Genomic DNA, 53,752 nt, shown 5'->3' with positions numbered 1-53,752 from the left:
CTGGTCCGACTACCTCGACCAACTGCGGGTTGCAGAACCGAACGTGCTGACCTTCAAAGCCAAGCGCGCCTAAACATCACAGAGGCCTTAGGGAGGGCCATCAAGGCAGTAGAACCGCATAAACAAAGCGGCCGAGAAAGGGGCTGGAACCCCTGGCTCGGCCTACCACAACCGACTGTTAGGAGTCGATCATGGATCGCAGCATTATAGAACTTGCGCGTGAACGGGCACATATTGCCGGAAGCGCCCTCAGCAGCCCAGCGGCCAAAGGCTACAGATCCTTCCCCGCCTCTCGGGCCGAACGCACCCGAGCACAAACGAACGCAGACTATCTGCTTCGCCGCCTCCTGCGCGGGCTGGCTACTGACGGGGAATCCAACCTCTATTGGGCCTGCGGCCTCCTATTCGTCATGGGCGTGCTACTGGCACGCTCTGACACGCATGTAGCACCGAATCACGGTGTAACGACGGGAGAGGTGTGCCATGGGTACCTCTGACCTTCAACTCGACGCGATGGACCCGATGGACCGCCTCGTCGCGAGGGGCATTTCCGTTCGTGCTCTTGTCGCACTGGCTCCGTATGGTGCGGACTGGCTCGCGCGGCATCAGGACGACCGGTTCCGCATGTGCTACTTCGATGAAACCGGGAAGGTGGTCAACGAGGATGTGACTGCCGTAGGGCTCGTCCTGCGGGCTCAACAGCTCGGCTGGACTGTATTCGAAGACCTAGACCCCGGCGCTGCGCCCTGGATCTTCAGCGAAGCTTCCTATCACTTCCGTCGCGGAATCCATTGGTATGCCTCAGCCACCGATGACACCAATGAAATGCTGCCGCTAGGCTTCCCGGCAAGGGAACTGAAGCGCGCGGCCAAGGTCCAGGAACGGGAGATCAAAGCTGCCCGGAAGGCTGCGGAAGCCGAAGCGAAGGCTAGGGAAGCCAAATCGAAGGCTGCAGCTCGCTCAAACAAGAGGAGTAACCGGGAGGCCCGGGCCTGGCTCATCGAATACGGCGCTCAGGCTCAGCTGGATAAGGCAAAATCCGAGGGCACAGCCCTCAGTTCCGCCCAGGCCAAGCGAATCGCACGAGGGCTTGTGGATCAGGTCGTGAGGCGGCTAGAAGCGAGTAGACGCGAGAGGGCGTCAGGCACTGATGGCTCAGAAGATGAAGTCCGCTGAAGGAGATTAATGCGGCGGAGGGATTGGACGGCCTAGCGCTAGCAGTAGCCGCTCGATCCGATGGTCCCAATTATGATGGACAGGCGCTATGGGATACCCGCGTGGCTGTGCTGGAGGCGCCCTTCAGATAGCGTGTAGTAATCGTTTCGCGGACTTTCAGAGGCATGGGGTGGCAGTTGCTCTGATGCAGCTGTGCCTCCAAACCAATCAGTACACCAAGGGTATCGATCATGGTCACGAGCAAGATCTTTAAACTAAAGAAGTGGCTGACGCTTGAGGAAGCTGCTGACCACCTTGGCGGGGCACTTCAAGAGCCGGTGTCTGTGGTTGACTTGCTAAGACTCGCGCAGGATGGCCACCTGACGCTCTCAACAAATTTCGTGAATCACGCCAGGGTCCACATGGGAAGGCGCGTTCCCATTGAAATGGCAAAAATTATGATCTTCCCGGGACTGGATGCTTCTCTTTCAGACGAACAGAAGAAGCAGATGGCCGCATTTCCTAAAGACGGATCACGTGAAGAGCAGCACCTGTGGATGTTGATGAATAGGGAGATTAGCGATAGGCCTGACGTAACGCTGACAATACGGGGGGATCGCATCTCCAAGGAGCATGTCATTGAATGGGAATCTGAGGTCGTTTCGATAGACGGGATCTGGGATCTGCCAGATTTTGGTGGTGCTTCCTTGGACATTGCTCACCTTCTTCAGAGCCTCGTGGGTGGCCCAGAAGTGACTCTGGTTTGCCTTGATGGCACCGTGGTTGTTAGCCCGGACGGGGAACGTTATGCCAAGATTCTGGAGCGATTTGAAGAGGGATTGACTGAGAAGTACCCCTACGGCGATCGAAGAAACTATTTTCCAAGCGCAGGATTGCCATCAGATGCCCCGATCGTTGTACGTCCCGAAGCGTTGACCGCTTTCGTCGCCTCGTTGACGAGTGAGGTGCCCTCCCGAAAAGATCTCGGCAGAAGGGAAAAGTCAGGTCTACTTAGGATCATTGCCGGTCTGGCGCACGAGGCAAAAATTGACATCGGCAGCAACAAGGCTGTTGCTCAGATCACCGCAGCGGCAGATGCGTTTGGCGGGCCGTCAGAGCTTACTGTTAGGAAGCATGTGGAGGCGATCCGCGAAGAAGTTCTGCCAAGGAAATAGATTCAACTATAGCGAGTGCCACCATAGTTATGCCTTTTAGATCAGGCGCTTACATAGATTGAGGTCGCCCGCCGCCAAGCGGCTTTACGGTGATCTCAATGGATACATATGGACAACGGGACTTCCGGCCCTTCATTCCGGAATGCGCGAAGGTAGGTATCGGCCGCTCCAAGGCTTATGAGCTGGCAAAGGCCGGTCTGCTTGAGACAGTCAGCATCGGCACACGTCGATTCGTCTACCTCGATAGCCTTTACACACTACCCGCACGGCTCGCTGCGGCCTCTACGGAGGTCGCAGCGTGAACGGGTTCAATTTTTCCTGCCTTAACCGGGAGCAGTCGGCTCTTCTGGATGCGGCCGGTTGGACGGCCGGCTGCGCTCGTCCAGCCCCTACGCGGCGCGCCGTCAGGGAGCTGGTAGAGCGTGGGCTCATTGAGGCTTACCCCGCCACGCATGAGGACGACCACGGATCGTACAAGGTGGTCGAGTACTACGTCCCGCAAGACGTTCAGCGCGCCTGGCAGACATTGAGCGCCTCAAGGGAACCGGTGATTGAGCCAGACGACCGGGAGGAGGGGCAGCTATGACGGAGCAGGCTATTGGTCAGCTTGTGCCACACGCGTCATCTGGCCTCCTTGTCAGTCTTTCCACCGGAAGGATCTTTGACCCGGATGGATTAGAGGTAGGGATCCAGGCTTCGGACACCTACGTCAGGGTGATACGGCGCCAATCAGAGGCCCGTACGCCCGTGACTTGGTACGCGCACCGTCTGGTATGGGAAGCCGCTCACGGGCCCATCCCTGAGGGCATGCAGATCGATCATCTCGACTCCGACGCGGGTAACAACGCGCTGTCCAACCTAGATTTGGTGACCCCCCAGGAGAACCGCGCTAGGCAGGCTAAGAACAGTTTGGCGATGTACGGCTGCAGATCACCGTACTGCAAATTGACGCCTGACCAAGTCAGCGCAATACGCGATAGCGCAGAGAGCATTCCGTCAAAGGTATGGGTCAAGCGGCTCGGGATATCTCTCCGCACGGTGAACCAAGTTCGTAGCGGACAGACCTGGGCGCACCTCCCTGGCTCGCGCGCCGCGAAGGCATGTCGCAAGAAGCCCTAGTCGGGCTCATACCTATGCCCTTGGGGGGTGTATGCACAGCACAAGTGAGGGCCGCGCGCAGCGGTCTCCAGAGGGCGGCGCCCGCTATGGGCAGGCGCTCCCCAAGAAGAACACTGAAAGGCGACGGCAGAAGCTCGTGGGGCGGTCGAAGGGCGCGCCATTCCTGATGCTTGAGCACAGGATTTCCGACTCGCCGGAGTTTGGTCAACTGTCTGGTAATGCCGTCAAGCTGTTGCTGGAGCTGGCCCGCCAATACCGACCAGGCAAGAACGGCGATTTAAGCATCCCGTGGTCGATGCTGTCCCTGAGGGGATGGAGAAGCAAGGCGACGGTTCAAGCAGCGAAGCTCGAGCTTCTCGTTGCCGGCTGGATCATCGAGACGAGGAAGGGGGGCAAGAACATGTGCAGCCTATTCGCGCTGACGTACTACCCAGTCGATGAGTCTCCCAAGCACCTCGAGCCAGCTACGACCGTCGCGCCCCACTTGTGGAGGACTCAGCGCGATGGCTAGTCGCTATGTGGGCCAACTAGGTCGCTATGTGGGCCAACTGCGGGAGGCGTTAGCCCACATACAGACCTATGAGGTCGCTATCTGGGCCAGTCGAGCGGTTATCCACACCTCTTCGAGGTCGCTATGTGTACTCCCTTTTAGATATATACCAAGCGGAGCGCGCTCTTCATTGCTTCCAGTGCTTCTGAAGCCATGCTCTGGGGAGGGCGCCCCTTGAACGGTCGAGCACAGTTCAAAGCTAGCCTAAAGCAGGTACGAGCACCGGAAATTCCAGGGCTGTCAAAGCCCTGGCTGGAAGGATCGATTAACGTGGATCGAGCTTCCAAGGCACTTGCCGCTGCTTTCGGGTGCGGGCCATGCATGTCGCTGCCAACGCAAGCGACATGGGTGGAGGTTCTGCCTGATGAAGACGGCTCAGTTGATCCAGCGGGGCTAGCCATTCACACCAGGGGGCGAGTAGTTCAGGACGCTCGGGGATATCTGCCCAAAAGTACCCGGGCACGGACCGCCGCTCTACGCTCCCTCAGAGCTGAAGACCAGCAAGCAGCTGAGGACTTCGATCAAGTTGCGAACATGCGTGCGGACGCGTGCGCCACGCGTGTTCGACGCGTGCGGCGCTGGGAGAACCACCGTTTTGCGGGAGCGTTGGTCATCCCAACTGTGAGGCCGGTGAAGCCAGTGCTGCTGGCATTGTCCGATGCGTCGCTTGATGGCCCGCTTGAGGCATGGCTGATGATCTACGCGGCACAGAGGATGGAGCTATGGCCCAAGGTTGAGCTCTATCTGACCGTAATGGGGCATACAGCCGAAGTGGCAAGGGCGGCGGCGGCCAAGCTTCTCGGTGTTGGGCGCAGCTACAAGGACGGCGCGCGCAGTTCCAGAGTTCGAGAGGCTACCTATCGGAAGCAAGTGTCGACCGTCGAAGCCATTCTCTGGGATTGGCTCGAGCGGGCCAGCTATGCGCTGCTGGAGGAGCTCGGAGAGAGCACAGGATGGGATGTTGGCGTGGGAAGAATCTTGAATGTGACGGCGAGTGGCTAACCAGTAAACCCAGCCCTTTCCTCTGGGTTCCTTGTCCCGCGCGCATTTGCCCGGGAGCGATTTACACCCGCCAAACGCCATAAGTAATAGGGGCTCTACTACCCAAGGGCGGGCTCCTGGGCGGCGTCATCGAGTGGTGGCGCCGCCCATTCCCATCCGGCGTATGAGACGCCCTAGAAGCACAGGAAGCAAATGAACTCCTACATTAACAATTTCTTCGGCAGGGTCACGCCGAGATGGCAAGGTCTGTCCGAGAAGGACCAGGGTGCGGTTGCTCGCCAGAGCCTGCTATCCGCTGGACTTGCCATGCTCCGGCCGACCGGAGGCAACTTTGGCGCTGCATTGGCAAATGGCATCCAGGGTGGACTTCTCTCGGCGAACCAAGGCGTGAGCGATGCCGAGAACGCCCGCTACAAGGACGAAATCCTCGCTCGGACTCGGCAGGGCATGCTGCGGAACGCGGCTATCGAAGAGGCTCAGCGAGGCGTACTTAACCCTGACGGATCGCTCAATGAGGGCTCGTGGAGTCAGTGGGCAAGTGTCGACCCCGTTGGCGCCCAGGAGTTCCGGCAGAAGGTGAGTCCGAAGGCGAAATGGGAGCCGGGCCAGATCGGCTATCGCGACCCGAAGACGGGTAAAGAGGGGTTGCTGGATGTCATCCGCAACACCGAAACCCAAGAGTACCGGGATCTCCAAGGCAACATCATCAGTGAAGGCCTGCTTGGCTCAGGAGCCGCTGCACCGCAGTTGCCGAGTGCAGGTCTTCTGTCGCCGGATGCAGCGCGGCTGCAAATGCCCAGCGGGGGGCTGCTGGGTTCCGACCTCATTCCAGGCTTGGAGCAGGCGGTGATGCAGGTTGAGTCAGGCGGCAACCCGGCTGCCGTGTCGAGCAAGGGAGCGGTAGGCACCATGCAGACGATGCCTGGCACGTTGCGAGATCCAGGGTATGGCGTTGCTCCGGCTCGCGATCAGTCCGCAGCTGAGCAGGAGCGTGTCGGCAAGGACTACCTGCAGGCCATGCTTCGCCAGTACGCAGATCCGCGTGCCGCTCTGGCCGCTTACAACTGGGGGCCGGGCAACGTCGACAATGCCCTGCGCGCAGCAGGTGGCAACGTGGACGCCATGCTCGCATCGGCTCCGGCAGAGACGCGTGCCTACGTCCCGAAGGTGCTTGCGCAGGCAGGCCAGGTGAGGCCGACGAGAACTGCTGGTCTGGAGGTTGGTTTCAGACCCGATCGTTCGGCTCGTCAGGCGGAGCGTCAATCTCCGTCCGGCTACCGCTTTAGTGCCGATGGCTCGCAGCTAGAAGCTATCCCTGGCGGACCCGCAGACCGAAAGAACAATCCTGCCCCGGGGGATCTAGCTCAGGCGGAGCAAGCGCTGCGGAAAGAGTTCATCGCTCAGACTAAGGTCCCTCAGACGGTGGTCAACTCTTACGAGCAGATCGCGCAGGCCGCGAAGAATCCGTCTGCACAGAACGATCTAGCTTTGATCTTTTCTTACATGCGCATGCTTGATCCCACCTCGGTGGTTCGTGAGGGCGAGTTCGCGAATGCTCAGAACGCTGCTGGTGTTCCGGACCGCATCCGCAACGAGTACAACAGGCTCCGAGATGGTCAGCGGCTGAACCCTGAGCAGCGAACTGGCTTTGTTAACTCCGCCAAGGGGCTGCACGACCAGGCAAAGTCTCAGATCGACGCCTATCGAGAGCAGTACTCGGGCTTGGCACGGGAATACAACTACGCGCCGGAGCGTGTAGTGGGTAGGTCCACTGCATCTGGTGGTGCAGCAAGACGTGGGGCCTCCGCAGTTCCCCCAGCGGCGGTGGATTTCCTTCGGAAGAACCCCAACATGCGTGCCGCCTTCGAGCAGAAGTACGGTGTTAGCGCAGATGACTACCTGAGGTAGCCAATGGAAAGAAATCCATTTGATCAGTTTGATGCCCCATCGGGTCCTTCTTCGACCGGGCAGAACGTCTTTGACCAGTTCGACCAGCCCGATGAGATCGTGACGCTCCCTGCCGTACAGGCCGCCAAACCCGATTTCAGCGAGGTAGCGTCCAGCTGGGATAGCACCGCCGAGTTGCCAGGCAACGCCCTAGGCCGGTGGCTGGGCCAGTATGGCGGGCGCCAAGTCCTTCAAGGCGCTGGCGGCCTTCTCGGTGCCGTTGGCGGCGACGCTTTCAATCACTATGTCGTGGACCCGATTCGGCGCCGCCTGCACCGACCTACGGAAGAGGACATCGCTACGGGGCGGGACAGCTTCGTTCCGACTGCCCCGTATCGCCAGGTCGGCGAGCAGATTGCGGATGAGTTGGGCATGCAGCGGCCCCAGACAAAGGCGCAGCGCATTGTTTCAGACATCGGCGAAGGGCTGACTGGCACCGCACTCACCTTGGGTGCAGGCTCAGCGGCTAGCGGTGGCAGAGGACTTGTCCAGACTGCCGGCGAGTTCTTTGCCGCAAATCCTGTCCTGCAGACCGCTGCCACTGTGGCAGGCACAGGTGCAAGCTCAGCTGTTCGTGAGGCGGGTGGTGATACTGGTGCACAGGTAGCCGCTGGACTGGCTGGTGGCTTCGCCCCAGGCGTCGCCTCGGCGCTTCCTGGCATGCGTAGCGGCTTCGTCCCTCAGGCTGTCGCGGATGCTACCCGTGGAGCGCTGAGGGGCCGCAATGCTTCGGGCGAGCGCGTGACCGCTAAGGACGTGGAACGGGCGATTTCCGATTTCGCGGCAGCAGGGACTTCACCGAGTGTGGGCCAGGCAACGGGCGGGCGATTTGCCCAGGCTACAGAGACCATGTTGGGCAACGTTGCTGGCGGCTCTGGTCCGATTGCGCGTCTTGCGCGCAACCAAGCTGACAACGCCAACGCGGCGATTGGTCACTATGCGGCGGAACTCTCTCCACGTGGTCGAGCCATGAGTCCGGAGCAGGCAGGACGTACCATCCTAGAGGGAATTGAGGGCAAGAGCACTGCCGCCTTCGTCCCCAAGACAGCCAAAAGGGCGGAGGAGCTTTACGGTCGAGTCTCGAAGCAAATTGCACCGGATGCACGGGTGCCTGTGGAGAACACGCAGAGGGCGCTGGCCGATCTGAACGCCTCCATCGAAGGTGCCCCCAACGTTGCGCGCCTATTCCAGAATGCCCGCATTCGAGGGATCGGCGGTGCATTGGACGAGGATATCGGCGGGATGGAGGCAGCACTGCAGCGCCCGGATGTACAGCGGCAAGCAGAGCAGCTGAAACAGCAGCTTGAAGATCAGGCGCAGCGGGCAGCTGCGGAGAACGCGCGCCTTCAGTCACTGGGGATGCGTGGCTCGCTTCCCGTTCTGACGCCTCAGCAGATCGACGAGCAGGTTGTGACCGCCATATCTGGAATGGCCGACAACCAACTGCCGTATCAGGCGCTTACCAAGCTTCGCACGCTGGTTGGGCGGGAGCTTGATAACTACTCCTTGGCTGACAGTGTTCCCAGGGACAAGTGGAAGACGCTCTATGGGGCGCTTACGAAGGATATGGAGGCCGCCGCCACGACGCCCGAAGCGCGGCAGGCTTGGAGTCGGGCAAATGCCTATTACGCGGCGCGTAGCAATCGAATCGACGCCGTGGCGCATGTGGTGGATAAGAGCGGCGGACCGGAGGCTGTTTACCAGGCGGCGTTTGGCAACATCCGAGAGGGTGCGACCACGTTGCGAGCGGTGATGCAGTCGTTGCCAAAGGACGCCCAGCGTGAAGTATCGGCGTCCTTCATTCGCCGCATGGGTCGGGCCACCGGCAGTCAGCAGAATGCGGACAGTGACGTCTTCAGTATGGAGACCTTCCTCACCAACTGGGCGAACATGAGCCCTGAGGCAAAGCGGGTGTTGTTTGACCGGCATGGCCTCGGCTTCCGGCAGGACATGGACAGGATCGCCAGGATGACGGATCGGATTCGGCAGGGAAGTTCGGTGTTCCGCAATCCCTCAGGATCCGCTCGCCTGATCTCCCTGATAACTCAGTCGGCTGGTACTGCGAGCAGTGCCGGTAGCGCATTGGTGGCGGGTAGTCCGCTGCTGGCTGCGGGGATTGTCTCAGGCTCGATGGCGCTGGCTGGTGGCTTGAATGGATTGGCCCGCCTTATGACCAGCCCTGGCTTCGTCCGCTGGGTTGCGCAGAACGGCGAGAAGCCAATTGGTGAGCTGATACCGCAAGCGCGTTTGCTGCGGGAAATTGCAGAGCGGGAAGACAACCCGGATCTGGATGCGTTTGCAGATCGGCTTGAGGCTACGAGGCCACAGCGAAGCCCGTAAAGGCGAGCACTACCAAGCCCGCCAGTAGAACGGGAACTGCGATCAGCAAGCTGGCAAAGGCAATCCCGTATAGGCCGCCCTTCCGTCCATCAGAAACGCGTTCGCTTTCCAGCGGCTGCGGCAGGGGATAGCTCGTCTTTTCCCAGGCGTCCATTTCCCGTCCTTCGGAGAGGTGTGGGGTCAGGATACACCTGGCCCCGCTGCTCAAACACTTAAGAAGAAAATGAATGGGCCCGGCAGGCGCCCAAGGAGTATGTAATGGCAGGCTCAAGAGTTCCGGCGTTCTTCGTAGGGGCGCGCAATCGCTTTGTTAACGGGGCGGTGCCGGGAAACGTCTTTGACGCACGTGGCAACTACATGGGCAACGGCGGCAGGGCGGCCATCGCCACCGGCCTCAAGTGGCTCGCAAATGCGTTTGTTCCCGGAACCGGTTTGCTGGTGGACCGAGGGCTATCCGGCTGGGTGAACCGAGGGGCTGACTACGGTATCGGTGGCCCAGTCATGGAGCAGGTTGATATCCCGGGTGCTCCCTCGCCGAGCCGAGCATTCACGGCGCCCACGCCTTCGCAAATGACAACGCAGAACCTGGGCCTAGGCGCCCAGCGTCCGGGCGGCAGTTGGTACGGCTACACGGGTGGAGCTGGCTCTATGGGCAGCTTCGGCAACAACCAGTTAGGCAATGGCATGGCAAGTGTGGGCCAGTGGTCTCCACAGAGCGTGTGGGGCCAGTCCATTGCGGCCAATCAGGGGTCGAACCTGAACTTCGGAAACATGTCGCCTGGCGCGATGGCAACCGGGAATGGCGGCACAGGCCGAGGCGGCGCAGTAGCCAACCGAGGCGCGCAGGTAGGCAGCTACAGCTCAAGCAGCGGCATGGGCCCTGGTGGAGCGCGTGGTTCGTTCCTGGAAAAGATCAATCGACGTGGTTTGAACATCAACTGAGGAGAAGCTGATGCCGACTTGGCTGAGTCAGAAAGAGATCGTGATCATCAAGACACTGAGCGGGTGGGTAGTGGGTCCAGAGAGGAACTCGCCGCCCGATGAGTGCATTTCCTATGCCGCGTGGGTCGCCGAACTGAGGGAGTAGCTATGTCGTCGTCTCTATCCCCAGCAGCCGTGAAGGGCATCACTGCAGTGATGCTCCGAGCCAATGCGGGGCAACGTGTCTACCTGGGGGGCTTGGACATCACCGAGATGGCCGCCAGCTTCCTCCGGCGACATGTCGAGGAGGTGGGCTTGGATGTTGCGGACAAGGCCTTCCGTAGGCATGGGCTCACATTGGTAACAACTGAAAACAATAGGTGACAGCTATGGCATTCAAGCCAGGACAATCGGGCAACCCGAGTGGCCGGCCCAAGGTGGACTTTGAGGTGCGTCAGTTGGCGCGTGAGTACGGCCAAGAGGCCATTGAGAAGCTCGTGGCCATCATGCGGGGCGATAACGCGGCCCTAGCCAAGGCGGCTAGTGAAGCGCTGCTGGATCGGGGCTACGGCAAGCCGGTCCAGTCTGTTGGGGTAGACCCTGATTCGGTGCCCGTCCAGGTCATCACCGTGCAACTGGTGGCTATGACGGACTCCGAGCCGGAGGGCGGCCGTGGCTGATGATCAAACGCCAATTTCTACCGTAGAAACGGATAGATCCCAAGAGGCTTGGGATGGTGTGACCTACGTGGTGTTTGCCGCTGAGCGGCAGTGCCTGCCGGAGGACTTCGAGGGCAGGGCAGAGGTGGCCTGGGAGGCTATTGGCGAGCCTTGGAAGGCCTACGACCTGCACGACGGGCGGTGCCCTGCTTGGACGGGCGGACACTGCCAATGTGGCCTGGTTAGTTGTTTCAGCAACGGCCGGTGGGTGGCTGAAGTGGACATGTTCCATGCAATTCAAGAGATTTACCCGCTGCATTAGCGTCGCCCCCCCCCCCCCGGAAGTCCTCCTTGAACCCCCGAATTGCATTGGGACTTTGAACAGGTCAGGATTGCGACATGGGGACCAAAGGAAAGGATGCGGAGATGGAGATCAAGGAAGAAGTGGCGGCGCCGAGCGCGCCTGAGTGGCCGGAACACTTTCCGTCTGAGTGCCCGCCCATCGACGCATCCAAAATTGACGGGGACATTTACTATCTCGTCGCGACGGCGCCGCCTACGCCTGCTGACTTTCGATGCGCTTTGGAGCTGAAAAAATTTAAGAGCCACCCGCTTTGCATAAGGGCGTCGCTTTCGTGCGCGGTGACCTACGAGGAAATTAAAGGGCGGCGCGCTAACGGACCTTTGCTTCGGAACCATTCAATCGCAAAGGCGACGCTCGACGAGTCTCATGGGGTGATCAAACAGACGTACAGCCCCGGCCACTATTCAATGTGGCTTACGCCTACGACTCTCTCGACGGCACACGAGATTTTTGAGGTGCTAACGTGAATCCTCTTTGGACACTTGGTCAGTCGCAGATCGCGCAGGCAGTCGCTTTTCAGCTAGAGCAAGTCCTTATCGAATTCAACGGGCCGCACATGGCTCTAGCCTCGGTAAGCGGGGTGCTGAACCTGGGCGTGGCAGCTGATGCTGACGATGCGTGGGTACGATGGGTTTTCGCGCCGGTTTCCTCAGTAGAGCTGAGGGCATTAGCTAGCGGGGCCAGCACGGCCTACTCGGCACTCGCGAAACCTAACGCTATCGCGCTCGACTGTCCTCACGATGGGGCTGACGACTTTGAGTTCGTCCGAGCTTTTGATGTGGACGCAAGTCAGCTGGACCGTGTTTTCCTCCCAGAGCCCTCGGCGCACCTGCCCATCGGTGCTAGGAATCTGATCCTTGAGAGGTTCCAGGCTCACACTTCGCCACAACTGGCGCTTGCCCGAGTTGATCAGCGGCCTGCCCCGTTGTCCTTTAAGGTGTTGTCAGCGGTGCTATCGAGCTACCAGAAGCTTTGTAGCGCAATAGCACAGAGTCTTGAGGGCGACTCGACTACCTCCAAAGGCAGGTGGTCAGCAGACCTTGAGGAGCGTTCGACTATTGGGTTCAACACGGCTAAAAGTGGTTCTTTGCTCATTGGCATGAAGCCGGAGGACGGGGCGCTTTACGAGCGGATCTCGGAAACGTTGGCGGAACTGGCCTCGTGGGGAGAGTCAACGTCCCCCATGGGCTATCGCCCAAACGAGCGGGTCCTTGCCCGCTTCGCGGACCTGCTCAAGGTTGTTGACAGATCCGGCATCGATGTACTGAATCAGTCGGCGGCGGGTAACTCCGCCTTCTTGAGCCCGGCTGTGGCCAAGAGGCTAATAGCGAAACTATCGCCCAAGGCCACAGCCATCACCAAGTCGTCGAGAAGGGGGTCATTCAACGCATTCAGCGCTTCTGATTACAAATTTGAGTTCTTAGACGAAGAGCTCGGCGAGGCGTTGAAGGGAGATGTGGACGCGAGCGCAATACCGACTGACGAAGACGTGTCCGTGGGGCAGACGAACTACTCCATTTTCTTGGAGACCGAGGTTCGGACGTCTTTGGATGGGAAAGTTGAAGAGAAGCATAGGCTCAAGGCGCTTCTTCGAACTGATCCATCCGTGGACGTTAAGTGGTTGCTGCAAGATGGCGACGAGGATGCTGCGCCTTGAGTGGAGCACGGGTGTCCGTAGTTGGGCGGTGGCACTCTCGAAACAGTTGCGCAGTTGTTTCAGAACGGTTGGCCATTCGATTTCTACGGCGTCGCCGTGACGTCACTGCGTGACAGGGTGCAGAAGAGCCTCATCATCGCATTCGCCTAGGGGGAGCTATGCTTAAGCTGATGCTTGGTTTTTTGCTGTTCGGTGTTTCCATGCCCGCCCTCGCTGACAAAGGTGTGGTCGTTAAAGAGGACGTTTGTGGTTCTGGAAACGCCATAATTGAGACGTCGGACGGTTGGTACGTCGCGACAGAGCACTACTCTGGCGTCTACTTGTATGAGGGCGACGTCGTCTACGGGAAGCTAAAAACGTATGGCTCCGAAGAGCTGACCCGCGCAGATGGGCAGTCCGGGCGTTTCTACATCGAAAATTGGGTGTCGGACATTGAGGAGGCGCTCGAGGAGCTCTGCAGCTAGGTCGCATGCCTGAAGGATGTCTCGTTGGTGCGGCACGACACCCTGCATTGGGCGAGGGCCCTCGTACCGTTTCGTGAACCGTTTCTGCCGCAGTTCCCCACCGTGACGTAACGCGTGACGTCACGGTGACACTGTCCAAAGGTTCTCAAGCGGCGGCTCGCGCGTTCTCCAGCGCGTTCGTCATGCTTGGGCGATGCGTTCGCAATGCGTTCGCATCGATTTCGGATGCGGTCGCACTGCCTCGGGGTGCAGAAATTGCACCCCATCCCCGATGCGCTAGGCCATCTTTCGGATAGCGTCTGACAGGTGTTCCGGCGACAGGTGAGCATAGCGCCGGGTCATCGCCATAGAGCTGTGTCCAAGCACCTCCGACACCGTGTGGAGGGGCACGCCGGCCATGACTAGCCAGGAGGCGCATGTGTGCCGTAAATCGTGCCAGCGGACGTGCTGCACCCGCACGCCCGCCGTCTCGGCCACAAGCATGGAGATGTTGCCCGGCGACATCAGCTGCTTCTCTTCGATCTCTTCCTGCGATACGACGTCTACCCGGATCGGTTCATCGGAAACGCGACGCCCTGACCGGGTTGACTGCACCACCACCGCGTCCAGCTCCACGGCCTCATCGTGGTGGTCGTCCTGCGCGGCGGGCAGTTCATGTGCATTGGCCGGGGCAACGGCGGACAGCAGGGCGGCGCTCAGCGCCAGGGCAAGCGGATGGGGCAAGAGAGTCATGGGTCGTCAGAGCGGCAAGGCCGCGCGGTGGCGAAGTAGCCCGGCGTTGTAAACCTTGATGCGGCGACAAGGTCAAGCGGCAGGCTGCGGCTGAAGGGCTTCCAGCACCCTGCAGTCGGCCACGCGGCCGCCCGGGCAATTGCCGATCATCCGCTCCAGCTCGCCCTGCAGCGCCTGCAGGTCCTGGATCCGGCGCGTGATGTCCGCTATGTGTGCTTTCACCACATCGTCCACCGAACTGCACTCGTGCTCTCGCTGTTCACCAAAGGCAATCAGCTCGCGGATCTGTTCGATGGAGAAGCCCAGTTCCCGGGCCCGGCGCACGAACGACAGGCGCCTCTGGTCCTGGGCGCCGTAGTAGCGATAGTTGCCCTCCGACCGCAGCGGCGGCTGCAGCAGGCCGATCTTCTCGTAATAGCGGATGGTTTCGGCTTTGGTGCCGGTCTCGCGAGCCAGCTGGCCGATGGTGAGGTGGGTGGACATGGGCTTGACCTTGTAGGGGCTACAGGGTTGATAACGGTTGCCTCATCCATTTTCAAGCCCGGCCACAGTCTGGCGGGAGTCACCCATGGACCACTGCTGCGGTCACAAGCGTCAGGAGCTGGAAGCCTTGGCCCTCCACAGTGCGCAGCGCCGCGTACTGGTGGCAGTACTCATCATCAACCTGGCGATGTTCTTCATCGAGTTCGGCGCGGGCATCGTGGCGCGCTCCAGTGCCCTGCAGGCCGATGCAGTGGACATGCTGGGCGACGCGATCGTGTACGGCCTGAGCCTGTGGGCAGTGAATCGGGGGGCGCGGTGGGAAGCCGGTGCAGCCCTCGCCAAGGGGCTGCTCATCCTGGCCTTCTTTGTCTTCATCGTGGTGGAGGTGGTCAGCAAGCTGATCCACGGCGTGCCGCCTTCCAGCGGCTTGATGCTGGGGTTCGGAGCCATAGCGCTGGTGGCCAATCTGGTGTGCCTGGCACTGCTGTGGCGGTTCCGCGCGCTCAACATCAACATGAAAAGCACCTTCGAGTGTTCCCGCAATGATGTCGCCGCCAACCTCGGTGTACTGGTGGCTGCCGGAGGTGTTGCGCTGACCGGAAGCGGCTGGCCGGACATCGCAGCAGGCGCGGTGATCGCCTTGCTCTTCCTGAAAGCTGCATTGGACGTGATTGGCGAGGCGTGGCCGGCATGGCGAACCGCCAGGGCGGTGCAACGCTGAGTTCACTAAAGAAGAGCCCGAGAGCAGGGGACGGTGGTAGGCATTGACCGTCGCCTACTCAGACTCAGAAATCACTTGGGTCGTACAGATCGAGATGCGGCGTTGCTCCGGCTAGGCCGAGCGCTTCATTCAGCGCGTCCATAGTCGTCCAGATCCCGCCGCTTCCGTCGTACAGGAAGCGTATGCCGCACCCGTTTGCCCATCGGATCACAGTGGCAAGCCTGGGCTTCTTGCCTGGCTGGCAGAGTTCCTGCAGGTCACTAAATTGGAGGATTGCCTTGTTCATGCCGATAGCTCATCTGGCGCTGAACGTGCGCACTTTATTGAAGCACTTAGACAGTCTCTCCTTAAGCGGATAGAAGCCATCCTTAGATGCCTCCGGCTCCGTGCAAGCGTGCAGATCAAGCAGCGCCGATTGAGCATTACGATACATCCTCCTGCCAAAAGGGAGAAGGAAAGCGATAGAGAAGCCAGCACTCAAGTGGGTACTTCGATGTGGGTTGGTCAGATTGTAGATCCGCGTATCCTGGGTGATACTCAGATCGCCCATAAGGGAGAGGACAGGCCGTTGAGCGCCCCCATGCTTCCAAGAATCGTTGGCTTCGACGTGCCGCAGCTACATGAGCATGTCGACTCATCTACCGACGAGGCCATCATTGCATTGTTGGATCTTGCGCCAGGCGCCCGTTGGACCGAGCTATTCGTGATGAAGTGCGAAGCGCTGGCGTCCCAACTTTCGCTGGCAGATGTTCGGGTTGAAGGGTCGAGGATCTACTTCTACGGGTCAATCAGTGACTCGCGGGCGCTGGCCGATGCGGTCATGTCCATCGTTCACGTGTTGAATGACCAGCTGATGCGAGAAGGTAACGATGCAGCGTCGCGGGAAGACAATTCCTAGGAACAAGAGAGACGCGACCAGCATTGACCTGCAATCTCCGCTGCACCGGGGTGACCGCGCAGACTGGATCGAGTTGAGAGCCTGACTTTTAGGTCGTCCAACCATGCGCCGCGCGCGCCGTGGGGGTCTCTGATGTAGATGTCACACGCGAGCCGAATGACGGGGTCAACTTCATGGCGAAAGCTAATGGCGGGTAGCGAACCGGAGTCGAATGCCAGTCGCCAGTGAGTGAGTTCACGGTCGATGTCAACGAAATCCTTGTTTCTCTTCCGTTCCATGCTCTTCTCCTGTTAGGGCTGCACTGTACACCCACTAAGAACAGCGGCCTGTTCATGGCTCTTGTTCATACTCGTGTCAATCGCGCACAGCTGCGTAACGCGTAAGGGGGCACTGTTGGATGGCAGCAGATCGCTGCATCGGAGTAAAGCATGAACAATTCTCCCCAGAACCAGAACGACCGTCCCAACTCGGATGGTGAGAAGAAGCAGTCAGGCCAGCAAGGCCAGGTGGACGGAAACGAGCTTGGTGGTGAAGACCTCGCCGGAAAGCAAGGTCAGCAACAGCAGCAGCCGGGCAACAAGGACAGTGAGCAGTCGCAGCCGGGCCAGGAGCAGAAGGGCAGTGCCGGTCGCGATAGTCGCCGTTGATGATTAAGGAGTGGCCGCGCGTAGCGCGGCTCCTTCTGTATCAATAGGAGCGCTGAAATGTCCTCCCACGCTCAAGCTGTGAACTTGATGACCAAGATCATGTATCAATCTCGCCCGGCGAACTCGACTACGATGGCTCAGTGCCGAACTTGCCAGGGAGAAAGTCCTGGGGGGATGGAGTGTGCGCGGTGTTTGACTGAAGTATTGGGAAGGGTTATTGCGAATCGAGGCGCTGCTCTTTGCTGGCTTGAGTCGTTCCTGAAAGTTCAGCGAGACGAGGTGCACGTGTTCATATGTGCAAAGAGAGTTGATGCGCAAGCTTTGTAGTAGTCGCATTCCGGCCTGACATTGCCCAAGCGTATGCTCGGTACATCATGGAGCAACGCAATGAACTTCCCGATATGCATCTACGATCGAACGGGTACTGGACTCCGACTCCCCACCGAGTGGTGGATTGATCTGCAGTCAGACCTCCCCGCCCTGGTGAACGGTAGTGAGCGCATAGATCTTCCACGTTCATCGAAAGATGAGCGCCCTCGCCTGGATCCTGAAGTTCTCAGTGATCTATCCAGGCGAATCCGGGGCTCGCAATGGCTAGAGTAGATCAAGTTCAACCGCCAGGCGTGCGCTGGCTCTTCTTCCGTCTTCGTAACGGCCAGTCGATCAGCCCCGCTAGGCTAATGGCCGTCTGGTGCGAAGCTACTGAATCAACTGAGTGCGCGGTACGTCGCGAAATCATTGACGGCGCTGGGTACGTCTATGCCCTCTATGCACCGAATGGACTGCGCTCCCCGCGTCGAGTGGAACTGCGCATGAGAGCGCTTCTGGAAGAGGCAGGATATGCGTTTACGATGGGAAGCTTGGCCGGGCGACACCCCACAGACGGCTGAGTCGCGCTACTCCACGGCTTAAGGCCCCTCAGCCGAGCCGGCTGCCTTTCTTTGCTTTGTTGCTACTGTCTTTAAATGCTCGCGTGGGCCAAACCTGGTCTGCCCAAGAGCCCTGCCTACGCGGTGTCCGGCGCCGTTTCATCGTCTCTGAGAACGTGCTTGTAGGCCATGAGTCGCTAGTTGGCGCCAATTTGCTCCGTTAGAATTGTCAGGGCCTGCTCGAAGGCTGCGGCGAAGAGATCGCTGCTTTCGGCCCTATGCTTGGCCGCAATGGTAGGCAATAGCTGGTGCCACGTGGCAGAGAGATCCTCGGGCGCCGGGTGGGTCAGTACGCACAGTCGCAAAGCGTACTCCATAGCCTTGAGGTAGCCGCGCTGCGCCTCGATCCCGACCTCGCAGGCGTGAAGGCGTTCAAGGATTTCCGTGATCTCGATGGTCATGGTGGGCTCGACAGCCAGCTGCGGGACGGGGGATAGTTCGCGGACCCTAGACCGAGCCCGCCATGAGCATCCTCAACGTTTTGCTCACTCGTGACCACCTCGTCGTTGCCGTGGATACCCTGGCTGAGGATGCCCTGACCGGGGCCCATTCTTCCGGGGCGAAGCTCTTGCTGATCCCCCAGCACAACCTGGTGATGGCGACGCGCGGCTCTACCCAGTTCTTCCTGCGCATCTACGAGCTGGCTCTGCAGGCCAGCTTCCGGGCCGACTTTACGATGGAGCAGCTGTCTGCCGAGTTAGGGCTGGTAGTCGACCAACTTTGGCCGAACTACGAGAAGGCGGCCGCCGAAGCCGGCTTGCCGCTCGACCAGCTCGGGACAGAGCTGGTGCTGGGCGGCTGGTCGCCGAAGAATGGCCGGATGATGGCCACCGCGTATGCTAAGAGCGACAGTCAACGCCCTTGCGTGGTCCAGCCGATCAGTGGCCAGCTGGCGGCGCCAGGCGAGCCCCTCCAGGCTGTGACGCCGAGCATGGCCCAGACGGAACTGGTGGTCCATTCAAGGCTGCAGGCCAGCTACCTCAACGAGCAGATGGGCCGGAAGGTGGCCGGCGGACGCGTCCTGGCGGGGTTCCTGCAGAAGGGGCAGGCGGTGGTCAAGGATCTGGGGACGATCTGACAGTGGGGCCTGTATCAGACGAGCCGGGCGTCCATGCCCGGGCTGCATGAGGCAAAGGCGAACTGTGACGAAGATCTAGCGGCCTCTACGTGATCCTTACGGTAGCGGTTCTACGCTCGGGATCCCCATGGAGTCCGGAGAGAGCCATGCCCAACAGGGCTGTTGTATTTGTCAGCGAAGCGATCAGCGATCTGACCCCGGCTAACCTGTCCAGGATCATCGCGGATGCAGAGCGATTCAATCGCACTGCCGGGGTCACCGGAGTGACGCTGTTTGATGGAAGTCGGTTTCTTTCCTACATGGAAGGCCCCCCTGATGGCCTTGATGTAGCTTTTGCCAGGGCTATGGGCGCTTCCAGTCACTCACACCTGATTGAGATCGCGCGCGGACGCGTGGGACAGCGCAGGCTTCCCTACTGGCCGATGCGTTGCATTCCGCTGTCCCCGCCGGAGCTGGTGCAGCTGGTCCGGGCCGATTGGACCGCGTTCCTGCAACGGGAAGGCAATCAAGGTGCGCCAGCTACTGCGATGGAGATGCTGGTAGCACTGGTACACCCCTTCGCCGAAGCTGCCTGAGCAGCGCCGCGCCGGCACCGATGCCGAACGATTCAGTCACCCATCGATAGTGCGCAGCCGCTATCTTCATTTTGGGTCTTCGGTATCGAGCGGATCGTCCGGCATAGGGTTGAACTGCGCTAGCAATCTTTCGCGACGGCACTGATCGAGCCAGTGGTGCCAGATCTCCATCTCATCCATCAGCCCTGTGGCTCCGCAAGCTGGGCACGTGAGAGTGGTGCCCTTCGGATCGGTGTGAAAGCCTGCGTCCTCGACCATTGACGATCTCAGTCCACAGTTTTTACACGTTGACCGAACCAGGTCCAGGCGGATGATTGCGCCATTGAGCGCAAGCTGGGGCAGGATCGAATGGATCCTGAAGGCGTTGGGAGGGTGCATAGCCGTGCCGTTTAAGGCTGGACACGGGAGCAAAGGATTTTGCACCGGAGAAGAGCCGCGAGGCTGCAGTGTGTGCTTTTCAAAGTGAACCCTTCATCACAGCGAGCTGAAGCGTCGACCACCATCGCAGCATCTGCGACGGCCCGCCGTATCCTTCCGGCCATGCTTCACTCGCACGGCTACCAAGGCTCTCGCACCGCCCCGACCCCCTCTGGCTGGGTCCAGACGGGTGAGCGCTGTGCGCTCTGGTACAACGGGCCGGGAGACGGCCAGTGTCATCGCTGATGGCGGTCCTGGGGTCCGCCAGTGGATGCAAGTTCAGAAGATTTGGCAGGTGAAGCGAGTGCGCGCGGCCAACGTCCGGCTGGCGAAGCGCTACGCCGAGCGCTGGTGCGCCGCCAGGCTGTATTCCGACCTGCCTTTGCGCGAGGCCGTTGCCCGGGTGACTGACGCCACGCCGATCCAGCCGGCACCGCTACCACCTGGCCTGCCGCCAACCCGCGAACAGCAGCAACAGGCGCGGCGCCTAGCTGAGGCAGCGGCTCCAGCCTCGGCCCGAATGATGGCCGCACTGGAGCCGATCCCGCCGCTAGCGGAGATCAAGCCCAGGGCGAAGGGGCCATGGAAGGGGAGACTGCGCCCCAGCAATGCCGATTTCTCAAGGGTGTGACCATTCCTTTGGTCCTCGCGGGGGCTACTCTATTCGTCACAAAGGCTGGGATGCCGCAGGTCCACGATGAGGTTGATGACGCCCGAGCGGTGGCTAGACCGCTACTTTGAAGAGGGCAGCCGCCCGTCCATGCAAGTGCTGCAGCGCTTGCTGCGCGCAGGCAAGCTGCCAGGCCGCAAAGTCGGCGGTGCCTGGTTCGTCGACGAACACGAATGGCTCGCGAATGGCGACGATCTTGTCCTGAGCGTCTTGAGTAGTTCTTAAGGCTGGGGACGGTCCCGCCTGGCTTCGGGATCGCCTTGGGTTCGGAGCTATAGCCTACGAATTGGCTCCGCACCGAATGAGGGGTAGCATCCGGTCAGACAGCCATGCCGGCTGCAGGACGCCCTCTTGGGGACGATCCCAGGGGCAGGGGAGTGGGCGCTGTGAAAGGATTTCTGATGCTCTGTATGGGGCTGGCATTGGCGTGGGCAAGCCATGCCGACGCTCGGGGCGTGCGGGTCAGCGGTTACGTTAAGAAGGACGGGACCTACGTAGCCCCGCACTATAGAAGTGCTCCGAACCGGTCTACGTTGGACAACTACTCAATCCGGGGGAACTACAACCCCTATACGGGCCAGGCTGGCAAGAAGGATCCATACGCTCCCCCTCCAGCGAGTGGAGCATATGGCTCTGGATACGTGCCCAGTGCCCCGGCGTCGACCTATGCCCAACCGGTCCATCGTAGCCCTTCGGTTCCAACAGAACCGACTGCATATCGCTTGGCAGGCTCTAGCGGCAACTGGCCCAGGTTCAGCGCGCCGGCCAACGCAAGCCCGCAGAGTGTGGACGATGCGGAACGCTTCGGTAGCGGCCGCGCTAACTATCTGGTGTCCGCGGCCGGAAGTCTGTGCAGCGAGTTCTTGCTGGCCGCTGATGAGATGGCCAGGTCGGCAGAGACTTTGGCCAAGTGTGCTTCGCGGATGGACCCCAGGCAGACCTGCGCAGTCGAGGCTGATGACGCTATGCAGTCGTCCATTCGATACCAAGTCAGCGCAGCTAGAGCACAGTCCACCTGCACGGGTCCGTAGGAATTGATCCTGTGGATGGCCCCTCTGCTGCCCAGGAACTGATTGAGGAGAGCGTACGTCGTGAGATCCGTGAGGTTTTCGAAGCAGTTTTCGCTGCTTCTTCAAGAGGGCCATCTTGCAAAGAATTCGATCCTATCCGGATTTGATCTGCTCTTGAAAGCCGAGTTCGGTGCGGACAAGGACGGGTACTTCTATTCCGCCTTTTTCCACCTCTCCATAGGCATTGAGAGAATTCTGAAGCTGGCGGTAGTTGTGGACTACATGATCAAGAACGATCTGAAGGCTCCCACAAAGAGTCAGCTCAAGTCCTACGGCCATGACATCGCGGGCCTGTACACTGCCTGCAATGAACTGCGTAAGGTCTATCGACCTTCGGCCAAACAGAAGGTCGCCGTAGGTGTTGATGAGCAAATTGTAGAGTTCCTCTCTCGTTTTGCTAAATCAACCAGATACTTCAACCTGGACGAAATTTCCTCATCTGACGCTAGCAGTGCGTCGAAGTCGCCGTTGTACGAGTGGTGGAACATTTGCGCTGCGCTCTACGATGAGTTCACTCCTTGGAGCGTGCGAGAAAAGCAGTCCTTGCAGCTTATGTACTCTATGGATATGCAGGGGATTCCTAATGGCTTCACATGGGAGCTAGATGCGACCGGCCACCCGATGACTGTTTTTGATCAGCTCAACCGTAGGCGTATTGGCAAAAAGTCCTCGCACCTTGCTGTGTGGCGGATGGTCGAACTTCTTAGGCCGGTTCATTTCCTCTTGGATGACATGGGGCGGCTGGCCCATCAGAAGGAGGCTGAAAAGGGTGAGAATCTTCCTCTAGTGCCGCACTTTGAAGACTTCTTCTGGTTCCTCTTGGCAAATCGCTCCGACATCATGAGGAGGAAGTCGTCGTGGTTGCGCCTATTCAATTCCTGAGCTGAATGGTCCCACTGGGGGCTTCTATTGGCGTTCTGTGCCCTTGCGCAAGCGACTCCGTTTTTGCTCCCGTAGCAGGCTTGAACCGCCCTTTCTGCTGCTTGGCGGCGTTTTTAGGTCAAGTAGCGCAGCAAGGCGCTCATCTGCGTTTGGCATGTGGGGACAAGCCAGGGCGCTGCTGGGTGGTGTTGAGCTCGGACTGTGCTGTGACCGGCGCCACCAATCTTCTAGGTCGGCGGGGTGAATCCGATCCGATCTGGCACTAGATCCGAGCCGGACAGCCGTCAGTTGCCCTGTATTGATGGCTCTGCGTATCGTCTTGGCAGAGCACGCGCTCTGCTCAGCCGCTTCTGCAACGGTCATCAGCTTGCCGGGAGGTTGCACTAGCGTTTCCCCTTGCGATCGTCATAGCGCCGTAGCCGGGCAAGCGCCTCCTTCATCTCAGGGGAGGTCGCAGCTAGGGTTGGTGCGGAGGTTGCGGATGGACGCGTCCAAGCCTTCGCGCCGTAGATTGCCTGATAGAGGGCAGACTTCTCGTAGAGCTTCTTGCCCATGAATTTGCGTGGATCGAGGTCGTATTCATGCGCCCTCGCATTGAACTGGCTAACTGACACGCCGCAGTAGTGCGCCGCCTCTTCCGCCGTCAGCCAGTCCTTGCCAGAAAGGTCGATCCGGAGGGTGGTCAGCTGCTGCCTCAGTAGGGCGATCTGCTGCTCAAGCGGCAGTGCGGCTGGTAACTCGTCCATGGCTTCTCCTTGGTCTGTAGCCGAGAGTAGCGCCCTGGGGCATGATCGGCACTGGCCATTTGGGGGCATTCGATGACCTGGGATGTGCTGTCGCGCGCTGAAGTCGAAGAGATCACTCGGAGCCCGATCAGGGCTAGGCAATTGGCCTTTTTCTGCCAGAACCGAATTCCCCATCAGGTCGACCAATACAGCCGGGTGATAGTGCTTCGTAAGGCAGTGGGGGCGCCAGAACGACTCGACGCGCCTAGGCCTGCTTGGCATTCCAGCAAGGATGTCTGAAATGTCTGAAAAGCTCTGCCTCACCAAGGATGAGATCAAGGCGCTGACGCGGACGCCCCAGAAAGCTCGTCAGCTGCAGTTCCTGCGCCAGAACGGTATCCGGCACTACATCGATGGGCACGGATGGCCGGTGGTACTGCGGGCCGCAGTGGGCATTGTCGAGCCGACGCCGGCCGTCAAAGCCGTCCCCTGGTGGCCGAACAAGGCCGGGCCACGTCCTGGCTGATCGGCCAAGCAAACGAATTTCAAACCCATAACACGATAGGGAGGGGCATCAGCCTCTCCTCTATGCCGGCGCAATGCCGTCTCCCTACTGACTAGGAGCCTATCGTGTTCATCGAACGATCCAATTCCCCCCTTGAGTACCTGGCCGCCTTCGCCGTCGTCTTCATGGCAGGCGTGCTTAGCGCCCATTTGCCGCGCTGACCACTGTTCCCAGGACGCCTGCACCGCCTCGGGAGCAGGCGTCCCACCGAAGCCCAATCGTTCCAACGGAACCAACTTCCCCTGCAGGCAGAACCAACTCGGACGCAGGCCGCACGAGTTGGGGTACGTAGTCATTGGATAGTTAACGTACCTAGGTAGCTTAAGTAATCGACACTTGCTGAAACCGTTCATACCTTGGGTGTCCCTTCCGCAACGAGGTGACAACCACATGGACTCTGCTCAGAACATCCGCTTCATTCGCCGGCAGGAGGTGGAGCGCCGGACCGGTAAAGGTCGTTCCACGATCTATGCGTCGCTGCAGCACTCCAACAAGCGCTTCGATCCGAGCTTCCCGCGACCCGTTCGCATCGGCCCGGGCTCGGTGGCCTGGGTCGAAAGTGAGATCGAAGACTGGATCAAGCTCCGCATTGCTGAGCGCGGCGCGAGCCCCGCCTAGTCACCAACTCGACAGGACTCAATCGCCGTCCTACCCCAGGAAACCTTGGGGGGTAGGAGGCGCACCGACCCATCAATTAAAGGGTGGGAAGGGCAGGGGCAGTTCCGGAACTTATATCTTTGCCTTTGCCATTGGACGCAAGTCTCCAATGCATGAGTGGAGTCGGTCCGCTCCTACCTCTCTCCCTATCTGGGCGGCCATTGGGCCGCGACGGAGAGATATGTACAAGAAGGAAGAGAACATCGTCAGCCAATGGGCTGACCGGATGATTGAGCACGAGGGTAGTGCCTGGATCGTCCGTCCCTCGAAAGACTACCCAGCACAGATCGTGCAGGTTGATCGAGTGATGCGCGCTCTTGTGAAGTCAAAGGCTGAAATGTTCTGGAGCCGCCGTGTTGTTGGACTGACACGGACGGCTGTACACCCGGTCGCGCGGGCTCTCCGCCAGTGCGTCAACATGGACTATGGAGGCATAAAGAGTCATTTCTCCAAGCAGAAGCTGAGCCCCTACTTTGAGCTGCTGGCGGAAGAATTCCTTAGCCACCGAGCGGATGCTATCGAAGGCGTGAGCCCGGACGTGGCAGAGGCAAACGCATGGGTCGAACGCATCCGAGCGATCGCGCGGAGCAGCGAATTCACTCAATTGGTGGCCACACAGGAGCGCAGTGCCCGGAAGAATGCCAAGGCAGCCTTGGACTACCTGCAGGCCCTATATCGACAGCACTCTCGTCTCTGCGTCGTTCGTTTGGACGTAGGTTACAGCGCAGCCCATCGCGAACTGCTGTCAGGTCGTAACGTGGGTCCCGTGCGTATCAAGCGCGACTTGGCCACTTGCTTGCGCAAGCTGCGCCGAAGCTACCCAGCCTTGGTCGGGTACGTCTGGAAGTTGGAGTTCGGACCGAGCAAGTCCTACCACGTTCACCTGATGGCATTCCTCAATGGTCATCTGGTTCGCCAGGATGTGCGGATTGCGCAGGCGATTGGTGAGTTCTGGCAGGACGAAGTGACGCATTCCGATGGGAGCTATTGGAACTGCAATGCCCGGAAGGAGTTCTATGAGCGAACCAATTCCCTGGGCATAGGGATGGTTGAGTACGATGATGAGGCCAAGCGGCGGCGGCTTGAGTACAGCCTGCTCTACCTGACCAAGGCGGATTACTACGTCCGCCTAAGCGAGCCTGGCTTGGGCCGGACCTTTGGCAAGGGACAGGCTGGGGGCGACTCGCTCAAAAAGCTCGGGAGGCCCAGGATGTAGTCGAAATGAGGGGGAGGGGGGATATTCCCCTCCCTTTCTGCTCTTAACGAACCTTGCGACGGGCCCGAGTGTTGAGGCTTCCCTCTACTACTCGCGCGAACTGGGGATGGACCGCCGGGTCATGGTTGGTCCAACGCTGCAGTAGCTGGCGCGGGTTGGTGCTTCTAGCCTGATGATCCTTCCCGAACTTCTGCATGGCCGGCAGGATCTCCGCCCACAGATCTTGCTTTGTGGCACGGGAGTTGTCGGGCATCGCCTTCAGCATCTCCACTACCATGTTCCTCAATGGCACGATTCGACTGCCAGTGATCCGCCCGCCCAGAGCAGTCAGCTCAAGCTGGGTCGCGTGCGAGCTGCAGGTCCCGAGGTAGTAGTTACACCTCACAAGCGCGGCCCAAGCGCGGCCAGCATCGTGGGCATCGTGAGCAATCTGGGCCTCGAGAAGGAACAGCATCGCCGCTTCAATCAGCTCGTGAACCTCAGGCACCACATTCATGGATCTCAGCAGTTGGATCTCGTTGTCCAACTTCGTCGCAAGGTGTCGATCCTCCTCAACCCGGTCGAGCAGATCGTTCCAGACTTCTGCGTAGGTGCCTACCCGATTCAGTGGCAGCACCCGAAGGCTGAACTCAACCTCCATGTCAAAGCCAGCCCTCCTGATACAGTCATACAGCCAAGGCCGCTCTCTGTCAGTTGCGAACGTTCCTGCCGAGCTCCAGGGCGGAGGCGCTTCCGGGTCAAAATCTGGCAAGTCCACAAATGATCCTAGGTGAGTAGGCGCTATCTGGAGGGGGATCCGAGGAGGCGGCCTGTAGGCGGACCGGGGAGCATACCAGTTGCTTTAGTGAGTCGTTTTGTGAGTCTAAATTAGATAAAGGTAGATTGAATATTAATCAAATCAATCACTTGTTCCTTCTTTGTGGTTGCTGGTGGGCCACCACATTGGCGCCTGGGGCAGTCGCGCACGTCATGGACCCGGCTGCGCTTCTTGGGTCCAACTCCTCATGAGACCCCGGAGACCGCTCGTCACGCTGAGTGCTCCATTGCCGTCGACTTGACCAGAGCTTCCTTCCCGGCGCTCTAATAGCCCACGCTTCCATGGCACCGGCGCCTCCACATGCATGATCTGGACACCCTGCGGGTTTTCCTTCGCGTGGCCGAGACGGCCAGTTTCACGCGTGCTGCCGACGATCTGGGCCTGCGCAAGGGCCGGGTGTCGCTGGTCATACGAAATCTGGAGACCAGCCTCGGTGCACGGCTGCTGCACCGGACAACGCGGGCGGTGCAGATGACGGAAGAAGGGCGTGCACTCTACGACAGGGCGCATGAACTGCTCGGTGCCTTCGGTGAACTGCAAACCATGTTCTCCGACAGTGAAGCGTCACTTCAGGGGCGCTTGAGGGTAGATCTGCCAACTGAACTTGCCAGCAGCATCGTGATGCCTGCCGTGCCGGAGTTCCTGGCCTCGCACCCCGGCCTTGAGCTGCAGATCTCCTGCACGGACAGGCGCGTGGACCTCGTGCAGGAAGGGTTTGACTGCGTGCTCCGTGCAGGAGTCCTGGGCGATGACACGCTCATCGCGCGGCATCTCGGAAAAATGCCGGTTTCCAATTTTGCCAGTCCCGCCTATCTGCAAAGCGCCAGAACGCCGATGTCACTGGAAGATCTCCAGAGCCAGGGGCACAGGATGATCCATTACGTCTCCCACCTGGGTAATGCGCCGTTTGGCTGGGAGTATCCGCAGGGCAGTGGATATGCGTTCCTGCCGATGGCAGGGGCGATCACCGTGAACAGCGTGCAGGCCTATCTCGCGGCGGGGCTGGCGGGGGCTGGTCTCATGCAGGCGCCACTGATTGGCCTGGCCGAGCATTTACAGAGTGGACGCCTGATCGAAATCCTGCCCGATTCCAGGCCTGAGCCGATTGATCTTTGGCTGGTCGTCGCTCATCGGCATAACCTGTCACGTCGCGTGCGGGCGTTCATGGCGTGGGTGGAGGCGTTGTTCGAGCCACATCTGATCCGCGACCAACGCTAGATCCGTACGTTGCCCGCTGGGCCATCTGCGGACAGCGGCGGGTGATTGTTCTTCCGGGTGGTAACGATGCGTTCGATTGTGTGGTCCTGATCGATCGGGGGCAGCTGGATAGATTGGCTTCCAAGCGGTGGCTACCCACGCCGCTTGTGAATCCCTCTCTACCCACAGCATTCAAAAGGCCCCTGAACATGTCGACTCAAGCAATCAAGCCGTCCCGTGAAGAAGCCGATGCCATCGTCGAAGGCATCGTGAATACGTTTGGCCGTCCGTTCCGCGCACCGGTCATCGGAAGCCCCAGCGACTTCGGCCTCGCCTTCGAAGAGGTCACGTTCCCCTCGCAGGACGGTGTTCCGCTGGAAGGCTGGTTCATCCCCTGCGAAGGATCGGACAAGGTGGTGATCTGCAATCATCCGCTCTGGTCCAGCCGCACCGGCATGCCGGCACACCTGGAACCCTGGAAGTCGATCGGCGGCGTTGCCGGCAACGACTTCGAGTTCAACTTCCTCAAGGACTACAAGATCCTTCATGACGCCGGCTACAACGTGCTGGCGTATGACCTGCGCAACTTCGGCTGGAGCGGCGCGGCCAATGGAGGCGTGGGCAGCAATGGCATCTTTGAAGCCCGCGATGTCATCGGCTCCCTGGACTATGTCCGCTCCCGCGAAGACCTGAAGGGCATGGACATCGCACTGTTCAGCCGTTGCATGGGCGCCAACGCAACCTTCTTTGCCATCGAGAAGTACCCGGAGTACTTCCAGGACGTGCGTTGCCTGGTGGCACCTCAGCCGGTGTCGTTGCGGGCGACGATGGATGCCTCGCTCAAGCTCCTGGGAATCCATGATCGCCTCGAGGAGATTGAGCAGCGCATCTTCATCATCACCGGATTCAAGCTCGATCAGATGACACCACTGGAGGCGGTGAAGAGCAACCACGTGCCGACGTTCCTGTACCAGGTGCATGACGATCTGCTTACCACGCCTTCCGACGTGCAGGCGATCTTCGACGGCATCGCCACGGAGGAGAAGCAGCTGCACTGGATCCGCAACACCACCCGCCGCTGGGATGGCTATCTCTACTTCCAGCGTGATCCTTCCCTGATGCTGGCCTGGTTCAAGAAGTACCTGGGCTGATTGAAGTCCCGTGGTGGACAGGGTGCCTCTGGCCTGTGAGCCGGAGGCATCTTCATCGCACAGTCTGCGTGCGCATGTGTGCTTTCACGCGGGGCTTCGATAATCTCCCGGGTCTGAAGCCCGAACGGCATTCGTCGGGCATGCGGCTTCCGGAAGTACAAGGATCAAACATGCCCGGCACCCACACCCCAGTGGAAGACTTCACCACTGAAATCGAAGACAGCCGGCATCTGTTTGCCTGGTGTCTGATGCACTACGGTCAGATTGCCGAAGAACTGGCAATCGAGTGGGCACGCCAACGCTATCCCGACCAGACCGCCGGCAACGAATACGAGCACGCACTGCTCTTCCACGACGAGCCCTGGCACTGGGCGATGTTGCACATGAAGGGCGAAGGGTACTGGCAGCAGCACCCGGAACTGGCGCAGCCTTCGCTGGAGTACGACACCGAATCGGACGCGCTGTGCCTTACTCGCGGTGAGTCGGTTCCCTTGCTGGATGAGGACGAGTACCTCGGCGCCCTTGCGCATGCGCGTCACATGCACGCGTGGACGCTGATCCAGCAGGCAGGCATTGCCGAAGAGCAGGCACAGCGGCAGGCCCTTGGGCACTACGCGTACTTTCCGCCGCATCATCGCTGGCGCATGCGCGTCCACGATGCGCGCGCCGCATGGGTCGATGTGATGAGCGTGCTGCACATCGATGACTACTGGTCCAAACCTGAGCTGCAGACGCCATCACCGGACTACTGGCATGCGTCGCGTGCGTTCGTCGCCGCGAACGGAATCCGCTTGCCGGACGGTCCGGGAAATGCCTGAAGCACTTCCCGGACCCTTCACGATCAGCTTTCCAGGAACGCCAGCAGGTCGGCGTTGATGCGGTCGGCGTGCGTGGTCGGGATGCCGTGCGGCGCACCTTCGTAGGTGATCAGCGTGCCGTTCTTTACCAGCTTCGCGGAAAGAACACCCGAGTCGGCATACGGGACCACCTGGTCATCGTCGCCATGGATCACCAGCACAGGGATGGAGATGCCCTTCAGGTCTTCGGTGAAGTCGGTCTGGGAGAAGGCCACGATGCCATCGTAGTGCGCCTTGGCCGAACCCTGCATGCCCTGCCGCCACCAGTTCCAGATCACCGCGTCTGAAGGCTTCGCGCCGGGCCGGTTGTAACCGTAGAAGGGGCCTGCCGGCACGTCGTGATAGAACTGCGCACGGTTGGCCGCCAGCTGCGCCTGGAAGTCGTCGAAGACCTCCTTGGGCGTGCCCTGCGGGTTTGCCGCGGTCTTGACCATCAGCGGCGGCACCGAGCTGATCAGCACCGCTTTGGATACGTTCTTCTCGCCGTGGCGAGCGATGTAGCGGACCACCTGTCCACCGCCGGTGGAATGGCCCACGTGCATCGCGCCGTGGGTACCCAGCTTTTCGACCACCGCCGCAACATCGTCCGCGTAGTGGTCCATGTCGTGGCCATCCCATACCTGGCTGGAGCGGCCATGGCCGCGGCGGTCGTGGGCAACCACGCGATATCCCTTGTTGACGAAGAACAGCATCTGCGCGTCCCAGTCGTCGGCGCTGAGGGGCCAGCCATGATGGAAATGAATGACCCTGGCGTCGCGCGGACCCCAGTCCTTGTAGAAGATTTCGACGCCGTCTTTCGTAGTAACCGTAGCCATTTCCGGATTCCTCACAGTTGGGGTTGGGGGGCGTCCTGCGTACCGGCGACCTTGCATCGGTGCAGGAGGAAGGACGCTGTCAGTGCGTGTTGCAGGAGTGGCCCCAGGGCAGCATTTCCTTCTATCCTGAGGCGGCCATCACTCCGTCCGAATCCATTCTAGGAAGCGCTGCATCAATTGAAATTGGCGGAGGTGACATTCATGGGTATCGAAACTGACAAGCGGGTCGAAGTGGCTCTGCTGATCTATCCGGATTGCCAGAGGGCGGCGATCCATGGCCTGACGGATCTGTTCCGGATTGCAAATGAGTGGGCGGCATATCCCCACGAAGATGACCGGCGGTGTTCCCTGCGGGTGACGCATTGGCAGCTGAATCCGGCGTCGGCGCAAATGGAATGTTGCTGGGACAGCGATCCAGGCGAGGTGAACGCCCCCGCGTTCGTGATCTCGCCGCCCAGCGTCGCGATGCCCGAGCGGATGTCGGCGATGCCGCGCGAGGCGCGGTGGCTCAAGGAACTCCATGCCGGCGGCGCGATCATGTGCTCGGTCTGCGCAGGGGCGTTCGTGCTGGCCCAGACTGGCCTGCTTGCGCGACGGCGGGTTACCACCCACTGGGCCTTTGCAGGGCTGCTCGCCAGTGCGCATCCTGATGTCCAGGTGACGACCGAGAATGTCGTCATCGATGACGGTGACGTCATTACGTCAGGGGCGATTCTCGCGTGGAATGATCTCGGCCTGCTGATCGTCGATCGCGTCATGGGCCCCAGTGTCATGCTGGCCACGGCCCGCTTCATGCTCAGTGACGGCATCCGGCAGGACCAGCGTCCCTTGCAGGGATTCCTGCCCAGGCTCGATCACGATGATGCCGCCATCCTGGCGACCCAGCATCTGATCCTTGCAGAACCTGGGCTGCGCCACACCGTGGCCGGGCTTGCCCAACGTGCCCATTTGACCGAACGAACATTCATCCGGCGCTTCCAGAAGGCCACGGAACTCAATCCCGCCGACTACATCCGCCAGGCCAGGATGGCCAAGGCCAGGGACGCGCTGCAGCTCGGCGATCTTCCCATCGCACAGGTGGCCTCGCGCCTGGGTTATGACGACGCGGCTTCATTCCGCAAGGCATTCCAGAGCGTTGTCGGCATGTCGCCGTCCGCGTATCGCGATCACTTCCGGATCAGGCGGCGTTTCCCGGGTTGAGCTGCGCCGGCAGTTCAGCGCTCTTGACAGACCACCCTGCCGGAGTGGACCTTTCCCGGCATGACTATCGATATCGAATCGCTCAGCCTGCGGGAGCTGGGCGCCTTGGTGGTTGCCGCTGAACAGCGCAGGCAGCTTATTTCCAGCCGCCGTCCGGCCAGCGTGGTGCGCCGCATGCTGAAGGCGGCGGCCGCCGAAGCGGGCTATACGCTCGAAGAACTCTTTGGCGATGCGTCCGTCGAAGAACCCGCGACGCCGCGGAAATCCAGCCGCCGCAAAGCCGGCAAGGTTGCTGCCAAATACCGCGACCCGGAATACAAGCGCCTGACCTGGTCCGGCCGCGGGCGCATGCCGCGCTGGCTGGCCGCCAAGGTCCAGAAGGGCCACAAGGTGACGGATTTCCTGATTCCCGGCCTGGCCCGTCCAACCGCCCGCAAGGGAAGCCCGATCGGCCAGCGCACCGTGTTCAAGAAGGACTGAGGTCCGCAGGGCGACGCCTGCCGCGCCCGTGTCCGCTTCACGCTACCCTGCATGGGTCCGCACTGGAGGGAAGCACGCAATGGCACACAACGGCAGCACGGCGATCGCGCCGAGGGTCCTGTACATCGCGGGGGCAGCAGCGGTGCTGATCAGCCTGTTGGCTTGGTCGGTGGAATGGAGTGGGCTGGCCTATGTCTGCCCGTACTGCCGCGTGCAGCGCACCGTCATCGGCGTGCTGGGTCTGCTGATGATGGTTGCACGGCCGGGCGGCATCGTCGTGCCCTGGCTTTCGAATGCGATGGGCGGTTTCGCGTTCGTGGTCGCGGCGATGCAGCACTTCAACGGCTGGAAGCGTATCTCCGCCGGCGAATTCAGCTTCAATGCCCAGTGGTACATCGACCCATGGCTGCTGTCCGGGTGCGCGATGCTGATCCTGGTGGCGCAGCTGATGCTGGTGCAGGCCGCCTGCCGGCGCCCGGTGCACGCCCCTAAGGAGGCCGCATGATGCGCGCTGCCTGCACGCTGGTCCTGCTCATCGCCTTCTACAGCATTCCGGCGCGTGCGGCCGAAGATGCCGGAGCGCCCAAGCGGCCTTCGGTGGAAACCCTGCAGCGCCTGATCGTGGACAAGGCCCCGCAGACGCGGATCGCGACGCCCGACAGCGAACGCATCACCGCGCGTCGCATCGATATCGTCGATGACCAGGGCGTGATCCGCATGACGCTGTCCGGGAAGACGCCGGCGCCGATCATCGATGGCATCCAGTACAAACGCGCCTTCAACGTAGCCGGCATGGTGCTGTACGACGACAAGGGCAGCGAGCGCGGTGGTTTCGGCACCGCCGATGTCGACGGCGGCATGGCGGTGCTGGCGCTGGATCATCCGGCGATGGATGCGATCGGATGGCGCGTATCTCCTGATGGCCAGGTGAGCTTCTCGATCAATCAGGCACCGAAGCTGATCCGCGAGCCCGCGCTCGGGAATGCGTTGATTCCCGGTGTGCAGGCGCCAACCCGCATCGGCCTGGTGGTCGGTGCCGATGGAACGCCGGCCATTGCACTGAATGACAAGGCGGACCGCCCGCGCCTGCGGCTGACGGTCACGCCGGAAGGCTACGGGGCGATCGAGTTCCTCGATGCGCAGGGCAAGGTGATCCAAACGCTGGCACCGGAGGCGGAGCTCCGTCGCTAGCGTAGGGAGCCTGCTGGCGGGTACCTATGCGCGGCGGCCCCGGCCGTCGATGCTGTAGCGCCCGGCTCCGGTGCAGGCCAGCAGCAGGAAGCCACCGGCCAGGCCCAGATTCTTCAGGAACATGATCTGCTGGGTCTGGTCACCGAAGTTGTGGTGGAAGATGAAGGCGGTGACCAGGCTGAAGCCCACCAGGACGATCGATACCAGCCGGGTCTGGAAGCCGAGCAGGATGCACAGGCCGCTGCCGATCTCGAAGGCGATGGTTGGCCACAGCAGGATGCCGGGCACCCCCATTGCTTCCATGTAGCCCTGGGTACCACTGAGGTCGCCGAGCTTGCCCAGGCCGGAGACCAGGAACAGTGCCATCAGCAGGATGCGCGCAAGCAGGAAAGCGAGCGAGTGCGAGGAAGTGCTCACAGTGAAGTCCTTGAGGGTGTCCGACCCACGCGATCGGAGCCCACAGGCAGTGAAGCCCGTGTATAGGCGGCGCGGCTGCCTGCCGGTTTCCCGCGCGGCCGGGGACCTTCGACTGCCGAAGGAGGCTGTCTCAGTCATCCTTCGGTGATGGCGCGTCTGCGCTTTGCCGGAACACCTGCAGCTGCACGGCAAACGCACGCTGGTAGGCAGGGCGCTGTGTTGCACGGCCCACGTAGGTGACCACCTGCGGGTACTCGTCGAGGAGGCCGCTGCTCTTCAGGCGCAGCAGCACCGAGACCATCATCAGGTCACCCACGCTGAAGTCGCCGTCAAGCCATGGTGCTTTGTCCAGCCACGCTGACAGCTGCGCCAGCCGCAAATGCACGCGCTCATCGAGCATCGGCAGACGCTGTGCATACCAGGGTTGTTCGCGCTCCAGCACCCAGGCCATCGAGCGTTCGACGATGGGCGGCTCCACCGTATTCAACGCAGCGAACACCCACATGATCGCGCGCATGCGTGCATCCGGATCAGCGGGGAGCAGGCCGGCATGCTGTTCGGCCAGGTGCAGGACGATCGCGCCGGATTCGAACAGGACCTGGTGGCCGTCCTGCCAGGTCGGGATCTGCCCGAAAGGGTTGCGCGCCAGGTGCGCGGGCTGCTTCAGCTCGGCGAAGCTGAGCAGCTGCACGTCATAGGGCACGCCCAGCTCCTCCAGCGCCCAGCGCACGCGCATGTCACGGGCCAGGCCCTGGCCGCGGTCGGGGGAGGTGGCGAAGGCGGTGAGGATCGGGCACATCGTGGCACTCCAGCAGGCCGAAGCGGCGGCCTTTCCTGTTCCGACGAACGGGGAGGCGGGAAATCGACAGCGCCCGCTGCGTCGCTCACCCCGCCCGATGCAGCTTCCGGTACTGATCCGGCGTGCACTGCGCGTGGCGCTTGAACATCTCGGCGAAGGCGCTGACGCCGGAGTAGCCCAGCTCTTCGGCAATCCGGCTGATCGGGCGGCGGGTGCACAGCGCCTCGGTGGCACGCACGAACTTCACCCGTCCACGCCAGTCGCCGAGCGACATGCCCAGCTCGCTGCGTGCCAGGCGTTCGAGCTTGCGCACGCTCATGTGGTGGCGCTGCGCGATTTCGGCAATCGATTCGGCCATCGACAGGTGTTTCTCCATGTACGCCATCACCTGCTTCAAGGCATCGCTGCTGGCGATCGGCAGGAAACTGGGCAGCACTGCGGCATTGACGATCTGGTCGATCACCACGGCGGCCATGCGCCGCTGGGCCGGTGTCTGCGGATCGGTCACGCCCTGTCGTGCCAGTTCATGCAGCAGTTCGCGCAGCAGCGGGCTGACTTCCAGCGCACTGCAACGCGTGGGCAGCCGGCGCGAAAGTGCCGCCGACAGATAGGCCGAGCGGTAGGCCAGCTGCGAGCGGTTGCGCGAGTAGTGGGCCATTCCTGGTGGAATCCAGATCGCGTAGTGCGGCGGGGACACCATCCACTCGCCGTCGATCTTCATCTCCATCACACCCTGCGCGACGAAGTTGAACTGACCCCACGGATGGCTGTGCGTGCCCCAGTCGGTGGGCTCCATCGCGCCCTGCCGGAAGTAGATCGGGCCGGGCAGCTGGCGGAAGGTGGGAATCGGCTCCATCGGTTGCCGCAAGCCGGGGTCGGGGTGGCGCATTTTCGGGATGTCCTCGATATGCGCCAAGCGTACGCTGGCCATTCCCCTACGTACACCTGCACGCGTGAACTATCTCTTCCCGATCCTCGCCTGCCTGCTGTGGGGCGCGAACACCATCGTGACCAAGCTTGCTTCGGGCTCGGTCGGTCCCATCGATATCGGCTTCTTCCGTTGGCTGGTCGCGGCGGTGGTCCTGCTGCCGTTCGCGCTGCCGCGGCTGCGTGGCAATCTGCCGACCGTGCGCGCCAACCTCGGGCGCTTCCTGGTGCTGGGCTGCCTGGGTGGGGTGATGTACCAGTGCCTGGCCTACTATGCGGCCCACTTCACCTCGGCCACCAACATGGGGGTGATCCAGGCGCTGATTCCGCTGATCGCGCTGGCGCTGTCACGCGTGTTCATGGGCCACCCGGTGCGTGGCACTTCCATTCTTGGTGCGGCGATCTCCACTGCCGGTGTGGTGGCGGTGGTATCGCAGGGCGACCTGGCACGGCTGGCGGCGCAGGGCCTGAACCGCGGCGACGCGATCATGCTGATCGGCGCATTGGCCTTCGCCGCCTACAACGTGCTGATGCAGCGCTGGAAGATTCCGCTGTCGGTGCTCGAATCGCTGTTCCTGCAGGCCGCGGCTGCGTCGCTGATCCTGTTGCCGGTGCAGCTGTTGATCGGCACCGGGGTCAACAACCTGGCGGCGGTCGGGTGTATCGGTTTCGCTGCTGTGTGCGCCTCGATCCTGGCGCCGCTGACCTGGATGACCGGCCTGTCGCGCCTGGGTGCTGCGCGCGTATCAGGCTTCTTCAACCTGGTGCCGATCGTGACCGCCGCGCTGGCCGTGCTGCTGCTGGGCGAAACGCTCAGTGGCTGGGTACTGGGCGGTGGCCTGTTGGCGGTGTCCGGCGTGGTGTTCGCCGAGTACAGCGCCAGGCGCGCCGCTGCGGTGCCCAGCGAGCAACCCGCATAGGGCTTCGGTCATGCGGGGTATGCGTCTCCGCTCAGCGCCTGTTCCACCCGCTGTTCCAGCGCGTCTGCATCATGACCGCGTTTGCCCTGCAGGCTGAGATACAGCGAAAGCGGGTCCACCACATCGCCGACGCTGGTGAATGCCGGCGGATAGGCCCAGATCTGCAGCCGTGCGGTCTGGAGGCAGTCCGGGCCGGGCATGGGAAGGGCGCCCAGCAACCGCCACGCATCGATGTGCAGTGCGCGGGTGCCACCGATCGGGGGCGGTGACGTTTCAGCAAGTGCGTCCAGACCTGCCGTCGGCGCCGGATGCCCTGCATCGCGGAGTGCCTCGGCGGTCGGGCCCCAGCAGACATCCACCTCCTTCAGGATGGGGGAACGCAGGAACGGCTGTGCCCTGGCCCAGACCTCGTCGCGGTCGCCGGCCAGCTTCAGGAAGCGCTCGCGGCCACCGGTGGAGCGCTCAACCAGGCCGCGACCGACCAGTTCGGCAGACAGGCGCGATGCTGTCATCGAGGTGTAGCCGGCGGCAGCACTGATCTCGCGCGGCGACCACCAGCGCGACTGGCCGCTCAGTAGCACGTGGATCAGTACGGCCTGCGCCGAAGGCAGCAGCGAGATGGCTTTCTTCTCATGATCGGGGTCGTCGCGGAACTCAATGGCCAGGCTGGGTGCGAACAACTGCGTGTGCGGGACCACGAAGTCGATGTGGTTCTCGACCAGGAAGCGGCGCTGGGTCGGCGTGAGATAGGGCGAAACGTACAGCACCAGTGCATTCGCTGCAGAGCGCAGGCAGCGTACATCCTGGATCACGCGGGTGCTGGATTCGCCGGGCTCGCGGGCCACGGCGAGCATGGCGGGGGTTTCCCCGTACAGCATCAGTCCGGCGAGGTGGTAGCGCGATGCCATCGCGTGGGGAATGGCATGCAATGAAGCAAGTGGATGCACTGCCGAGGCGAGCCCGGGAAGAATCCTGCGCAGGTACCGCTGCGCGTCAGCGACCAGGTCGGTCAGGCCGGTGCGAACTGCCGTCGTCATCTCGTACTTCCCTTGCGGCGGCACGTCCGGAGCATCGGAACCCGGCCACACCGCCACATTCAGTGGTGAACCTGGAGACGGATGTGCAGTGTCGGGGCGCGTGGCGGTCCATGCGGTCCTGCTCCTTAGCCGTCATGACATCAAGTGTTGCCGGGAACCTTGGAGATTCCGTCGAAAAACAATGGAGATTGGGTGGAGGCGGTGTGCATCGTGGCCGGCGGACTCCCCTTCCGCCGGCCACGAGCACGGACATGCCCGTCAGAAGCGCTGCGAGTACTTCACGTACACGGTGCGGCCGATATCGAAGCCCCCGTAGTAGGGGAAGGAGCTGGACGGCTTGGAGAACATGATCGGGCCCTGGTGGTTGAACACGTTGTTCGAACCCAGCGCCACGGTGCCGTCCCACGGCAGCTTGTAGCTGACCTGGATGTCGTGGAAGGCATTGGAGCCAACCTTGCGGAGCGCGTCCGGTTCACCGTAGGCGTAGCGGTCCGGCAGGGAGCACGGACGGTTGGGCACGCAGCTTTCGGCCATGCCGGAGTAGTAGCGCACGGTGTACTGCGTGCTGAAGTTGCCGAGCTGCCAGTTCACGCCCAGGTTCGAGCGCAGGCGGAAGATGCCAGGCCGGCCGATCCGGCCCATCATGATGGTATCGCCTGCCGAGTTCTGGTTCTCCTCGTCGTACTTGGAGACGTAGCTGTTCTGCAGGTCGATGGTGAAGCGGCCGAGCGAGAACTCGGGCAGGCGGTAGTGGATGCCCAGGTCCCAGCCTTCGGTCTCCATCGAACCCAGGTTGGCCAGGCCGTAGAACATGCTGGTGATGTGGCCATCGCCAGCGCGCTTGACGCTGCCACAGCGCGAGGCGTTGCCGAGCACGTAGCAGTCACGCAGGATGCGGTCGACGCTGTCCTCGATGATCATGTTGGTGATCTTGTAGCTGTACCAGTCGAGGTTGATGTCCAGCCCGTCGACCCAACGCGGGCTCCAGACCACGCCCACGGTCTTGCTCTTGGACTCCTCCGGGCGCAGCTTCGGGTCGGAGCCGGTGGTGAACTCGTCAGGTGTGGCGCACGGATAGCTTGCGCAGGGCTTCAGGCTCTGGTTCAGCTGCTGGTAGCCCAGCGGGACGCCGGCGGCGTTGCAGGCGGCATTGCCGTTGACGCTGTTGGTGGCGCCGATGCCGCAGGGATCGACATAGGTTTCGAAGCTGGTCCCCAGGCCTCCATACAGATCGGCGATGCTCGGCGCGCGGAAGCCTTCGGCGAAGGTGCCGCGGATCATCAGTTCTTCGATCGGACGCCAGGCGAAGCTGGCCTTGGAATTGGTGGTGTTGCCGAAATTGCTGTAGTCGGAATACCGCGTGGCCAGATTCACGGTCAGTTCCTTGGCGAACGGCAGGTCACGCAGCACCGGCACGTTCACTTCGGCGAAGAACTCGTTGAGACTGTACTCACCCGAGGTGGTGGACGCGCCCAGCGCAGTGCTCTGGCGCGACTGGGCAAAGGCGTCTGGCACGAAGCGGCCTTCTTCCTTGCGGTACTGGTAACCCAGAGCGACGGACAGGTCACCGGCAGGCAGTTCGATCACTGGCCCTGAGATATTGGCGAAATAGCTGCGGGTCTTGGTGATGCCGGTATCGTTGAACGTCGGGAACAAGAAGCGCTGCAGTTCGGGATCGGAGAGAGAGCCAGCCCCCGCGACACCGTATGGCAGCAAAGGATTCCAGGCCAGGCAGCCCGTGACCGGCGATGCCGCCGTGCCACACCGGGCCACACCGTTGGCATCGAGGTAGGAGGGCCCCAATGCCTGCCGGGAAGCGATCAGGCTCATGTCGCCACGGCCTGTTTTTGTAACTTCATTGCGGTTGAACAGTGCGCCGACTTCCCAGTCGTACGTCTTGGTCCCCAGCTCGAAGTAGCCGGACAGGCTTGGTGCAATCCGCAGCGACTTCAGCTTGCTTTCGGTGGTGCGCGGCACTTCCCACAGGCGGCGATTGAACGCGATGCTGTGGTCGAGCGGGTTGAATACGCTGGCCGCATCCAGGGGCGTGCCGAACTTGGTCGACTGGTACGGGTAGCCCGCGATCTGCTGGTCGGTGGTGCGCTCGTTGTAGCCGATGTCGGCGGTGAACTTGATCTGGTCGGTCAGCGCGTAGTCCGTGCTGAGGAACAGCGAGCGGCGCTCGATGCCGGTCTGCAGGTGCATCTGGTCGTTGCCGTTGGCGAACTCGGCCGGCGTGATCGGGTGGTAGTCGTTCGGGTTCTTCGGATCGCCGCCACGATTGAGGGTCTTGAATACGGCGTCACCGGTATTGCACTTGTAGAGCGCCGGGTCGCACCACGAACCGTTCTGGCTGATGTTGCTCCAGTCCGCGCCCGGGTAGTTGGGGCCGGCGCCGCCATAACGGGAGAACTCGCGGTCGCGGGCAAACACCGGGTCTGACTTCTGGTATTCCAGTGCGAGGGTGTATCCGCCACGCTCCCCACGGGCACCGGTGACCAGCGAGAACGTGCTGTCCTTGCCATCGCCCTGGCTGAACTGCCCGTGCTGCATGGACACTTCCAGGCCTTCGTAGTTCTTGCGGGTGATGATGTTGACCACACCGGCGATCGCATCCGAACCGTACAGCGAGGAGGCGCCGTCCTTCAGCACATCGATGCGCTCGACCGCGCTCATCGGAATCTGGCTGAGGTCCTGCAGGCCGCTGGTGGTGGCGCCAAGGCGCTTGCCGTTGACCAGAACCAGGGAGCGCGTGGCGCCCAGATTGCGGATGTTGACGTAGTAGCCACCGACGTTTTCGCCAGACGCCAACGCGCGCGCACGCGAGATGGTCGGTGCGCCGGTGGAGGTCAGGTTCTGCAGCAGGTCGGCGATGGTGGTGAAGCCCTGCTGCTCGATCATCGCGCGGGTGATGGCGATGATCGGCTGTTGCGTTTCGATATCCACGCTGCGGATGGCCGAGCCGGTAACCTGGATGCGATCGAGGTTCTTCGGTGTTTTATCGCTGTCATCCTGCGCATGCGCGGCCGGTGACCAGGCGGCGGCCAAGGCCGTGCCCACTGCCAGGGAAAGCAGGGTGTACTTGTAATGCATTTGGCTCTCTCCAAATCCAGTTGAATGGGTTTCCGCATCGCTGCGTGGAAACCGATCTGAAACTCCGCTGTGCGGAATCGGAAGGAACCTAACACTCCGTTTACAACTCGATTACGTTATGGACGCGTTATCGTCGCGCACCAAACACAGCGTTCATGCACAGGCCATGCACGAAACCGCGACGCGCACCAAGGGCGCTCTGCTTCAGTCTGGCTGCGGGCTGATGACAGACTCCAGGAGACATCCGATGAATACCCCGGGCAAACCCAAACCCACATGGAAGCAGTGGCATGTGCTGCTGCTGGTGCTTGCCATTGCGCTGCTGGTGACGCTGATCATCGTCATCGCACCCTGGTGAATCGTCGGCGTTCTGCTCAGGCGCCGTGAACGCGGAAATGCGACCGGATGAAGGAGTCAGGACGCGTTGAGGGTGGTGATGCATGCATCAATTCGTACTCACCCAACCGGCACATCCACACCTCCACAGTGGTCCCGAAGGCAACGCACTCGCGCTGTCATTCTCCATAGACCATCGAGCACACAGGAGCGATTCCATGAGCACCCAGTCCACCATCGAACATCGCCTCAACGACCTGATCGAGATTGCCCGGGACGGAAAGTCGTTCTACGAAGAAGCTGCGACCAAGGTGAAGGATGCCGAACTGTCGGCCCTGTTCACCCGCATTGCCGGCGTCAAGGGCCGCATCGTCGCCGCGTTGAGCAGTTCGGTCGCCGCCAGTGGTGGCAAACCCGCCGAGCACGGCACCATGGTCGGGTCGATGCAGCAGTTCTATGGCAAGGTGCGCGCTGCATTCGGCGACACCAACTATGGTTACGTGGCCGAGCTGGAAGAGTCTGAAGACCGGCTGCTTGGCGCGTTCAAGGACGTGCTGAAGGACAACGAGCTGCCGCCGGCCGTGCGCCAGGAAGTCACCCAGCTGCTGCCTGAAGTGCAGGAGTGCCACAACGTGATGCGTGCGCGCAAGCACGCCATGAAGGCGGCCTGACGATCATCGGCGGCCTTCTCCCCGGGGCCGTCACGGTCGGGGCAGCATGGCTGCCCCGGCCAACTTCGAGGCGGCGTGCAGGACTCAGCGTGGTGCATCGGGCGCGATGTCCTGCAGGTGCAGCACCCGCCCCATCAGCTCGCTGAAGATGGGGGCGGCGACTGCTCCGCCACCGTAGCCTCCGCGGCGTGCATCGGGATCGTCTACGACCACGGCGACCGCATAACGTGGATGTTGCGCCGGTACGACCCCGGCAAACAGGGACATGTAGTGGCGCGCATATCCGCCGGCCGCCGCCTTGCGCGCGGTCCCGGTTTTTCCGGCGATGGCATAGCCGTTGATGCGGGCCCGCGTCGCGGTGCCACCCGGCTCGCTGGTGGTGGCAATCATGTCCAGCACCTGGTCGGCAACGTCTGCGGGCATGGCACGGCTCACCACTGTTGCGCGGCCATGCTCGAAGGTCGGTTGTACGCGCAGGCCATGGTTGGCCAGCGTCGCGTAGGCATTGGCCAGCTGCAGCGTGGTCATCGACAGCCCGTACCCATAGGCCAGGGTCTGCTTGCCGGTGCCACTCCATGTAGCAGGCGCGGCCAGTACGCCGTTGCGCTCGCCGGGGAATCCGCTCCCCGAGACATGCCCGGCGCCCAGCGCGGCAAACATGGCGTGCAGCTGTTCCCGGCTCAGGCGGTGCGAAATCAACGAGATGCCCACGTTGGAGCTTTTCTTCAGGACGCCGGTGGTATCCAGTACGCCCAGATCCCGATAGTCACGAGTGGTGAAGCGCCCATTGCGGATCCAGCCGGGGTGGGTGTCGAACGTGCTGGCAGACGTGATCACGCCGGCCTCGAGCGCCGCAGCCACCGTGAAGGGTTTCACCGTGCTGCCGGGCTCGAACACATCGGTCACCGCACGGTTGCGGCGTGCATCGGCGGCGCCGGTGCCGGGCGCATTGCTGTTGTAGGTGGGCCAGTTGACCATCGCCAGGATCTGGCCGGTGCCGACTTCCAGCACCACGATGCTTGCGGCAGCCGCGCCGTGGCGTTGTACTGCCGGTCCGAGTCCAGCATGGAGGATGTGCTGCATACGGCTGTCCAGCGACAGCACGATGTCCTCGCCGGGACGCGCCGGACGGCCACGATCGCGCAGCTCGACCGGGCGGCCCTTGCGATCGATGATGACGTCACGGTAGCCGGCCTGTCCGCTCAGGCGCGCGTCGAACAGGCGCTCAAGGCCTTCAAGGCCATGGCCTTCGATATCGGTCACGCCGACAGTCTGTGCGAACAGTTCCGACTGTGGGTAGAAGCGTTTGAACTCCTGCTGCAGGTGGACCCCGATCGGCGCCCTGGCCTGCAGTGCTTCAAGGCGGGCTGGATCGCCGCGACGGAAGCCCGGCAGGTAGATGAAGCGTCGCTGCCGGTTGCGCGCCAGCAGTCTGGTCAACGCCGTCGCATCGGTATCCAGCACCGAGGCCAGCTGCTCGACTGAACCTGATGCGTCGAAGAAGGCGCGCGGGTCGATCCACAGCGATGCCACGGGAGCCGATCCGGCAATGACGATGCCGTGGCGGTCGTACAGCGTGCCGCGATGCGCGCGCAGCGGATGGTGGCGGAGCATCCGTGCTTCGGCCTGGTGCCGGTAGAAGTGGTGATGGACGATCTGGACGTCGGCGGCCCGCGCCAGCAGCAGGCCCGCCAGTATGGCCAGTGCGGCGCAGGTCAGGCGGTAGCGGCGGCGGAAGTCATGGGCACGCGTGCGGCGTGGCGCCATGGTGGGGGTGCGCATCCGATGAGGCATCGAGACAGTGGTTACAGCGGTTGCCCGGCGATGTAGGCCAGCAGTGCGGAAGCACGGTCGATGACATTGGCGTGGCTGCGGCCATCGGCAACGGCCATGCAGGCGATCTCCGCATCGCGCAGCGTGGCCAGCCGGTCCTGCAGGGCTGGATAGGGTTCGGCCGTGCGATAGGTCGCGGTGTAGCCTGCGTCCAGCAGCGGCTGGACCTGCACGGGATGGCTGTCGTGCTGGTTGCGCAGGGTGTGGTCGATCCGTGCGACATCGCAGGAGGCGATGGCATTGAATGCGTACTCCCAGGCCACGGCATTCGCCATGCCCTGGTCGATCTGGCTGAGCAGCGCTGCACGTGGCGGCTCGACGGGGAGATTGGGCGATGCTGCCTCTGTGGTGGCTGCCGGCATGGCGAACAGCAACAGGATCAGGGGTAGGTTCAGTCGCATGCGCGCGATTCCGGGTGTTGCGGGAGGGACGGTGCTTCCGCCGCAGGCCGGCTGCAGCCCAGCAGCAACACCGCAAGGCTGGCCAGCAGCGCGGCAATGGCCGACGTCCACAGTGCACTGGCAAATCCGTAGCTGTAGATCGCCTGTGCGAAGGCGGCGGTGCGTGCATCGGCGAAGGTGCCGGTAGCGATCGCATCGGCCATCGGCAGTACATCGCGCGCGGGAACCACAGCCGACAGTGCGTTGCGGATGCCCAGGCTCAAGGCACTGGACAGCACGGTGAATCCGAGCAGGATGCCGACAAAGCGCGTGGTCGCGCTGATGCCGGAGGCCATGCCGGCCCGCTCGCGCGGTGCCGCGCCGATGATGGCTTTGGAGGTCTCGCCATTGAGGATGCCGCCGCCGGCACCGATCACCACCATTGCGACGAGTGCCAGCCACGGCAGATGCTGCCACGCGGCCAGTCCGGCCACGGCATTGCCTGCGGCGGTGATCGACAGCCCGATCGCCAGCACGGCCGGACTGGTCAGATGGCGACCGAGCCACCGGCCCACGCTGGGAAACAGCAGCATCGCCGCGGCGAACGGAAGCATGCCGGCACCCGCAGCCAGTACGCTCAGGCCGATGCCGTTCTGCAGGTACTGCGGCAGCATCGACGCCATCACCTGTGCGCTGACCGAATAGCCGACCATGACAATGAGTGCGCCGACGAAACGCGGACTGGCCAGCAGCCCGAGATCCACCATGGGATGTGACCGTGCCCGTTCAACGATGACGAAGGCGGCGGCCATGATGATGGCCAGGGCCAGCCCGCTCAGCGCCGGGGCCGATGACCATCCTTTTGCCAGTCCTTCCACCAGGAAGAACACGATGCCGAAGATGGCAACGCTGAAGGTGATGATGCCGGGCGGATCGAGCGGGCGGACCACGCTGTCGGACGACTCGGGTATCCAGCGCAGCGTGCCGTAGGCTAGCAGGCCCAGGAACGGCAGGATCGCGACGAACACCGCGCGCCAGCCCCAGAGCGTGGACAGCAGGCCGCCGATCAGCGGTGAGAGCACCATCATCACGCCCATGGCGGTGCCCCAGAACGCCCATGCAGTGTCCTTGGCCGCCCCCTGGTGGTAGGTGTGGCCGATGATCGACAGCGAGGGTGCCAGCAGGAACGCAGCGCCGATGCCCTGCAGTGCCCGCGCCAGGTAGAGCAGGGCGGCATCGGGCGCCAGTGCACAGAGCAGAGAGGTGAGGGCGAACAGGCTGATGCCGATCAGCAGCACCCGGCGGCGGCCGTAGCGGTCGGCGACAGCGCCGGCGGGCAGCAGCAGTGAAGTGAAGGACAGGATGTAGGCACTGATCACCCACTCGATATCGGCGAATCCGGCGTGCAGGTCACGCGCGATGCTGGGCAGTGCGACCGCTACGGCATTGGTCTCCAGCACGGTCATCGTGCAGCCCAGCGAGGCCACCAGCAGGACCGCGTCAGGCAGCGTGTGCCGTGCAGGCGAAGAGGGAGGGGAGGGCGGCACCGGTCACTCGCAGGAAGGGGAGGACGGCCATTCCAGCAATGATCGGTGTTTGTTTCATTCTCGGTGTTTTCTGGTTACGTTAGCTTGAACCTAACGAAATGCCGCCCATGGAACGCCGTCACCTGGAGTACTTCGTCACCCTGGCCGAGGAACTGCACTTCGGTCGTGCGGCCCTGCGCCTGGGGATCGCCACTCCCACGCTGAGCGTGCAGATCCAGGACATCGAGCGTCGCCTCGGCACGCGCCTGTTCGACCGCGGCCGGCGCGAAGTGCTGCTGACCTCCGCAGGCGAGGTGTTCCTGGCGGAAGCCCGCGATGTGCTGCGCCGGTTCGAACAGGCCGAAACCCTGGGCCGGCGCGCCGGGCGCGGTGAGATCGGCAAGATCGAGATCGGCTACGTCGGCTCGGCGCTGTATGCCGGTGCGTTGCAGGATCAGCTCAGCCGGTTCCGCAGCCGCTACCCGGGCGTGGAACTGCAGGTGAGCGAATGGCCGATGGGCGAGCTCCCGCAGCTGCTGCAGGAAGGCCGGGTGGATGTGGTGTTCTGCCGGCCTCCGATGGATGTACCCGACAGTTTCGGCGAACACACCCTGGTCGAAGACCAGTTCTGCGTGGCCCTGCCGGAAACCCATCCGCTGGCGCAGGCCCGGGCGCCGGTACAGCCGGCATCATTGGCCCGGGAAGGCTTCGTCATGCCGGAGCAGCCGGTGGGCGCAATGGAAGTCGGGCGCCGCGGCGGGTTCATTCCACGTATCCGTTCCCAGCCCGGGCATCTGGCGGCGGTGTTGGCCGAGGTGTCGGTCGGCGTTGGTTCGGTGGCGATCGTGCCATCGGTACTGCAACGCACGCTGGTGCTGCCCGGAATGATCTATCTGCCACTGGCCGGCCCCACCATCGTCTCGACCATCGCTGTGCAGTACCGGCGGGCGGAGACCTCGCCCGTGGTGCGACGGCTGATCGAGCAGGTGAAGGAGACGCCGTGCAGGCGCATCGACATGTTGCCCCTGGCCTGAAGGCCGCGCGGCAGATGGACGATTGCTACACTTGCGCCACCCGCATTCGCATTCGATGGACATCATGAACAACGGGAACGGTCCGCAGACAGTTCGCTGAGCCGCAACAACGATGCAGACGTTGTTGCGGTGGTCATCCCTGCGATGCACGCGAAGTGGATGGATCACCGCCGGATTCACTCTGGGCGGAGACTTCCCATGTTCAATCGACAGGCCCCGCGTTGGGCCCACCCGCTGCCATCGGCCATTGTGCTGATGGCGCCGTTCGACCTCCTGGCCTCGCTGGCCATGGATATCTATCTTCCTGTGGTGCCGGTGATGCCGCAGGCACTGCAGACATCACCGACGCTGGTGCAGCTGACGTTGAGCATCTACCTGCTGGTGCTCGGCCTGGGCCAGTTGCTGTTCGGCCCGTTGTCCGACAGCATCGGGCGGCGGCCGGTCCTGTTGCTGGGGGCGTTGCTGTTCGCGCTTGCGTCGTTTGCGCTGGCCATGTCCAGCAGCGGCGCAGCATTCCTGGCCTGGCGAACCGTGCAGGCGGTGGGGGCGTCGGCGGCGCTGGTGGCGACCTTTGCCACGGTCCGTGATGTGTATGCCGATACACCCGAAGGCGCGTCGCTGTATGGGCTGTTCGCCTCGATGCTGGCCTTCGTGCCGGCGCTGGGACCGATCCTCGGTGCACTGCTGGCAGGCGCCGTCGGCTGGCGCGCGATCTTCGTTCTGCTCGGCGTGCTGGGCATGATCGCCGGCATGCGCGCGGTACGGCATTGGCAGGAAACCCGCCCGCAGTGCCAGGACGCGTCGCGACCTGCGGTACGACGCATCCTCGGCAGCGGCGCGTTCTGGGTCTACACGCTGGGCTTCAGTGCAGGCATGGGCACGTTCTTCGTGTTCTTCTCGGTCGCACCCCGGCTGCTGGTCGGACGCATGCAGTACTCGCCGCTGTCGTTCAGCCTGGCCTTCGCCACGGTGGCGCTGGTGATGATCGTCACGGCGCGGATGGCGAACGTGTGCATTGCCCGCTGGAGCGTGCGCGGTACCTTCCTGCGCGGCCTGTGGCTGATGGTGGCCGGGGTGCTGCTGATGGCGTTGGCCGCAGCGTGGCCTCCCTCGTTCATCGGAGTGATGCTGCCCATGTGGGGCATCGCGGTGGGGCTGGTGATGGTGGTTTCGGTGGCTGCAAGCGGTGCGCTGCGTGATTTCGCCGATGCGTCGGGTACGGCGGTGGCCCTGTACTACGCGGTGCAGAGCCTGATCGTTGCAGGCATCGGCACGCTGGTTACCCTCGTGCTACCCGGCGATACCGTGTGGCCGCTGGTGGCCTATGGGTTGCTGCTGCCACTTGCCAGCCTGGCAGGTACCGCCGCGCTGCGGCATCGCGTATAGCGCTGGATGGCGGGCAAAAAAACGGGCGGCCGCGAGGCCGCCCCAACCCATCAAGAGAACACGTGTTTAGAAGCGGACGGACCAGCGTGCAGTGGCGCCATGGTCGCGGCTTTCACTACCGAACTGGCCGCTGTAGCCCAGCTCCAGCTGCTGCCGCGGGGTCAGCCATGCCGCCAGGCCCAGCTCGGCCACGACGGCGTTGTCGGCAATCGGTGCGCCGTCGACTGCAAAGGTGGTAGTGCTGTTGGCAAAGGCCAGGTTGGCCACCTGGCTGCGGTCACCGAAGGCGCGGCGATAGCCCACGCCACCGCGCAGGTGCAGCCAGCTGTCCTGCTGGAACGAGGCCTTCAGGCCCTTGTCGAAGCGCAGGCCAGCGGTGGCGATGGTGGTGCCGGTGTCGTCCACTTTGCCGTGCAGTGCCGCCGCACCGCCACGCTCGTTGATCTGCTTCAGGTCCACTTCCACGCGAGCGACCTGCAGGTACGGCTCCAGCCCACCTTCCGCATTGCCGAAGCGGTAGCCCGCTTCGATGAAGGCCTGGCGTGTATGTGCGTTGTAGCGCGCGCTGAGGCTGTCGCTGAAGCCGGCGAAGGCAACATCACGCGTGCTCTTCACTTCGTTGCGGCTCCATGCCACGCCACCGCGCAGGCCGAAGCCGCCCCAGGTGTGGCTGGCGTAGGCGCCGAAGTGCGTGTTGTCGATCTTCGATTTGGCACGACGCTCCTGCTGCTTCACGTCGGTGCGACCGGTACCGGCCAGCACGCCGATCTGCCAGCCACCGAACTCGCGGTCGATGCCGACCAGCAAGCCGTTGCTGTTGGCGTCGGTGCGCGCGGTGTTGCTGTTGCCATCCAGCTTGCTGTTGCCGCCCAGTGCCTGCACCCATGCGCCGGTGGCATCGCCCGCATCGGCACCGGGTGCGGTGGCACCGGCACGGCGTGACAGTGCGGCATCGCGCACATAGCGGCTGCCCTCGACCAGGGCCAGCGCCGTGGCCGGATGCAGCTCGCCGCTGAGGCCATCGAGCACGCCACCGACCTGCTGCGGGAATAGTTGGGTCAGCGGCTTGGGCAGGCCCTGGTTGATTGCCAGACCATCGGCAGCCGCCGCGGCCGCACGCTGGTTCGACGTGGTGGCGGCACTGGCGAGCGACGCACCACGGGCCACGTCGATGCGGGTGCCATTGGCACCGTAAGCCAGGCTGAACTGCAGGAACGGCGAGAACGCACTGAAGTCGGTTTTGGCGAACTGGCCGCTGACACCGCCGTCGGCGCGGATGAAATTGAACTGCTCGCCGAGGTAGTAGGTGCCCGGCTCCGGCAGTGCGACCAGGGTGCCGCCGAGGGTGGCGGTGCCGGTCACGTGCAACTGGTCACTGCGCCCGCCCGGAGCGAGTTCGGCTGCGTAGACACCGGTTGCGCCCTGCACGTAGTCGCCATTGATGGTCAATGTGCCGATGGAGTTGCCGGGCGCGATGATGCCGTCCACGCGGGTGCTGCCCAGCGTACCGACACCCTTCAGCAGGCCGTTCGCACCGACCGTGGTGGTGCCGCCAGTCTGCGTGCCGTTGAAGGACACCACGCCACCGTTGACGGTCAGGTTGCTGTCCTTCAGCAGGCCGCTGCTGCTGACCGTGCTCACGCCCCCGGTGGTGTTCAGCGCGGTGGAGACGAGACTGCCGTTGAGCAGGAACTGGCCACCCTGGACCTCGACCGCAGACGTGAGCGTGTTGGCACCGTTCAATTCCAGCGTGCCGTCCTGCAGCACTGCGCCGTTGAAGGTGTTGTCGCCGCTCAGGCGCAGCCAGCCGATGCCGGACTTGGTCAACTTGCCGGGGCCGCCGATGTCGTTGGTCCAGTCATCCCAGGCATCGCCTTCCCATACCTTCAGGCCACCGGCCTTCTGGTTCATCACCACGTTGCTGTCCACGCGCAGCGAGCCGTAGCCTTCGATGGCCTTGCGCAGGTCGACCATGCCCCAGCCGTAGATCTCGTCGACGCCCGGATCGCCAAGATCGCGCGCGGTGGTCAGCAGCACGTCGCGGACCTGGGCGCTATCGAGATAGGGGAAGCGTTCAAAGAGCAGCCCCAGAGCGCCGGTGATGTGCGGGGCCGCCATGGACGTTCCGCTCTTCTCTCCATAGCCGTGCGTCGGCACGCGCTGGGTTACGTCAAGCGAGACGTTGCCATTCGCATCGGTGCGAACATCTGCCGTTGGCGGGGCAGAGGGGTCGTAGGTAGTTGAGTTGATGCCTGTCCCTGGCGCTGCAATGCACCAGTTGGCACTCAGGCCACATTTGTTTGATCGGTTGCTCAGCGTCAAGTCCTCCTGGACGTTGACCACGCTGAGCCAGTACCGCTCGATGTCGGGAAGGGCTCGCGGCAACGTTGCATATATGCCGGCAATCGGGCTTTCCTCAGGCGTGGGAATTTCCGCATCAGTGTTGCCGGCTGCCCAGACCTGAATCATGCCCTTGGCGCGTGCGCCGTCCGCGAAGATCGAGAGTCTCTCAAGCCATTCGGGTTTGCTGTATAGGCGATCAAATTCAGCTGCTGACGTGGGCTCTTCAGCCAATCCCCAGCTGTGATTGATTGCACGCACGCCCTGGGCGTTCATCTGATCGTATAGATCGACAAGCGCCGAATTCTCTGGCCCTGTGGTCTTGACTCGCGTATCAGGACTGGACCCTTTGAGATAGATCTCGGTGACGCTGTTAAAGAACAATCTGGCGACGGTCAGATCAGCACCGAATCCCACGCCATGCATGCCTGTGCCATCCCGATTGGCAGCAATGGTGCCACCTACATGGGTGCCATGATCCTCATAAGATGCGTTTTGCAGGAGCTCTCTCAGTTGCGGGTCGCGCAGAAACAGATCAGCAATGAACTTGGGCATCTTGGGGTCAAGCGTGAACCGCTGAACTAGCACCTCATCGCCAGCGCTGGAGAAGCATGCATCCGGGCCCGTCAATGCAGTCCTGTTCGTACACCGGCTGCCATCGCTCAACAGATCAGCAATAGTGATGCTGCGATGATTCTTGCCGGCGAATTCCGGGTGATCCAAGCCGGTCCCACTGTCGAACACCCCCAGCCGGGTGCCAGTGGCGGTCAGCCCCCGCGCGTACGCAAACTGGGCATTCATTGCACCCAAGCCCCAGTCGGCATTGAATTCGTCTGTACGCCAGCTGGCCGGATCACCCGCATTGCCGAGAATCGTCGTGGTGCTGGCGCCCGCCGTGGGTGCTGCTACCGGCAACTGAAGGGGTGTGGAAGGTGTCGCCGACGTGGCCGGTTGCGCCCAGGCCGCCTGCAACTGGCGCTGTTGCTGCCAGGTGTCGAGTGTTTCGCTGGCGATGGCGGGCGTGGCAGCAGCCAGCAACAGGGAACTGGCCACAGCCAGCGCGAGGCGGCTGTGCAGGAGAGAACGGGAGTGGGACGAACGGCCGTGCAGTGGGTAATTCATCGGACAACTTCCTTGATTGACGGATCAACAAGGCCGTTAACGCCAAGGCACGGCGATATCCCCCAGCTATGTGGCAGGAATTTTATGAACACGTTAATTGGGCGTGACGCTGGCGTTCACTCCATCTCCCGGGGGCCTCGCTACCGTGGCCCGGCCTGGGATCACCAGGCTTATCAAGGAGTGATGTCGATGCGTACTTTCAGGAAATTGATCGTGGGTGCGGTGTTCGCCTTGGCCTGCAGCGGTTCGGTTGCTGTGGCTGGGCCGATTCCGCCATGCGATCTTCCCTGTTGGAAGGCTTACCAGGCCTGTCTGTCCGGTGGCGGTGACGCGATGGAATGCCAGTACGAATACGATCGTTGCGTCATGGATCGCTGCGGCGCCGTGTAAGCAGTGGCAACGCAGGACTGATGGCGAGCCCCGTCACTGACGGGGCTCTTCTGTTTCAGTGCAACGGACGCCTGCGGTCAGTGCTGGCGCGCGGCGCGCAGTGCGTTGCAATCCCAGATCGCCATCAGCGCATCCACGGCTGCATGCAGTTCGGTGGCACGGCGCCCATCCCGGGCCTGGATGGCGATGCCCTTGAGGAACACGTCGAAGGCGGTGGCCAGCGCGGTGCAGTCCACGTCCGGGCACAGCTCGCCCACATCACGCCCGGCCTGCACGCAGGCGGTGATGGCATGGCTGGTCTGCCGACGCGCCTGTTCGACCTGTGCGGCGATGTCCTCATGGCCTTCGAAACAGTTCAGGCCGGACAGTACCGCCATGCAGCCGCGCGGGCGGGTGCGCGAGGTCTGTGCGGTCACAGCGGCATGCAGGGTGCGTCGCATCGCCTCGCGTGGGCCGTCGGTGGTGTCCGCCAGCAAAGTGGCCAACTGGCCGCAGGACTGCATGTAGAGCGACAGGCATTCGCCGAACAACGCCTCCTTGGAGCCGAACGCCGCATAGAAGCTTGCAGGCGAAAGCCCTCCCAGCGCGCTGCGAAGGTCGTTGAGCGTGGTGGCCTCGTAGCCGCGTTCCCAGAACAACAGCATCGCCTGTTCTACAGCGTCGTCGCGGTCGAATTCGCGGGGGCGGCCAGTGCGCGCCATGAGCAAGCCAGGGTAGGGGAATGACTTAAAGACTAGTCATTCCAGAATTCATTGACAAGTCAGCCGGCGGCGCTCAACTTATGGAACGTACATTCCATAACTGATGCAGGGAGCTTGAACATGATCAGCCAGTTGACCAGCGGCAACTTCGACATGGCCGTACGCAATGCGCCGGGCGTGCACGTGATCCGTTTCTGGGCCGAGTGGTGCCACCCGTGCCGGGTGATGCAGCCGATGTTCGAGCAGGCGGCGGATGAGATGAGCAGGCTGGTTCATTTCGCCGAGGTGAACATCGACGAATCGCCGGCGCTGGCCAACGAGTTCGGCGTGATGAGTATCCCGACCATGGTGGTGGTGCGCGATGGCAAGCCCGTGGCGCGCACCGTTGGCGCGTTGCCGAAGAGCGCGATCACCCAGCTTGCGATGAGCCATCTGGGCTGAGCCCGCTTGCAGCCCATGCACGCAGCGGCGAGGATGGGCAATCGCATCGGAGCCGCTGCACATGGCCGTCAAACGTGTCGTCGCCAACATCGCCACGCCTGACCCTGCGCGTGCCGCAGCGTTCTATGGCGAGCTGCTGGGCATGCCGGTGGTGATGGACCACGGCTGGATCGTCACCCATGGCGGCGAGGGCAGCGCGCTGGCGCAGGTCAGCTTTGCCAGTGAAGGGGGTTCCGGCACCGCAGTGCCGGACCTGTCGATCGAAGTGGACAATCTGCAACAGGTACTGGAGCGCATGCGCGCGGCCGGCATCCCGCTGGAATATGGCCCGGTCGATGAGCCCTGGGGCGTGCGTCGCTTCTTCGTCCGTGACCCGTTCGGGCGGTTGTTGAACATCCTCGCCCACACCTGAGCGACAGGCGGTTCGTCAGCGCCGCTTGGCACCGGCCGGTGGTACGCCGACCATGCGCAGGCAATCGGTCTGCACGGCTTCGATGAACGCATCGGCACCTTGTGCCGGCGTGGCGATCAGGTCGTCGGTGGCGCCGTGCACGCCGGCATAGATCAGCGAGGCGGTGACCTGCGGCGCTGGAAGCTGCCACAGTCCAGCGGCGTTGCCCGCCTCGAGGATGCCCAGCAGTTGCTGCTGGATCGCATTGCGTTCGGCGTTGCCGCGCTGGTGGTGGTGATGGTTGGCGTACACCACGTCGTGCAGTGCATGGGTGCGCACGTAGAGCTCGATGTTGGCGCGGATCCAGGCACGCAGGCGTGCTACGCCATCGCCTTCGGGCTGCTGCTGCACGGCCTGGTCGACCGCTTCCATGAACTGCCGCGTGTAGCGTTGTGCCAGCGCCTGCAGGATCTCGGTGCGCGAGGCGAAGTAGGTATAGAACGTGCCCTTGGCGACATCAGCCGCGGCGACGATGTCGCTGATGGTGGTGGCGTCTACCCCCTTTGACAGGAACAGTGCCTGCGCGGCGTCCATCAGTTCTTCCTGGCGGGTTTCCGCGGGCTTGGTGCGAGGCCTGGCGACAGCTGGGGTCTGCATGGTGGGCAAGGTTCGGGTGCGACGG

At 62.3% G+C, this 53,752-nt stretch carries 58 protein-coding genes (1 of these 58 cut by a window edge); 38 read left to right on the top strand and 20 right to left on the bottom strand.

What is annotated here, in order from left to right; genetic code table 11:
* The 8 genes from AC13GF_RS17800 to AC13GF_RS17765 form a co-directional block, all read left to right on the top strand.
* Positions 1–73 carry the end of a tyrosine-type recombinase/integrase gene (locus AC13GF_RS17800; protein ID WP_483005498.1) on the top strand. Its footprint begins 1,142 nt before the window's first position, so the window shows 73 of its 1,215 coding nt (coding positions 1,143–1,215); the start codon falls outside the window, past its left edge; the stop codon is at positions 71–73.
* Between the two features lie 410 nt (positions 74–483).
* On the top strand, positions 484–1,176 hold the full coding sequence (locus tag AC13GF_RS17795) for a hypothetical protein (protein WP_483005497.1): 693 nt from the start codon (positions 484–486) through the stop codon (positions 1,174–1,176).
* A 230-nt stretch (positions 1,177–1,406) separates the two neighbouring features.
* Positions 1,407–2,330 carry a hypothetical protein gene (locus AC13GF_RS17790; RefSeq protein ID WP_483005496.1) on the top strand — a complete coding sequence of 308 codons (924 nt, stop codon included), beginning with the start codon at positions 1,407–1,409 and terminating at the stop codon, positions 2,328–2,330.
* Between the two features lie 582 nt (positions 2,331–2,912).
* The gene (locus AC13GF_RS17785) at positions 2,913–3,449 is read left to right on the top strand and encodes an HNH endonuclease signature motif containing protein (RefSeq protein ID WP_483005495.1); all 537 of its coding nucleotides are present in this window, start codon (positions 2,913–2,915) and stop codon (positions 3,447–3,449) included.
* Between the two features lie 31 nt (positions 3,450–3,480).
* On the top strand, positions 3,481–3,960 hold the full coding sequence (locus AC13GF_RS17780) for a hypothetical protein (protein WP_429621564.1): 480 nt from the start codon (positions 3,481–3,483) through the stop codon (positions 3,958–3,960).
* Between the two features lie 669 nt (positions 3,961–4,629).
* Positions 4,630–5,001: a hypothetical protein gene (locus AC13GF_RS17775; protein WP_483005494.1), complete on the top strand. Its 372-nt coding sequence runs from the start codon at positions 4,630–4,632 to the stop codon at positions 4,999–5,001.
* A 192-nt stretch (positions 5,002–5,193) separates the two neighbouring features.
* Positions 5,194–6,909: a lytic transglycosylase domain-containing protein gene (locus AC13GF_RS17770; protein ID WP_483005493.1), complete on the top strand. Its 1,716-nt coding sequence runs from the start codon at positions 5,194–5,196 to the stop codon at positions 6,907–6,909.
* Between the two features lie 3 nt (positions 6,910–6,912).
* The gene (locus AC13GF_RS17765) at positions 6,913–9,288 is read left to right on the top strand and encodes a hypothetical protein (RefSeq protein WP_483005492.1); all 2,376 of its coding nucleotides are present in this window, start codon (positions 6,913–6,915) and stop codon (positions 9,286–9,288) included.
* Here the strand turns inward: AC13GF_RS17765 and AC13GF_RS17760 are convergent.
* Positions 9,263–9,442: a hypothetical protein gene (locus AC13GF_RS17760; RefSeq protein WP_483005491.1), complete on the bottom strand. Its 180-nt coding sequence runs from the start codon at positions 9,440–9,442 to the stop codon at positions 9,263–9,265. The genes AC13GF_RS17765 and AC13GF_RS17760 overlap by 26 nt on opposite strands.
* A 104-nt stretch (positions 9,443–9,546) precedes the next feature.
* Between AC13GF_RS17760 and AC13GF_RS17755 the strand changes: the two genes are divergently transcribed.
* From AC13GF_RS17755 to AC13GF_RS17735, 5 genes are all read left to right on the top strand, one after another.
* Positions 9,547–10,230, top strand: a complete 684-nt coding sequence (locus AC13GF_RS17755; protein WP_483005490.1) for a hypothetical protein — start codon at positions 9,547–9,549, stop codon at positions 10,228–10,230.
* Between the two features lie 368 nt (positions 10,231–10,598).
* Positions 10,599–10,889, top strand: coding sequence for a DUF5681 domain-containing protein (locus tag AC13GF_RS17750; protein ID WP_483005489.1), 291 nt, complete (start codon positions 10,599–10,601; stop codon positions 10,887–10,889).
* Positions 10,890–11,267: 378 nt separating this feature from the next.
* The gene (locus AC13GF_RS17745; protein ID WP_483005488.1) at positions 11,268–11,699 is read left to right on the top strand and encodes a hypothetical protein; all 432 of its coding nucleotides are present in this window, start codon (positions 11,268–11,270) and stop codon (positions 11,697–11,699) included.
* 89 nt (positions 11,700–11,788) lie between these two features.
* A complete protein-coding gene (locus tag AC13GF_RS17740) occupies positions 11,789–12,889 on the top strand; it encodes a hypothetical protein (RefSeq protein WP_483005487.1) in 1,101 nt (366 codons plus the stop codon).
* Positions 12,890–13,047: 158 nt separating this feature from the next.
* Complete coding sequence (locus tag AC13GF_RS17735) at positions 13,048–13,353, top strand: hypothetical protein (RefSeq protein ID WP_165711020.1); 306 nt, start codon at positions 13,048–13,050, stop codon at positions 13,351–13,353.
* A gap of 276 nt (positions 13,354–13,629) precedes the next feature.
* Here AC13GF_RS17735 and AC13GF_RS17730 read toward each other — a convergent pair whose 3' ends face one another.
* Both AC13GF_RS17730 and AC13GF_RS17725 read right to left on the bottom strand, forming a co-directional pair.
* On the bottom strand, positions 13,630–14,085 hold the full coding sequence (locus AC13GF_RS17730) for a tyrosine-type recombinase/integrase (RefSeq protein WP_483005486.1): 456 nt from the start codon (positions 14,083–14,085) through the stop codon (positions 13,630–13,632).
* Positions 14,086–14,157: 72 nt separating this feature from the next.
* Positions 14,158–14,568: a MerR family transcriptional regulator gene (locus AC13GF_RS17725; RefSeq protein ID WP_154264530.1), complete on the bottom strand. Its 411-nt coding sequence runs from the start codon at positions 14,566–14,568 to the stop codon at positions 14,158–14,160.
* A gap of 85 nt (positions 14,569–14,653) precedes the next feature.
* Between AC13GF_RS17725 and AC13GF_RS17720 the strand changes: the two genes are divergently transcribed.
* Positions 14,654–15,289 (top strand): cation efflux transmembrane domain-containing protein, encoded by a 636-nt coding sequence (locus tag AC13GF_RS17720; protein WP_483005485.1) that lies wholly within the window; start codon positions 14,654–14,656, stop codon positions 15,287–15,289.
* A 64-nt stretch (positions 15,290–15,353) separates the two neighbouring features.
* Here AC13GF_RS17720 and AC13GF_RS17715 read toward each other — a convergent pair whose 3' ends face one another.
* Entirely contained in the window at positions 15,354–15,575 is a 222-nt protein-coding gene (locus AC13GF_RS17715) for a hypothetical protein (RefSeq protein ID WP_483005484.1), read from the bottom strand.
* A gap of 108 nt (positions 15,576–15,683) precedes the next feature.
* Between AC13GF_RS17715 and AC13GF_RS17710 the strand changes: the two genes are divergently transcribed.
* The 3 genes from AC13GF_RS17710 to AC13GF_RS17700 all read left to right on the top strand — a co-directional run bounded on the left by AC13GF_RS17710 (position 15,684) and on the right by AC13GF_RS17700 (position 17,724).
* Positions 15,684–16,187, top strand: coding sequence for a hypothetical protein (locus AC13GF_RS17710; RefSeq protein ID WP_483005483.1), 504 nt, complete (start codon positions 15,684–15,686; stop codon positions 16,185–16,187).
* A 428-nt stretch (positions 16,188–16,615) separates the two neighbouring features.
* A complete protein-coding gene (locus tag AC13GF_RS17705) occupies positions 16,616–16,834 on the top strand; it encodes a hypothetical protein (protein ID WP_483005482.1) in 219 nt (72 codons plus the stop codon).
* Between the two features lie 590 nt (positions 16,835–17,424).
* Positions 17,425–17,724 carry a hypothetical protein gene (locus AC13GF_RS17700; RefSeq protein ID WP_483005481.1) on the top strand — a complete coding sequence of 100 codons (300 nt, stop codon included), beginning with the start codon at positions 17,425–17,427 and terminating at the stop codon, positions 17,722–17,724.
* Between the two features lie 176 nt (positions 17,725–17,900).
* Here the strand turns inward: AC13GF_RS17700 and AC13GF_RS17695 are convergent, their stop codons facing one another.
* Positions 17,901–18,164 (bottom strand): hypothetical protein, encoded by a 264-nt coding sequence (locus tag AC13GF_RS17695; RefSeq protein ID WP_483005480.1) that lies wholly within the window; start codon positions 18,162–18,164, stop codon positions 17,901–17,903.
* Between the two features lie 62 nt (positions 18,165–18,226).
* Here AC13GF_RS17695 and AC13GF_RS17690 point away from each other — a divergent pair, with 62 nt between their 5' ends.
* The 4 genes from AC13GF_RS17690 to AC13GF_RS17675 all read left to right on the top strand — a co-directional run bounded on the left by AC13GF_RS17690 (position 18,227) and on the right by AC13GF_RS17675 (position 22,455).
* Entirely contained in the window at positions 18,227–18,841 is a 615-nt protein-coding gene (locus AC13GF_RS17690) for a hypothetical protein (RefSeq protein WP_483005479.1), read from the top strand.
* A 146-nt stretch (positions 18,842–18,987) separates the two neighbouring features.
* On the top strand, positions 18,988–19,416 hold the full coding sequence (locus AC13GF_RS17685; protein ID WP_483005478.1) for a BLUF domain-containing protein: 429 nt from the start codon (positions 18,988–18,990) through the stop codon (positions 19,414–19,416).
* A gap of 1,123 nt (positions 19,417–20,539) precedes the next feature.
* A complete protein-coding gene (locus tag AC13GF_RS17680) occupies positions 20,540–20,728 on the top strand; it encodes a hypothetical protein (RefSeq protein WP_483005477.1) in 189 nt (62 codons plus the stop codon).
* Positions 20,729–21,687: 959 nt separating this feature from the next.
* Positions 21,688–22,455, top strand: coding sequence for a hypothetical protein (locus AC13GF_RS17675; RefSeq protein WP_483005476.1), 768 nt, complete (start codon positions 21,688–21,690; stop codon positions 22,453–22,455).
* A gap of 24 nt (positions 22,456–22,479) precedes the next feature.
* Here AC13GF_RS17675 and AC13GF_RS17670 read toward each other — a convergent pair whose 3' ends face one another.
* Both AC13GF_RS17670 and AC13GF_RS17665 read right to left on the bottom strand, forming a co-directional pair.
* Positions 22,480–22,818 carry a helix-turn-helix domain-containing protein gene (locus AC13GF_RS17670; RefSeq protein ID WP_164212596.1) on the bottom strand — a complete coding sequence of 113 codons (339 nt, stop codon included), beginning with the start codon at positions 22,816–22,818 and terminating at the stop codon, positions 22,480–22,482.
* Positions 22,819–22,838: 20 nt separating this feature from the next.
* The gene (locus AC13GF_RS17665) at positions 22,839–23,201 is read right to left on the bottom strand and encodes a hypothetical protein (RefSeq protein ID WP_483005475.1); all 363 of its coding nucleotides are present in this window, start codon (positions 23,199–23,201) and stop codon (positions 22,839–22,841) included.
* A 280-nt stretch (positions 23,202–23,481) separates the two neighbouring features.
* On the opposite strand from AC13GF_RS17665, the gene AC13GF_RS17660 reads away from it, so the two are divergent.
* The 3 genes from AC13GF_RS17660 (at position 23,482) to AC13GF_RS17650 (ending at position 25,618) form a co-directional block, all read left to right on the top strand.
* Entirely contained in the window at positions 23,482–23,706 is a 225-nt protein-coding gene (locus AC13GF_RS17660) for a DUF4224 domain-containing protein (RefSeq protein WP_049423717.1), read from the top strand.
* Positions 23,707–24,135: 429 nt separating this feature from the next.
* Positions 24,136–24,363: a helix-turn-helix transcriptional regulator gene (locus AC13GF_RS17655; RefSeq protein WP_478411600.1), complete on the top strand. Its 228-nt coding sequence runs from the start codon at positions 24,136–24,138 to the stop codon at positions 24,361–24,363.
* Positions 24,364–24,583: 220 nt separating this feature from the next.
* Positions 24,584–25,618 (top strand): YagK/YfjJ domain-containing protein, encoded by a 1,035-nt coding sequence (locus AC13GF_RS17650; RefSeq protein WP_483005474.1) that lies wholly within the window; start codon positions 24,584–24,586, stop codon positions 25,616–25,618.
* 43 nt (positions 25,619–25,661) lie between these two features.
* Here AC13GF_RS17650 and AC13GF_RS17645 read toward each other — a convergent pair whose 3' ends face one another.
* Positions 25,662–26,258: a hypothetical protein gene (locus AC13GF_RS17645; protein WP_139727731.1), complete on the bottom strand. Its 597-nt coding sequence runs from the start codon at positions 26,256–26,258 to the stop codon at positions 25,662–25,664.
* 477 nt (positions 26,259–26,735) lie between these two features.
* On the opposite strand from AC13GF_RS17645, the gene AC13GF_RS17640 reads away from it, so the two are divergent.
* From AC13GF_RS17640 to AC13GF_RS17630, 3 genes are all read left to right on the top strand, one after another.
* Positions 26,736–27,653 carry a LysR family transcriptional regulator gene (locus AC13GF_RS17640; RefSeq protein WP_126929595.1) on the top strand — a complete coding sequence of 306 codons (918 nt, stop codon included), beginning with the start codon at positions 26,736–26,738 and terminating at the stop codon, positions 27,651–27,653.
* Positions 27,654–27,841: 188 nt separating this feature from the next.
* Complete coding sequence (locus tag AC13GF_RS17635) at positions 27,842–28,783, top strand: alpha/beta hydrolase (RefSeq protein WP_126929596.1); 942 nt, start codon at positions 27,842–27,844, stop codon at positions 28,781–28,783.
* A 170-nt stretch (positions 28,784–28,953) separates the two neighbouring features.
* Positions 28,954–29,601, top strand: coding sequence for a hypothetical protein (locus AC13GF_RS17630; protein ID WP_483005473.1), 648 nt, complete (start codon positions 28,954–28,956; stop codon positions 29,599–29,601).
* Positions 29,602–29,624: 23 nt separating this feature from the next.
* Here AC13GF_RS17630 and AC13GF_RS17625 read toward each other — a convergent pair whose 3' ends face one another.
* The gene (locus AC13GF_RS17625; protein ID WP_483005472.1) at positions 29,625–30,455 is read right to left on the bottom strand and encodes an alpha/beta fold hydrolase; all 831 of its coding nucleotides are present in this window, start codon (positions 30,453–30,455) and stop codon (positions 29,625–29,627) included.
* Between the two features lie 201 nt (positions 30,456–30,656).
* Here AC13GF_RS17625 and AC13GF_RS17620 point away from each other — a divergent pair, with 201 nt between their 5' ends.
* From AC13GF_RS17620 to AC13GF_RS17605, 4 genes are all read left to right on the top strand, one after another.
* The gene (locus AC13GF_RS17620) at positions 30,657–31,655 is read left to right on the top strand and encodes a GlxA family transcriptional regulator (protein WP_483005471.1); all 999 of its coding nucleotides are present in this window, start codon (positions 30,657–30,659) and stop codon (positions 31,653–31,655) included.
* 60 nt (positions 31,656–31,715) lie between these two features.
* Positions 31,716–32,135: an H-NS histone family protein gene (locus AC13GF_RS17615; protein ID WP_483005470.1), complete on the top strand. Its 420-nt coding sequence runs from the start codon at positions 31,716–31,718 to the stop codon at positions 32,133–32,135.
* A 79-nt stretch (positions 32,136–32,214) separates the two neighbouring features.
* Complete coding sequence (locus tag AC13GF_RS17610; RefSeq protein ID WP_483005469.1) at positions 32,215–32,640, top strand: hypothetical protein; 426 nt, start codon at positions 32,215–32,217, stop codon at positions 32,638–32,640.
* A complete protein-coding gene (locus AC13GF_RS17605; protein WP_483005510.1) occupies positions 32,640–33,326 on the top strand; it encodes a hypothetical protein in 687 nt (228 codons plus the stop codon). The genes AC13GF_RS17610 and AC13GF_RS17605 overlap by 1 nt, the downstream gene beginning before the upstream one ends.
* 24 nt (positions 33,327–33,350) lie before the next feature.
* Here the strand turns inward: AC13GF_RS17605 and AC13GF_RS17600 are convergent, their stop codons facing one another.
* The 3 genes from AC13GF_RS17600 to AC13GF_RS17590 form a co-directional block, all read right to left on the bottom strand.
* Entirely contained in the window at positions 33,351–33,743 is a 393-nt protein-coding gene (locus tag AC13GF_RS17600) for a DoxX family protein (protein WP_049436918.1), read from the bottom strand.
* Positions 33,744–33,873: 130 nt separating this feature from the next.
* A complete protein-coding gene (locus AC13GF_RS17595) occupies positions 33,874–34,542 on the bottom strand; it encodes a glutathione S-transferase family protein (RefSeq protein ID WP_483005468.1) in 669 nt (222 codons plus the stop codon).
* Between the two features lie 85 nt (positions 34,543–34,627).
* Positions 34,628–35,431: an AraC family transcriptional regulator gene (locus AC13GF_RS17590; protein ID WP_483005467.1), complete on the bottom strand. Its 804-nt coding sequence runs from the start codon at positions 35,429–35,431 to the stop codon at positions 34,628–34,630.
* Between the two features lie 7 nt (positions 35,432–35,438).
* Here AC13GF_RS17590 and AC13GF_RS17585 point away from each other — a divergent pair, with 7 nt between their 5' ends.
* Positions 35,439–36,389, top strand: a complete 951-nt coding sequence (locus tag AC13GF_RS17585; protein ID WP_483005466.1) for a DMT family transporter — start codon at positions 35,439–35,441, stop codon at positions 36,387–36,389.
* 8 nt (positions 36,390–36,397) lie between these two features.
* Here the strand turns inward: AC13GF_RS17585 and AC13GF_RS17580 are convergent, their stop codons facing one another.
* On the bottom strand, positions 36,398–37,426 hold the full coding sequence (locus tag AC13GF_RS17580; RefSeq protein WP_483005465.1) for a hypothetical protein: 1,029 nt from the start codon (positions 37,424–37,426) through the stop codon (positions 36,398–36,400).
* Between the two features lie 258 nt (positions 37,427–37,684).
* Positions 37,685–40,519, bottom strand: coding sequence for a TonB-dependent receptor domain-containing protein (locus AC13GF_RS17575; RefSeq protein WP_483005464.1), 2,835 nt, complete (start codon positions 40,517–40,519; stop codon positions 37,685–37,687).
* A 554-nt stretch (positions 40,520–41,073) separates the two neighbouring features.
* Here AC13GF_RS17575 and AC13GF_RS17570 point away from each other — a divergent pair.
* The gene (locus tag AC13GF_RS17570) at positions 41,074–41,526 is read left to right on the top strand and encodes a PA2169 family four-helix-bundle protein (RefSeq protein WP_010481259.1); all 453 of its coding nucleotides are present in this window, start codon (positions 41,074–41,076) and stop codon (positions 41,524–41,526) included.
* Between the two features lie 84 nt (positions 41,527–41,610).
* Here the strand turns inward: AC13GF_RS17570 and AC13GF_RS17565 are convergent, their stop codons facing one another.
* Genes AC13GF_RS17565 through AC13GF_RS17555 form a run of 3 tightly spaced genes read right to left on the bottom strand, consistent with a single transcriptional unit; the run spans position 41,611 to position 45,286 of the window.
* Positions 41,611–43,308 (bottom strand): peptidoglycan D,D-transpeptidase FtsI family protein, encoded by a 1,698-nt coding sequence (locus tag AC13GF_RS17565; protein WP_483005463.1) that lies wholly within the window; start codon positions 43,306–43,308, stop codon positions 41,611–41,613.
* A 23-nt stretch (positions 43,309–43,331) separates the two neighbouring features.
* Positions 43,332–43,760 carry a hypothetical protein gene (locus AC13GF_RS17560; protein WP_483005462.1) on the bottom strand — a complete coding sequence of 143 codons (429 nt, stop codon included), beginning with the start codon at positions 43,758–43,760 and terminating at the stop codon, positions 43,332–43,334.
* Entirely contained in the window at positions 43,751–45,286 is a 1,536-nt protein-coding gene (locus AC13GF_RS17555; RefSeq protein ID WP_483005461.1) for an MFS transporter, read from the bottom strand. Before AC13GF_RS17555 ends, AC13GF_RS17560 begins: the two co-directional genes overlap by 10 nt.
* Positions 45,287–45,393: 107 nt before the next feature.
* On the opposite strand from AC13GF_RS17555, the gene AC13GF_RS17550 reads away from it, so the two are divergent.
* Positions 45,394–46,299 (top strand): LysR family transcriptional regulator, encoded by a 906-nt coding sequence (locus AC13GF_RS17550; RefSeq protein WP_478468547.1) that lies wholly within the window; start codon positions 45,394–45,396, stop codon positions 46,297–46,299.
* A 198-nt stretch (positions 46,300–46,497) separates the two neighbouring features.
* Positions 46,498–47,685: a CmlA/FloR family chloramphenicol efflux MFS transporter gene (gene cml / locus AC13GF_RS17545; RefSeq protein ID WP_483005460.1), complete on the top strand. Its 1,188-nt coding sequence runs from the start codon at positions 46,498–46,500 to the stop codon at positions 47,683–47,685.
* Between the two features lie 66 nt (positions 47,686–47,751).
* On the opposite strand, the gene AC13GF_RS17540 is transcribed toward cml, so the two are convergent.
* Positions 47,752–51,147 (bottom strand): autotransporter domain-containing protein, encoded by a 3,396-nt coding sequence (locus tag AC13GF_RS17540; RefSeq protein WP_483005459.1) that lies wholly within the window; start codon positions 51,145–51,147, stop codon positions 47,752–47,754.
* 189 nt (positions 51,148–51,336) lie between these two features.
* Here AC13GF_RS17540 and AC13GF_RS17535 point away from each other — a divergent pair, with 189 nt between their 5' ends.
* Positions 51,337–51,537, top strand: a complete 201-nt coding sequence (locus AC13GF_RS17535) for a hypothetical protein (RefSeq protein WP_126930097.1) — start codon at positions 51,337–51,339, stop codon at positions 51,535–51,537.
* A 77-nt stretch (positions 51,538–51,614) separates the two neighbouring features.
* On the opposite strand, the gene AC13GF_RS17530 is transcribed toward AC13GF_RS17535, so the two are convergent.
* Positions 51,615–52,238: a TetR/AcrR family transcriptional regulator gene (locus AC13GF_RS17530; protein WP_483005458.1), complete on the bottom strand. Its 624-nt coding sequence runs from the start codon at positions 52,236–52,238 to the stop codon at positions 51,615–51,617.
* A 120-nt stretch (positions 52,239–52,358) separates the two neighbouring features.
* On the opposite strand from AC13GF_RS17530, the gene trxA reads away from it, so the two are divergent.
* Entirely contained in the window at positions 52,359–52,679 is a 321-nt protein-coding gene (gene trxA / locus AC13GF_RS17525) for a thioredoxin (protein WP_313299935.1), read from the top strand.
* Positions 52,680–52,740: 61 nt separating this feature from the next.
* The gene (locus AC13GF_RS17520; protein WP_483005457.1) at positions 52,741–53,091 is read left to right on the top strand and encodes a VOC family protein; all 351 of its coding nucleotides are present in this window, start codon (positions 52,741–52,743) and stop codon (positions 53,089–53,091) included.
* A gap of 15 nt (positions 53,092–53,106) precedes the next feature.
* Here the strand turns inward: AC13GF_RS17520 and AC13GF_RS17515 are convergent, their stop codons facing one another.
* Positions 53,107–53,727, bottom strand: coding sequence for a TetR/AcrR family transcriptional regulator (locus tag AC13GF_RS17515; RefSeq protein ID WP_483005456.1), 621 nt, complete (start codon positions 53,725–53,727; stop codon positions 53,107–53,109).
* Positions 53,728–53,752: the final 25 nt, after the last annotated feature.

The sequence above is a fragment of the Stenotrophomonas sp. 22LJNL06-5-1 genome, assembly GCF_056861455.1.
The sequence above is the reverse complement of the archived record's forward strand: the minus strand, read 5'-3'. Positions and strand labels throughout refer to the sequence as shown.

What these genes read in the sequence shown, in the direction of transcription:
- AC13GF_RS17755 (WP_483005490.1), top strand. Translation starts at nt 9,547, where the DNA reads ATGGCAGGCTCAAGAGTTCCGGCGTTCTTCGTAGGGGCGCGCAATCGC.
- AC13GF_RS17740 (WP_483005487.1), top strand. Translation starts at nt 11,789, where the DNA reads ATGGCTCTAGCCTCGGTAAGCGGGGTGCTGAACCTGGGCGTGGCAGCT.
- AC13GF_RS17705 (WP_483005482.1), top strand. Translation starts at nt 16,616, where the DNA reads ATGAACAATTCTCCCCAGAACCAGAACGACCGTCCCAACTCGGATGGT.
- AC13GF_RS17780 (WP_429621564.1), top strand. Translation starts at nt 3,481, where the DNA reads ATGCACAGCACAAGTGAGGGCCGCGCGCAGCGGTCTCCAGAGGGCGGC.
- AC13GF_RS17595 (WP_483005468.1), bottom strand. Translation starts at nt 34,542, where the DNA reads ATGTGCCCGATCCTCACCGCCTTCGCCACCTCCCCCGACCGCGGCCAG.
- AC13GF_RS17530 (WP_483005458.1), bottom strand. Translation starts at nt 52,238, where the DNA reads ATGGCGCGCACTGGCCGCCCCCGCGAATTCGACCGCGACGACGCTGTA.
- AC13GF_RS17750 (WP_483005489.1), top strand. Translation starts at nt 10,599, where the DNA reads ATGGCATTCAAGCCAGGACAATCGGGCAACCCGAGTGGCCGGCCCAAG.
- AC13GF_RS17560 (WP_483005462.1), bottom strand. Translation starts at nt 43,760, where the DNA reads ATGCGACTGAACCTACCCCTGATCCTGTTGCTGTTCGCCATGCCGGCA.
- AC13GF_RS17760 (WP_483005491.1), bottom strand. Translation starts at nt 9,442, where the DNA reads ATGGACGCCTGGGAAAAGACGAGCTATCCCCTGCCGCAGCCGCTGGAA.
- AC13GF_RS17670 (WP_164212596.1), bottom strand. Translation starts at nt 22,818, where the DNA reads ATGACCGTTGCAGAAGCGGCTGAGCAGAGCGCGTGCTCTGCCAAGACG.
- AC13GF_RS17730 (WP_483005486.1), bottom strand. Translation starts at nt 14,085, where the DNA reads ATGACTCTCTTGCCCCATCCGCTTGCCCTGGCGCTGAGCGCCGCCCTG.
- AC13GF_RS17585 (WP_483005466.1), top strand. Translation starts at nt 35,439, where the DNA reads ATGTCCTCGATATGCGCCAAGCGTACGCTGGCCATTCCCCTACGTACA.
- AC13GF_RS17700 (WP_483005481.1), top strand. Translation starts at nt 17,425, where the DNA reads ATGGCTAGAGTAGATCAAGTTCAACCGCCAGGCGTGCGCTGGCTCTTC.
- AC13GF_RS17695 (WP_483005480.1), bottom strand. Translation starts at nt 18,164, where the DNA reads ATGACCATCGAGATCACGGAAATCCTTGAACGCCTTCACGCCTGCGAG.
- AC13GF_RS17745 (WP_483005488.1), top strand. Translation starts at nt 11,268, where the DNA reads ATGGGGACCAAAGGAAAGGATGCGGAGATGGAGATCAAGGAAGAAGTG.
- trxA (WP_313299935.1), top strand. Translation starts at nt 52,359, where the DNA reads ATGATCAGCCAGTTGACCAGCGGCAACTTCGACATGGCCGTACGCAAT.
- AC13GF_RS17570 (WP_010481259.1), top strand. Translation starts at nt 41,074, where the DNA reads ATGAGCACCCAGTCCACCATCGAACATCGCCTCAACGACCTGATCGAG.
- AC13GF_RS17655 (WP_478411600.1), top strand. Translation starts at nt 24,136, where the DNA reads ATGGACTCTGCTCAGAACATCCGCTTCATTCGCCGGCAGGAGGTGGAG.
- AC13GF_RS17610 (WP_483005469.1), top strand. Translation starts at nt 32,215, where the DNA reads ATGGCACACAACGGCAGCACGGCGATCGCGCCGAGGGTCCTGTACATC.
- AC13GF_RS17785 (WP_483005495.1), top strand. Translation starts at nt 2,913, where the DNA reads ATGACGGAGCAGGCTATTGGTCAGCTTGTGCCACACGCGTCATCTGGC.
- AC13GF_RS17640 (WP_126929595.1), top strand. Translation starts at nt 26,736, where the DNA reads ATGCATGATCTGGACACCCTGCGGGTTTTCCTTCGCGTGGCCGAGACG.
- AC13GF_RS17735 (WP_165711020.1), top strand. Translation starts at nt 13,048, where the DNA reads ATGCTTAAGCTGATGCTTGGTTTTTTGCTGTTCGGTGTTTCCATGCCC.
- AC13GF_RS17645 (WP_139727731.1), bottom strand. Translation starts at nt 26,258, where the DNA reads ATGGAGGTTGAGTTCAGCCTTCGGGTGCTGCCACTGAATCGGGTAGGC.
- AC13GF_RS17535 (WP_126930097.1), top strand. Translation starts at nt 51,337, where the DNA reads ATGCGTACTTTCAGGAAATTGATCGTGGGTGCGGTGTTCGCCTTGGCC.
- AC13GF_RS17580 (WP_483005465.1), bottom strand. Translation starts at nt 37,426, where the DNA reads ATGACGACGGCAGTTCGCACCGGCCTGACCGACCTGGTCGCTGACGCG.
- AC13GF_RS17630 (WP_483005473.1), top strand. Translation starts at nt 28,954, where the DNA reads ATGCCCGGCACCCACACCCCAGTGGAAGACTTCACCACTGAAATCGAA.
- AC13GF_RS17605 (WP_483005510.1), top strand. Translation starts at nt 32,640, where the DNA reads ATGCGCGCTGCCTGCACGCTGGTCCTGCTCATCGCCTTCTACAGCATT.
- AC13GF_RS17520 (WP_483005457.1), top strand. Translation starts at nt 52,741, where the DNA reads ATGGCCGTCAAACGTGTCGTCGCCAACATCGCCACGCCTGACCCTGCG.
- AC13GF_RS17790 (WP_483005496.1), top strand. Translation starts at nt 1,407, where the DNA reads ATGGTCACGAGCAAGATCTTTAAACTAAAGAAGTGGCTGACGCTTGAG.
- AC13GF_RS17680 (WP_483005477.1), top strand. Translation starts at nt 20,540, where the DNA reads ATGACGCCCGAGCGGTGGCTAGACCGCTACTTTGAAGAGGGCAGCCGC.
- AC13GF_RS17615 (WP_483005470.1), top strand. Translation starts at nt 31,716, where the DNA reads ATGACTATCGATATCGAATCGCTCAGCCTGCGGGAGCTGGGCGCCTTG.
- AC13GF_RS17635 (WP_126929596.1), top strand. Translation starts at nt 27,842, where the DNA reads ATGTCGACTCAAGCAATCAAGCCGTCCCGTGAAGAAGCCGATGCCATC.
- AC13GF_RS17540 (WP_483005459.1), bottom strand. Translation starts at nt 51,147, where the DNA reads ATGAATTACCCACTGCACGGCCGTTCGTCCCACTCCCGTTCTCTCCTG.
- AC13GF_RS17720 (WP_483005485.1), top strand. Translation starts at nt 14,654, where the DNA reads ATGGACCACTGCTGCGGTCACAAGCGTCAGGAGCTGGAAGCCTTGGCC.
- AC13GF_RS17625 (WP_483005472.1), bottom strand. Translation starts at nt 30,455, where the DNA reads ATGGCTACGGTTACTACGAAAGACGGCGTCGAAATCTTCTACAAGGAC.
- AC13GF_RS17715 (WP_483005484.1), bottom strand. Translation starts at nt 15,575, where the DNA reads ATGAACAAGGCAATCCTCCAATTTAGTGACCTGCAGGAACTCTGCCAG.
- AC13GF_RS17565 (WP_483005463.1), bottom strand. Translation starts at nt 43,308, where the DNA reads ATGCGCACCCCCACCATGGCGCCACGCCGCACGCGTGCCCATGACTTC.
- AC13GF_RS17765 (WP_483005492.1), top strand. Translation starts at nt 6,913, where the DNA reads ATGGAAAGAAATCCATTTGATCAGTTTGATGCCCCATCGGGTCCTTCT.
- AC13GF_RS17620 (WP_483005471.1), top strand. Translation starts at nt 30,657, where the DNA reads ATGGGTATCGAAACTGACAAGCGGGTCGAAGTGGCTCTGCTGATCTAT.
- AC13GF_RS17690 (WP_483005479.1), top strand. Translation starts at nt 18,227, where the DNA reads ATGAGCATCCTCAACGTTTTGCTCACTCGTGACCACCTCGTCGTTGCC.
- AC13GF_RS17685 (WP_483005478.1), top strand. Translation starts at nt 18,988, where the DNA reads ATGCCCAACAGGGCTGTTGTATTTGTCAGCGAAGCGATCAGCGATCTG.
- AC13GF_RS17590 (WP_483005467.1), bottom strand. Translation starts at nt 35,431, where the DNA reads ATGCGCCACCCCGACCCCGGCTTGCGGCAACCGATGGAGCCGATTCCC.
- cml (WP_483005460.1), top strand. Translation starts at nt 46,498, where the DNA reads ATGTTCAATCGACAGGCCCCGCGTTGGGCCCACCCGCTGCCATCGGCC.
- AC13GF_RS17660 (WP_049423717.1), top strand. Translation starts at nt 23,482, where the DNA reads ATGTCTGAAAAGCTCTGCCTCACCAAGGATGAGATCAAGGCGCTGACG.
- AC13GF_RS17665 (WP_483005475.1), bottom strand. Translation starts at nt 23,201, where the DNA reads ATGGACGAGTTACCAGCCGCACTGCCGCTTGAGCAGCAGATCGCCCTA.
- AC13GF_RS17725 (WP_154264530.1), bottom strand. Translation starts at nt 14,568, where the DNA reads ATGTCCACCCACCTCACCATCGGCCAGCTGGCTCGCGAGACCGGCACC.
- AC13GF_RS17770 (WP_483005493.1), top strand. Translation starts at nt 5,194, where the DNA reads ATGAACTCCTACATTAACAATTTCTTCGGCAGGGTCACGCCGAGATGG.
- AC13GF_RS17650 (WP_483005474.1), top strand. Translation starts at nt 24,584, where the DNA reads ATGTACAAGAAGGAAGAGAACATCGTCAGCCAATGGGCTGACCGGATG.
- AC13GF_RS17795 (WP_483005497.1), top strand. Translation starts at nt 484, where the DNA reads ATGGGTACCTCTGACCTTCAACTCGACGCGATGGACCCGATGGACCGC.
- AC13GF_RS17550 (WP_478468547.1), top strand. Translation starts at nt 45,394, where the DNA reads ATGGAACGCCGTCACCTGGAGTACTTCGTCACCCTGGCCGAGGAACTG.
- AC13GF_RS17575 (WP_483005464.1), bottom strand. Translation starts at nt 40,519, where the DNA reads ATGCATTACAAGTACACCCTGCTTTCCCTGGCAGTGGGCACGGCCTTG.
- AC13GF_RS17515 (WP_483005456.1), bottom strand. Translation starts at nt 53,727, where the DNA reads ATGCAGACCCCAGCTGTCGCCAGGCCTCGCACCAAGCCCGCGGAAACC.